Source organism: Acidocella facilis ATCC 35904 (assembly GCF_000687875.1).
Lineage (GTDB): Bacteria > Pseudomonadota > Alphaproteobacteria > Acetobacterales > Acetobacteraceae > Acidocella > Acidocella facilis.
The window spans coordinates 1-56,527 of record NZ_JHYG01000012.1 but is presented as its reverse complement, the minus strand read 5'-3'; the positions used below and the strand labels follow the sequence as shown (position 1 = coordinate 56,527).

Genomic DNA, 56,527 nt, shown 5'->3' with positions numbered 1-56,527 from the left:
GCTCGTCCGTGTTCAGCCCGGCGAAGGTGCCCAGACTGCCGGGGACGATTTTCACCGCATAGAAAGGCGGTGTGGCGATGGGGGCGAGGCAGGGGTTGGGGCTGATCCGCGCATCTCCGCCGGCGCGCTGGAACGGCGTGCCGCCACGGCCGAAGGCACGGTCCTCACCGCTGGCGGCATCCGCGTTATGGGTGGCGATGCTGTCCGCCAGGGCGGCCGCATCGATGCCGCAGGCGACGGCGAGGGCGGCGAGGCTTTTGCCGCGCTTGAGATAGCCGTGGCGCAGATAAAAGCCCTTTGGCACCGGAAACGGTTTCACCGCGCCCAGCCCGTAGCGATGGAGAAACCGGGAATCGCAGATCAGCCAGGCCGCCACGCTCTGGCCGGATGGGGTGGCGGCGAACAGGGCGCGCATGAAATCATGATAGGGCCCGGCTTCGTTGACGAAGCGCCTGCCATCGGCGGTGACGGCGATGAGGCCGGGCTTGGCGCGGTCGATCAGATGCGGATACCGGCCGACGCTGCCGTCGCGCCGTGGCGGCAGGGAGACCGGCGCCCAGGCGCCGGCATCCGCCAGATCCGCGCGGACCTGCCCGCCCGCCTGCTCGCCAAGCCGCAAGCCCGCGCCGTTATTCTCCACCGGCGCCGCCGAGGCGTGCGGGGTGCCGGCGCGGACATGGCCGAACAATGTTTGCTGGCGCAGCGCATCATGCGGAAAGCCACCCGTGGCGAGAATCACCGCCCGGCGCGCGCGAATGGCGCAGGGGCCGTGCGGGGCGTTGAAGAGCGCGCCCGCGACCCGGCCCTGTTCGATGATCAGCCGCTTTGCTTCGAGATTTTCATGCAGGCCGATATCCAGATCCGCCGCCGAGCGCAGCAGCCGCGCCGCCAGGGCGTTGCCGTTGACCAGCTGCATGCCGCGCCCATGACGCAGGCGCTGCGCCAGATGCCGGCCGAAGCGCCGGGCCACATGCAGGAAGGAGGCGAATGTTCGGGTGGCGTGCAGGAAATGATAGAGATCCGCGCCGGCGGCGATGCCCATGCCGCACAGCGTGGTTTCCGGTATCGGCTGACGCAGCCGGGGCAAAAGCGGCCCCAGCTCGCGGCCATCATAAGGGGCGGCGACCATGGAGCGGCCGCCCTTCACGGCGCCGGGCAGATGGCCGTGAAAATCCGGCACCGAACTGCCGGGCAGGAATTTCACCGCGGTCTGGCTGGCGAAAAACGCCGCCATGCGCGGTGCGGCGCGCAGATAGGCGTCGATCTTGCGGTCGTCATACTGGTTGCCCAGCACCGCGCGCAGATAGAGCCGGGGCGCGTCCTCGGGCTCCTCAAACCCGTCGGCGCGGACGGCGTGATTATGCGGCACCCAGAGCCAGCCGCCGGAATAGGCCGTGGTGCCGCCGAATTGCGGCGCCTTTTCCGCGACCAGCACCCGCAGCCCGCGCGAAGCGGCGGTGATGGCGGCGGCGAGCCCGGCGCCGCCGGAGCCGATCACCAGCACATCCACCTGCGCGGGCAGGGGGGGCGATTGATAGGCTGGTGTCTGCTGCATGTCCCCTCGATCCGCCCTGCAATGAACCCGACGTTTAATTATTGAAGGGTCTAGTATCAGATTATAATCTGGAATACAATTCCAATTTATCGATGATCACGAACGCTGAAACCGGGGGGAGGCAAAATTCTCTGTTGTAATCTGGTTCCCTCCTGTGATACGGGCGAGGAAGGGTTAAACAATAAGCAATCAACGCCAAGGGAGCGCGCTTAAAGATAACTAAACAGATGTTACATAAATCGGGTTAAAAGCCCGATCATCCGCTGACCAAAGACGATTTAGTACAAACCATAAAGCAATAAAATCAAGCGAGGGAACCATGGACCAAGACCAGATTCAGCCTGTTTTCACCACGGGCCGCCGCCGCCTGCTGGGTGCCGCCGCCGGGGTCGCGACGGGCTGCGCGCTGGCGATGCCGCATATCGCGCGCGCCGCCGCGCCGATCCGCATTGGCCTGTTGCAGGCGAAGGAAGGCTCCATCGCGGTGCAGGCGGAATATCTGCAGCGCGGTACATTCCTGGCGCTGGAACAGATGAACAACCAGCTGCTGGGCCAGCCGGCGGAGATTGTGTGGGTGGACGAACCTTCCGCCCAGGGTGCGGCGCAAAATGCGTTGCAGCTGATCCAGCAAAACAATGTCGTGGCACTGCTGGGTGGGTCGCTGAGCTCCAACGCGCTGGCGGAGGAAGCTGTTGCGGGGCAGCATAAGATCCCCTTCATGATCAATAACGCCGCGGCGGAGGAGATCACCGGCGCGAAATGCAATCCCTACACATTCCGGCTGCAGCCGCCGGTGCCGGTGCAGGCGGCGGCGATGCTGCCTTACCTGCAAAGCATCGGCAAACGCTGGTACTTCCTGACCTCCGCCTACGCATTCGGGCAGGATATCGCGGCCTCCTTCAAGACGCTTCTGAAGGGCATCGGCGGGACGGTCGTCGGCGATGATTCGGTGCCGATGGGCAGCAGCGATTTCAGCTCCTATATTCTGAAAATCCGTGAGGCGAAGCCGGATCTGGTCATTGGCGGGCTGACCTCGGCGGATCTGTCGAACTTCCTAAAACAATGGAAGCAGTTCGGCCTGGCGGACAAGATCCCGTTCACGGAAATCGCGGTCGGCGATACCGATCTCTGGGCCGTGGGTAAGGAGAATGTCGCGGGCACCTACACGACCCTGTGGTATTACAAGGACCCGAACAACTCCCCCTCCGACAAGGCCTTCGCCGCCGCCTTCCAGAAGAAATACGGCAAGCCCGCCGCCGACAAAGCCTGGATGGGCTGGTATTCGGCGAAGATCATGTTCGAGGCGATCAACAAGGCCGGCTCCACCGACCCTGACGCGATCGTCCATGCCCTGCAGAACTGGCAGGAGCAGGATGGCGGCATCACCGTGCATTTCGACAAATGGAACAACCAGCTGGTGCATCGCTTCCTGGTTGTCGGGGTGAAAAAGAACATACCCGACGATTACGATTATTTCGATGTTCTGCGGTCGATTCCCGATTCCGACGCGGCGGCGCAAAAGGCCTTCGGCACCGCGGCCGACAGCGCCTGCCACATGACGCCGCTTTAAAGCCGAGGAGCTGGCGCCATGCTCGATATGATGATCATGCAGGCCGGAAACGGCCTCGCATTGGGGTTTCTGTACGTTCTTATCGCCCTCGGGCTGTCGATCATTTTTGGATTGCTCGGAATCGTCAATTTCGCGCATGGCGTGTTCTTCGCCCTGGGCGCGTATTTTTCGCTCACTTTGTTCAATCTGATGGGCTGGTGGGGCGTGCCCTTGGCGTTGGCGATTGTCTGCGTCATCGGCATGATCACGGAAGTTCTGTTGATCCGCAGGCTCTACGACAAGGAGCCGCTGGTGAGTCTGATCGTCACCTTCGCGCTGGCATTGCTGGCGCAGGCGGTCATTCGCGCGGTGTGGGGCGCGCAGGGGCAGCCTTTCAACGCGCCGGGCTGGCTGAATGGCGTGATCATCGCTGGACCGTTCATCATCGCCAGCTATCGCATCGCGATCATGGTCTGCGCGGTGGTGATTTTGCTGGCCTTCTGGGCGTTCATGAATTTCACCCCGTTCGGTCGGGTGCTACGCGCCGGCTCGCGTGATCCGCAGATGGTGCAGCTGCTCGGCATCAATCTGCCGCACGTGCTCACCGGCACCTTCGGGTTGGGATGTTTGCTGGCGGCGATTGCGGGTTTGCTGGCCGCGCCGATCTGGACCGTGGCGCCGACGATGGGTACCGATGCGATCATGCCGGCCTTCGTCGTGGTGACGATCGGCGGGCTCGGCTCCTATGCCGGGGCCATCGTCGCCGGGCTGGCGGTGGGGCTGGTGCAGGCCTTGACTATTCAATTCATGCCGGATGCTTCGACCGCGGCGATGTACGTGCTGATGGCGATTGTGCTGCTGCTGCGTCCGCGCGGTCTGTTCGGCGAGCAATGGGAACGTTTTGAATGAACGCCGCGATGAAACATCCTGTTTTGATTCTGAGCGCGGTGCTGGTGGTGCTGGGCATCGCGGCACCCAGCCTGGGCATGCCGCTGAGCAAGCTGACCGAGATCGTGATCTATGTTCTCTACGGGCTCGGCGTGAACATGCTGGTGGGCTATACCGGGCTGGTGCCGTTCGGCGCCTCCGTGTTCTTTGGCTGCTCCACCTACTTCGTCGCGATCTTCATGCTGCGCACGGGGGGCAATGAGGTCGTGGCGCTGGGCGTCGCGGTGCTGGGCTCGCTGCTGCTGGCATTGCTGCTGGGGCTGTTGATTCTACGCCGGCGCGGCCTGTATTTTTCGTTGCTGACCCTGGCGGCCTCACAGATCGCCTTCGAGGTGGCGTTCAAATGGACGGCGCTGACAGGCGGTGAGAACGGCTTGCAGGGCGTTTCGCTGAGCATGCTCACCACGCCGCTGCGGCTTTATATGTTCACCGCCGGGGTCGCGGTGGCCGTGGCCTGGGGCCTGTGGCGGCTCGCGCATGCGCCGTTCGGGCGGGCCTTGCAGGCGCTGCGCGACAATGAGCAGCGCATGTCCTGCCTGGGCTATAACACCGCGCATCTGAAACTTGCCGCCTTCTGCCTGTGCGGCGCGGTGGTGGGGCTGGCCGGTGGCCTGCTGGCGTTGCTGCTGCAGGGCGCCTACGCGGATAATCTCGGCTGGGAACATGCGGGCGATGCGCTGCTGATGACGGTGCTGGGCGGGGTGCACCAGTTTCTCGGACCGCTCTGGGGGGCGATCGCGTTCGTCACCTTGCAGGACCGGCTTTCGCTGTTCACCGCCAATTGGTGGCTGATTTTCGCGCCGATCATCATGGGTTTCGCGTTGGCGTCGCCGGAAGGCATCCAAGGTCTGGCGCAGCGTCTGCTGGGCCGGCAGAGCTGGACGCTGACCCGCAACGCCATCCCCAACCGCCCGGATGTGATCGCGCCCTACCAACCGAGGGTGAAGCAGATGGATCTGAGCCAGCCGGTACTGACGGTGCGCAATCTCACCAACCGGTTCGGCTCGCTCTATACCGCGCGCAATATCGATCTCGACGTGATGCCCTGCCAGCTGCACAGCTTCATCGGCCCGAACGGCGCCGGCAAGACGACGTTTTTCAATCTGCTCACCGGCCTGCTGCAACCGACGGAGGGGCGCATCAGCCTGGCCGGGCGCGATATCACCCGGTTGAAGCCTTATCAACGTGTGCGGCTGGGGCTCAGCCGGTCATTTCAGATTGTCAGCGTGTTCAAGAATCTGACGGCGTTCGAGAATGTGCGCATCGCCGTGCAGCGCCGCCACAAGCCGCGTTTTGCGCAGCTGCTCGTCGATGCCTACCGGATGGACCAGGTGAATGCGCGGACCTGGACGCTGCTGGCGGCGGTGGGGCTGGAGCAGCGGGCGGCGGAGCAATGCGTCAATCTCTCGCATGGCGAACAGCGCCTGCTCGAAATCGCGATTTCCTTGGCAACGGATGCAAATTTGCTGTTGCTGGATGAGCCCCTGGCCGGGTTGGCGCAGGCGGACCGGCAGGTGGTGGGCGCGCTGATCCGGCGCTTGGCGGAAGCGCATGCTGTGCTGCTGATCGAGCATGACATGGACCGGGTGCTGACATTGTCTGATCGCATCACGGTTCTGCACCAGGGCGCCTTGATCGCCGATGGCAAGCCGGCGGATGTGGCGGCGAACCCGGCGGTGATCAGCGCCTATCTCGGGGCTGAGCGGGAGGCGGCGCAGGAGGTGCACGCGCCGGAGCCGAGTGCGCCCGGCAAGCCGGTTCTGGAAGTGAAGGCCCTCACCGCCGGCTATGCGGGGAGCGTGGTGATCGACAAGGTCAGCTTCACCCTGCGCGAAGGCGAGGCGCTGGCGATTCTGGGGCGCAACGGCGTGGGCAAGACCACGACGCTGAAAAGCCTGATGGGCGCGGTGGAGATTTCCGGCGGCGAGGTGCTGCTGGATGGTCAGGCGATCACCGGCCGCAAGCCTTTTGAGATCAACCGGCGCGGCATTTCGCTGGTGCCGGAAGGGCGCAGGCTGTTTCCCAACCTCACCGTGCTGGAGAATCTGCGCCTGGCGACGCGCCCGGGCGGCGCCACGCTCGATGAGGTCTACGCGCTGTTTCCGAAATTGCAGATCCTGGCGAAATCGCGCGCCTCGTCGCTCTCCGGTGGCGAGCGGCAGATGGTGGCGGTGGCGCGCGCGCTGATGGTGCCGAGCCGCGTCATTCTCCTTGACGAGCCGTTTGAAGGGCTAGCGCCCGCGGTGGTCAAGGAGGTGATGGAGGCGGTGGTGAAGCTGCGCCGCAAAGCCAGCCTGATCATCGTCGAGCATCATGCGGAATCGGTGCTCTCGATCGTGGATCGTGCGGTGGTGCTGGTGAATGGCGAGGTGGCGTATGATGGCACGGCGCAGGCACTGGCCGCCGACGAAGCCTTGCAGGCGAAACTGCTCGGCGTGGTGAATCCCGAAGCCGCTTAGCGCGAGGCGGGTTCACACCCGTCCGCGCTGAGCATGTTTTGGCGAGACCGGATGCGGGCAACGCATCCGGAAGGTGGGACTCGTCCCTCAATAATCCAATAACAGGAGGTTTTATGAAGACGACATATTTGCGGCAGGCCATTCTGAGCGGGGTGGCGAGCTTGAGCTTCGCCGTGGCGGCGCATGCCCAAACCACGACGCAGGATAATTTCCTCAACAGCCTGCTCACCCGCAAGACCATGACCGGCGACTGGAATGGCGGCCGCACCCGGCTGAAAGAAGCCGGGCTGACCTTCAAGGGTTTCTATGACGGCAATTTCGCCGATGCGATGTCCGGCGGCAAGCGCACCGGCAATGGCTATGCGCAGCAGCTGGGCATCGGCGTGGATGCCGATATGGGCAAGCTGTTTGGGCTTGAGGGCGGCACCTTGAGCGTTGGCTTCAACCAGCGCCAGGGGCGCTCGGTGAGTTCGGATTTCATCGGCAACAGGCTCGCCGTGCAGGAAGTCTATGGGGCCGGCGAGACGCTGCGCGTCACCGAACTCTCCTATACGCAGAATTTCGCGCACGGGCTCGTGCAGACGAAAGCTGGCTTCTATCCGATGGGCAATGATTTCGCCGGCATCGAGGATGGGTGCGATTTCATGAATGTCGGCTTCTGTGCGCATGCGCAGAACCTGCCGGCCTCCTCCGGCTGGTCCGATTACCCGACCGGCAAATGGGGCGGGCGCATCAAGCTGTCGCCGACACCTTCGCTCTACATCGAAACCGGCATCTATGACGTAAATCCGGGCTATTATCAGAAGAATAACGGGCTGAAGGTCAGCACCTCCGGTTCCACTGGCGCGCTGATCCCGCTTGAGGCCGGCTACAAGGTCAATCTCGGTGGGCTGCCCGGCCTGTATAAGGTCGGTGCCTATTACGACACCAGCGATGCCGCCTCCGTCACCAACGCCTCGGATATGCAAAGCGGGCGCTACGGTTTTTATGCCATCGCCAACCAGATGCTGGTGAGCTTCGGCGGGCCGAAGCGTGGGCTGATCGCGATCGGCATGGTCTCCTACTCCGATCCTTCCACGGCGCTGTTTCAGGGCTCCGTGCTGGGCGGGTTGATCGCGCAGGGGCCCTTTGCCGCGCGGCCGCAGGATTTCATCGATGTCGGCTATGTCCGCGCCATCCTGAACAAGCGCGTGGTTGATGCGAAGGAAGCCGCGAACGCGACGCTGACCAATCTTTCCACCGGCGAGGGTGTGCTTGAAATCGGCTATGGCTTCCAGGCGACGCCCTGGCTGCAGATCCATCCCAATGTCCAATATGTGATGGATCCGGGGACCTTCTCCTACTCCCATATCCCCAATGCCTGGGCCTTCGGGTTGCAGGTAAAAGCCACACTCTGAACCAACATCTCCACCGCCCTTTGCAAAAAGGGCGGTTTTTTTCTGGATGCGAGGCAATGCGATGAAGCCGGCGATCGATTTCTATTGTTATCACCGTTATTTCGGCGAGATCTATCCCGGGCTGGAACAGGATCCTGGCACGCGCATCACGCTGGATGAGGCGCTGCACCGCGCGGTCTCGCTCGGCGTTGCCGGGGTCTCCATCGAAACCTGTTTTCTGCCAGAATTTAGCGCGCGCGATGCCGATGCGCTGGGGCGCAAACTGGACAGGCTGGGGCTGGAGCGGATCTGGGCCTGGGGGCATCTCTCGGGGCTGGGCTCGGGCGGTGCGCCGGAACGGTTGCGGGATTTGCGGGATCATATCGAGATCGCGGCGCGCGTGGGGGCCAGGGTGATGCGCATCTGCTGCGGCAGCCGCCTGACGCGCCCGGCGGAATGGTCCCGCCACAAGGCCGCGCTGCTGCCCTTGCTGCATGAGGCGGTGGCACAGGCGCGGGCGCATGAGGTTGTATTGGCGATCGAGAATCACATCGATTTTCTTGCCGATGAGCTGGTGGAGCTGATCGAGACCATCGGCTCGCCCTGGCTGGGTGTCTGTCTGGATACCGGGAATACTCTGCGCATGCTGGAGGACCCGCTGCAGGCGGCGCTGAAGCTCGCCCCTTATGCACGGGCGACGCATGTGAAGGATGTGAGGGCGCGCGCGGGGGATCCGCGCAGCTTCGCCTTCTGGCCCAGCGTGCCGCTCGGGCAGGGGCTGATTGATCTGCCGGCGATTTTCGCGGCCCTGCGTGCGCATGGCTATGATGGGCTGCTGGCGCTGGAGATCGATTATCTCGACCCGGCCTACACGAGCGACGCGCAGGCGATGGCGCAGAGCCTGGATTATATGCGCGGGCTGCTGGCGCGCGCATGATAAAGGGCCGGCCAGATGCTGGCCGGCCCTGCTGTGATAGGCGCGGATCAGTCGCGATGCGCGAGCACGATCGGCTTCAGCTCGCCGATGCCGAAAATCCAGGCCAGCGCGCCAACCAACGCCACCAGGCCGACGAACACCAGCGCGCCGACGAAGGAGCCGGTATCCTGCACGATGAAGCCGATGACGATGGGGATGACGATGCCGGAGAGATTGGCGGCGGCGGAGAACAGCCCGCCTAGCAGGCCGAGCTTGCCGACCGGCGCGATTTCCGAGAGCACCGACCAGCCGGAGGAGGACATCGCCTGGCAGAAGAAGGCGAAGGAGAGGATGGCGATGACCAGCGTATCGGACTGCACATAGTTGCAGGCGATGATGGTGGAGGCGCCGAGCAGCCCCATGATCACCGGCAGCTTGCGCGCCAGGCCCAGCTTGGCGCCGCGGGCGAGCATGAAGTCCGACAGCACGCCGGCGAAGAGAATGCCGAAGAAGCCGGCGATGTAGGGCAGGGACGCGAAGAAGCCAACCTTGATCCAGCCCATATGCCGCGCCGTGGCGAGGTAGGTGGGGAACCAGGTGAGGAAGAAGATGAAGGTGGAATAGACCGCGAACTGGCCGATCAGCAGCCCCCAGACCTGACGGTGGCGCAGCATCTCGCCCATATCCGCCCATTTGAATTTGGAACCGGAGACGCCCTTGCCGGTGAGCCCGCCGCCGGCGGCGATATGCTCCAGCTCCGCCGCGCCGACGCTGTCGCTCTCCTGCGGATCACGATATTTGAAAATCCAGACGGCGCCGACCAGCAGCCCGGCGAGGCCGGTGATGATGAACAGGGACTGCCAGCCATAGCTCTTCAGCAGCCAGAACAGCCCCGGCGTGAGAAAGCCCAGCCCGACATATTCCGCCGCGGTATAGACGCCGATGGCCCGCGCGCGCTCCTTGCGCGGAAACCACATGCCGACGATGTTGCTGTTCGCCGGAAAGCAGGGCGCTTCCGAAAACCCAAGGCCCACGCGCAGACCGATGAATCCCGCCACCGACGAGGCAAAGCCCTGCGCCAGCGTGAACAGCGACCAGAAGGTCAGCGCCAGGAAATAGATGATGCGGTTGCCGAAGCGGTCCAGCATGATCCCCACCGGCACCTGGGCGATGAAATAGCTCCAGGAGAAGGCGGAAAACACGATGCCCATCAGCGCCGCGTCGATATGCATTTCGCCGCGGATGCTGGGGGCGGCGATGCCGAGGATGGCGCGGTCGAGATAATTCACCAGCACGGCGGCGCAGACCAGCGCCAGCATGAAGAAGCGGACCTTGCCGACGCGCGTGGCGCCGGCGGCCCGCACCCCGGTTGAGGTGATGTCGGACATTATGAACTCCCTAGATTTGAACGATTTATAAATGTTTCGGCGTGGCCTTGCGAGCGTCAGCCCGCGAAGCTGGCCAGCATGCGTTCGGCATCGGGTTCGCGGCCGGTGAACAGGCGGAAGGCGGAAACGGCCTGGAACACCGCCATGCCGCCACCATCGCTCACCTGGCAGCCGAGGGCGCGGGCGGTTTGCACCAGAGCGGTCTCCAGCGGAAAATAGACGATCTCCGCCACCCACAGGCTGGGGCGCAGCAATTCGGCGGCCAGCGGCAGGCCCGGATGCGCTTCCATGCCCATCGGCGTGCAATTGACCAGCCCGGTGGCGGTTTGCAGCGGCGCATCCGGGGTGAGGGCGGCTTCGATGGCGACACCCGGAAACAGCGGCGCATAGCGCGCGGCCAGGGCCTCGGCGCGGGACAGGTCAGCGTCGATCAGGGTGAGTTTTTTCGTGCCCAGCTTCAGCAGCGCGTAGGCCACGGCACTGCCGGCGCCGCCGGCGCCGATCTGCACGGCGTGGGTCATATCGGCATCGCCGAGGCGGCGGCGGAAGCTTTCGGAAAAGCCCGACCAGTCGGTATTATGGCCGATGCGCTGGCCATCGCGGAACAGCACGGTGTTCACCGCCCCCAGCGCCCGCGCATCGGGAGAAAGCTCGCTCAGCAGCGGGATGATCGCCTGCTTGCAGGGATGGGTGACATTGACCCCGGCATAGCCCGCCGCCTCGATCTCGGCGACCAGCCGGGGCAGGTCCGCGACCGACAAATTGCGTTCATGCAGATCGAACAGATCGTAGCGGATGTTCAACCCCTGCGCTTGGCCTTCCTGCATGTGCAGGCGCGGGGTGCGCGAGGGGCCGATGCCCTCGCCGATCAGCCCCAGCAGCGTCTGGCCGCTGGATGTGGCGGGGCGGATGGTGGTGACGGCCGGGGAGAGATGAACCATGTATGTTATGACCCAAGCGAGTAACAGCGTCGGCAACGCTGCCAGAGTAGGAGAGCGTGAAAAAAGACGCTAATCTAGCCGTGACGACCAATGACCAGCCTCTGCTGGATTTTTAGTAACTAACCAAATAGAACATTTCAAGCAGTTTTTTTCCGCCTCGGGTCGCGGATGATGATATATAATGCCGGTAAGGAGGGTGTACGCCTTGAATATATTACAGACTCAACCGAAATCCATCGCCACCGTGTCACTGTCTGGTACATTATCGGATAAGCTGGAGGCAGCCGCGGCGGCCGGGTTCGAGGGCGTGGAAATCTTCGAGGCGGATCTTCTGGCCTTCGATGGCACGCCGCGCGATGTCCGCCGCATGGCCGAGGATCTCGGCCTGGCGATTTTCATGTTCCAGCCCTTCCGTGATTTCGAGGGCATGGGCGCGGCGCAGCTCCGGCGCAATCTGGACCGCGCGGCCCGCAAATTTGATGTGATGGCCGAGCTGGGCACGGATCTGCTGCTGCTCTGCTCCAATGTGCAGCCGCATGCGGCGGGCAATCCGGCGGCGTTGACGGCGGAGTTGGCGGAGCTGGCGGAGCATGCCGGCACGCGGGGGCTGCGCATTGCCTATGAGGCGCTGGCCTGGGGAACGCATGTGAAATTCTGGCGCCAGGCGTGGGAGCTGGTGCAGCGCGTCAGCCATCCGGCGCTCGGTCTGGCGCTGGATAGTTTTCACACGCTCTCGCTCGGGGATTCGCTGGCGGGGATCGAGCGTGTGCCGGGCGAGAAGATCTTTTTCATCCAGCTCGCCGATGCGCCGAAGCTCTCGCTGGATGTGCTCTCCTGGAGCCGGCATTACCGCAATTTCCCTGGCCAGGGCGATTTCGATGTGGCCGGCTTTACCCGCGCGGCGCTGGATGCCGGGTATAAAGGGCCGCTCAGCCTGGAAATCTTCAATGATAATTTCCGCGCCGGCCCCACCCGGCCGACCGCGCTGGATGGGCTGCGCTCGCTGATCTGGGTGGAGGCGCAGGCCGGGCGTACCCAGCTGCCGCGCCCGCCGGAGCTGGGCGGCGTCGCCTTCATCGAATTCGCGGTGGATCACAGCGCCGGCGTGGCGCTGGGCGCCTATTTGAAGGCGATGGGCTTCACCCGGGCGGGCCAGCATCGCTCAAAAGCGGTGGAGCTTTACCGGCTGGGCGGGGTGAATATCGTGCTCAATGCCGAGCCGGACAGCGCCGCCTCCGAGCATTTCGTGCTGCACGGACCCTCGGTCTGCGCCCTGGCGCTGCAGGTTGATGACGTGCAGGCGACCCTGGCGCGGGCGCAGGCCCTGCTCTGCCCCACCTGGAGCGAGCGCACCGGCCCGGGCGAGCATCGCATTCCCGCCGTGCGCGAGCCGGATGGAACCTTGCTCTATCTGGTCGATGAGGCGGCCTCGCGGCAGATGTGGCAGGATGATTTCGACCTCGCCCCGGCGCCGGAGGAGGCCGGGCCGGTGCGGATCGACCATGTCGCCCAGGCGCTCAATCCGGGCTCCATGGACCGGTTCATCCTGTTCTACCGCACCTTGTTCAACCTGGTGGCCGAGCCGACCATCGAATATGCCGACCGTTTCGGGCTGGTGCGCTCGCGGACGATGAAAAACGCCAGCGGCAGCGTGCGCATACCGCTGAACATCTCGGAGAGCCCCTCCACCGAAACCGCGCGCTTTGTGGCCGCCGGGGCCGGGGCGGGGGTGCATCACATCGCGCTGGCGGTCGGCAATGTGGAGCAGGCGGCGGCGCAGGCGGAAACGGCCGGCCTGGCGCCGGTGCCGATTCCGCTGAATTATTATGAGGATCTGCAGGCGCGTTTCGGGCTGGAGGAGGGCCAGCTGCGGCGGATGCAGGCGCATGGCGTGCTGTATGACCGCGATGCCGGCGGCGAGTTCTGGCATGCCTACCTGCCGCATTTCCAGGGGCGGTTTTTCTTCGAGCTGGTGGAGCGCCAGGGTTATGAAGGCTATGGCGCCAGCAATGCGCCGATCCGTCTGGCGGCGATGGCGCGGCGGCTGGCGGTAAGTGAATCAGCCGGGGTTGGTCATCAGTAGCAGGATGGAATCCGCAATATGGCGGCGATGGCGCTCGCGCGTTTGCGGGGCGCCGAAATCGATGCTGAACAGCGTGCCGAAGGTGGCGCGGTTGGAGACACGGTAGAATGACAGCGCGCTGATCATCATGTGCAGCTCGCGCGCTTCGATCTGGCGCTTGAACACCCCCGCTTTGTAGCCGCGCTGCAGAATGTCGCTCAGCACCTCGATCGCCGGGCTGTTGGTGCGGCGCAGATCCGGCGCGTCCTGGATATGCGCCCCGTTATGGATGTTCTCGATCATCACCAGCCGGACGAATTCCGGATGCGCGTCATGATAATCGAAATTGAATTCAACCAGCCGGCGCAAGGCGGTTTCGGGATCGAGCTTGTCCAGCTTCATGCCGGATTCGATCTCGCGGATGCCGGCATAGGCGCGCTCCAGCACCGCGGTATAGAGCCCCTCCTTGCTCTCGAAATAATAATAGATCATCCGCTTGGTGGTGGAGGTCCGCGCCGCGATCGCATCGACCCGCGCGCCGGACAGCCCGTACTTGGCAAATTCATCGGCGGCGGCGTTGAGGATATCCTGCCGCGTGCGCTCCGGGTCGCGCGTTCTGGTGCTGGGCGCCGGTGTTTCGGCCTGCGCCGCAGGGTTGTCTTTGGTCATGTCCCGCCTTGCCAATCGGATAGGGTTAGCGATCTATCATGACCCTGCCAGGGGGCAAAGACCAATGCGGGGCGCCAGCGCGGCCTGCCGAAGCCGCGCCAAGACAAACCTGTCTCTAGCCGACGCGATGCACCCAGCCATACGGGTCGTCGCTCTGGCCGCGCTGGATCTGCACCAGCTTGTCCTTCAGCGCTTTGGTGGTGGCGCCGGCATGGGCGCCATCGCCGATCACCACCTCGCCGCCGGAGAATTTGAACTTGCCGATCGGCGTGACCACCGCGGCGGTGCCGCAGGCGAAGGCCTCGCGCAACCGGCCGCTGGCGGCATCCTCGCGCAGCTGCTGGAAGGAATAGGCCTCCTCGCGCACGCGCAGCCCGGCGGCGCCGGCCAGGGTGATCAGCGAATTGCGGGTGATGCCCGGCAGGATGGTGCCGCCCAGCGGCGGGGTGAGCAGGGAGCCGTCCTCGAACACGAACATCATGTTCATGCCGCCCATCTCCTCCAGCCAGCGATGCTCGGCCGCATCCAGGAAGGCGACCTGGTCGCAGCCCTGGGCGCTGGCCTCGGCCTGCGCCAGCAGGCTGGCGGCGTAATTGCCGCCGCATTTCGCGGCCCCGGTGCCGCCCGTCGCCGCGCGGCTGTAATGTTCGCTCACCCAGACGGAGACCGCCTCGGCGCCGCCCTTGAAATACCCGCCCACCGGGCAGGCGATGACGGCGTAGATGAAGGTTTTCGACGGCCGCACGCCCAGGAACGCCTCATTGGCGAACATGAAGGGGCGCAGATAGAGGCTCTTGGTCGGATCGTTGGGCACCCAGTCCCGGTCGGCGCGGATCAGTTGCTCGATCGATTCAACGAACAGCTCGCTGGGCAGGTTCGGCATCGCCAGGCGCTCGGCGGAGTCCTGGAAGCGCTTGGCATTTGCCGTCGGGCGGAACATCGCGATCTCGCCGGAGGGGAGGCGATAGGCCTTCAGCCCTTCGAAAATCTCCTGCGCATAATGCAGCACCGCCGCCGCCGGATGCAGGGTGATCGCCTCGCGCGCCTGGATCCTTGCATCATGCCAGCCTACGCCCTGGGTGTACTCGATCACCGCCATATGGTCGGTGAAGGAGGTGCCGAAGCCGGGATTTTCCAGCACCGCGGCGCGCTCGGCCGCCGGCAGCGGCGCGGCGTTTGGAATATGTGCAAAGCTGATACCAGAGTTCACGATACGATCTTTCGTTATTCACCCACTGAAAGCAGGTTTGTAATAAAGCAGCCTTCCCGTGAAGACAGTCGCCGTCATGGCTGCCTTGTTGAGAAGAGAGATCTTGGGGCACGCGCCCAGGCCCGGACCGCCGCGCCCGGCCATTCCTTACCCCGAAGCTCTTCCTGCCGAAAGCCGTTGCGTGCCTCAGCCGCCCAGCTGGAAGCCCTCGCGCACCGCGGCGCTGACCAGGCGGACATGATCATCCATCAGCCATTGGCCGATCTGCGCGCTGGCGCCACGCGCATCCGCCAGCACGCCGCTTGCGCGCAGATAGCCGGGCGGCGGCGGGTGAATGTCGTAGGGCGGAAACTGCGCCCGGCCTTCCTGCGGGATTTTCTCCACCGCCACCAGATCCGGGCGCAGCAGCAGCATCAGCGAGGTTTCGATCAGGCTGGCATGTTCCAGCTCGGTGCCGGGGAACCCGTCCGGGAAAATCCTGTCCAGCGTCGCGGGCGTGACGAAATCCCAATATTCCAGCCGCATCGCGGTGACATCGCGGATGCCTTCGGCGCGCAGGTCGCGCAGCGCCAGATCCAGCCCCTCGACCGACGGCCAGGCATTTTCGAAATGCCCGTTGAGGATGACGAAGCGCCGCGCCCCATGCAGCCCCATATCGCGGATGACATCGCGGATGGTGTGGCTGAAGGTGGCGGCATCCAGGCTGGCGGTGCCCGGAAAGCTCTGCCCGCCGCCGGAGCGGGGCATGGATTTATAGCCGTAATTCAGCGTGGGCGCGACCAGCCCGCCGACCAGCCGGGCGACGCGTTCGGCCACACCCGTCGGCAGGATCACATCGACATTCAGCGGCAGATGCGGCCCGTGCTGTTCGGTGGCGCCGAGCGGCAGGAAGATGATGGCGCCGGCCTGGATCCTGGCCTCCCATTCCGGCCAGGACAATTCCGCCATGAACACGCTTTCAACCATTCGCAAGGCTCCTTGGACGTTGTGATGAGAGGGGGGCAGGTTTCAATGCATCGCGGCGCCGCCATCGGCGCTGTAGCACTGGCCGGTGACGAAGCTGGCGGCTTGGCTGGCGAGAAACAGGATCACCGCGGCCACCTCTTCCGGCCGGCCGATCCGCCCGAGCGGGTTGCCGGTTTCCAGCGCCTGCAGCGCCGGGCTCATCGCCGCGAAATTCAGCAAGGGGGTGTCGATCGGCCCGGGGGCGACGGCGTTGACCCGAATATCCGGCCCCAGCTCGCGCGCCCAGGAGCGGGTCAGCCCCAGCATCGCCGCCTTGGTGGCGCAATAGCCGGAGGCTTCGGCGCGGCCCAGAAAAGCCAGCTCCGAGGCGAGATTGATGATCGACCCGCCTTTGGCGATGTGCGGCAGCGCGGCGGCGGCCACCAGCATCGGCCCGCGCAGATTGACGGCGACCATCCGGTCCAGCCGCGCCAGATCCAAAGCCGCGAGCGGGGCGTCATATTCCACCCCGGCGGCGTTCACCAGCACATCGAACCCGCCCAGCCGCGCGGCGGCCTGCGCTACCGCGGCCGCCACTGCCTCCGGGCGGGTGAGGTCGGCCTCCACCCAAGGCACCTCCGCCGGCGGCGGGGCGATATCCAGCCCGATCACCGCATCCCCGGCGGCGAGAAAGGCGCGGGAAGTGGCCAGGCCGATGCCGCTGGCCGCGCCGGTGACTAGCGCGCGCATGGGCATCTGACGGTATTAAGCCGTTGTAAACGCATCGATCTGCCCTTCCTCATGGATGATCTCCCATACCGCGCCATCGATCAGCAGCCGGCCTGGCCGGTCGAGAGAGAGGCGCAAACGCTGGCCTTCCCGCCAGGGCAGGGTGGAGGCGTTGATCACCCAGCCTGAAGCCGTGCCGCGCGAAATCTCACAATCCAGCAGCGCCTGGCGGGCTGTGGCGTCCGCCGCGCCGGCCAGGCAGGCCGCCAGGCTGGGGGCGGCCAGGCGGATGCCCGGCGCGCGGCCGCGCGCCAGCATGAATATTGGCCCGGTGCGCACCAGAATCGCCGCCTGCCCGGTTTGCGCCGCGCGCAGCCGCAGCGCCGCGCAAGGGTGGTTCGGTTGCGCTGCTTCGTGCCAATGTTCCAGATAGGGGCTGTGCAGCCCGGTCTCGACCAGGGTTTCGCCCTCCCAGGAGAGCACGCCCTCATCCGGGGTCGGCCCTGGCGGCTGATAGTCGATCTCGCGCTGCCAGGCGGCGCGGTTTTGGGCCACGTGGAAGCTGCCGGCGAAGCCCTGCTGGCCGGCCAGCCAGGTTTCGGCCGCGATGGAGAGCTGCGCGAAGCCTGGCACCAGGCAGAAGGCGGGGCGCGCGGCGGGCTGGCGCAGATCCACGAATAGTTCAGGCCCCTGCAGCCAGGAGGCCGCGCTGCTCACATCGCGCTGCCCATCCGCCCCCACCAGGAGGGAGCGTGTCCATAGACCGTGCCAGTGCGGGCGCGTGGCCGAAACGGATGGGTCGTAATCTGCCATGCCGGAAGCTTAGGCAAGCCGCGCGTGCGGCAAAAAGGGCGATTTCGGGAAGCGTACTTGACTGAAACGGCAACAGAATGGGCCGATATAGGTTTAGCCACCCATCGCCAGCTCATATTCGCGGGCCAGCTCGGCCAGGAAATTGCTTGAGGCCGGGGAGACATGGCCGCGCGCCCGGGTGGCCAGCTCGAATTCCACCAGATAGCCGAACCGCGCCGGCAGCACCGCGCGCAGCGGCAAGCCGAAGCGGGTGGCGCGCACATAATGGTCCGGCAGATAGCCGATATAGCGGCCGGTGAGCACCAGCAGCGCCACCCCCTCGACATCATTGGCGGTGGCGCTGCGCACCAGGCCGCTGGCGAGCTGCCGGGCCTCGTCCTGCTCGGCATAGCTGCGCCCGACCACTTCACAGCCCATCAGCATGTCCGTCGGCACCTCGTCCGGGCAATAGCGGTAGAGCGGATGCGGCTCGGCGCAATAGAGATTATTCTGCTCGGCATAAAGAAACCGGTAGGTCAGCCCGGGCAGGCGCTGGCGCACTGACACGATGGCGGCGTGCAGCCGCTCCTCCAGCAGCGCCTTTTCCAGCAGGTTCGGCGGATCGACGCTGATATTGATCTGCACCCGTGGCGCCCGCCTTTTGGCGGTGGCCAGAACCTGCGGCAGGCGGAAATGCGGGTCGGTGATCAAGGTGTCGATGATGCCGAGATTAAGCTCGCCGCCGATTTCGGTGTGGATATTGTTCATCCGCTCGCGAAACCCATCCAGCGCGCCGAGCAGCTGGCGGACCTCCACCAGCACCGAACGCCCCTGATCGGTCAGCGCGAACCCGCCGCGCCCGCGCCGGCACAGCGTCACCCCCAGACGGGTTTCCAGCGCTTTCAACTGCTTGGAGATGGTCGATAGCCCGACCTGCAGCTCCGCCTCCGCCGCGGTGAAGCCCCCCGCCTCGGCGACCGTGGCGAACAGCCGCAGCAGGCGAAGATCGACATCACCAAGATTGCCGCTGAAGGGGGCGGAGGGGCGGGACATTCTTTCCTGATACGGAAAGTAAATGAGCATATCAAGCTATGTACGAGCCGGATTTCAGTAGATACGAATAGAAAATAGTCATTTTGTGGAATGGCCGCGCGGATATCTCGGCCTGCATCGAATGAAAAGAACAAAAAAAGTGCAAATGAGTGTTGTTTAGCCGTTTTGGTCATTCCTCGTCAGGAGATCAGCATGAATGATGCCCGCCCCTCGGCCCGCGATGACTCCACGTCCCTGCGCGGCGCCGTGGCATGAGCCAGATCCGTTTGTTCCGCTACCCTGGTGGCGCGCTCTATAATGGCGCCGGCATTTTTTATGCGTTCGCCGCTTATGCCGGCGGGCTGGTGCTGATCACCCGCGCCAGCCTGGCACTCAATCTGCTGGGCACGCTGCTGCTGGCGCATGGCCTCGTGATCTGCGCCTATTTCATCCATGAATGCGCGCATGGGGCGGTGTTCAGCAAAATGCGCCGCAACGACCAGGCGGGCGAAGTGATGGCCTGGATCACCGGCGCCTGCTTTGCCTCCTATGCCGGGCTGAAGGAAAAGCATCTGCGCCACCATGCCGACCGGATGGATGTGGCGGCCTTCGATTACCGGGATATTCTCAAGCGCGCGCCAGGCTGGGTGCGGGGCGCCGTGCTGGGGCTGGAATGGGCCTATATTCCGGCGGTTGAGTTGCTGATGCATGGCATGGTCATCATCACCCAATATCGCGGCACGCACGCCATGCGCCGGCGCGCCGGCCTGCTGCTGCTCTCGCGGCTGCTGTTGTTTGGCGCGTTGGCCTGGGTCTCGCCCTGGTCATTGGGCTTCTATGCCGTTGCCTATCTGCTGATGCTGCAGCTGCTGCGCTTCATGGATGCCTACCAGCACACATTCGATGTTTATGTGCCGCATTCCAACTCCTCCCCGATGATCGTCAAAAATCGTGACCGGGCCTATGAGCATGAGAATACCTACAGCAATATCCTGTCGCTCTCGCATCCGCTGCTGAATCTGCTGACGCTGAATTTCGCCTACCATAACGCGCATCACGCCCGCCCCGCCGTACCCTGGCACGCGCTGCCGGCACTGCATGAAACGCTGTACGGCGCGGATACAACCCAGGTGCTGACGGCGCGCCAGCTTTTCGGCAGCTATCACCGCAACCGGGTCAAACGCGTAATGTCCCCCGATTATGGGGAGGTGCACGCGAACGGTGACCGCGCGCAGGATTTTCTGGGCGCGGTCGGGGTGTCGTTTCTCACCGCCATCTGAAGCGCGGCCCTCAGCTTTTCACTGCAAGCCGCGCGATCCGGTTATTCTTGACGCGCGCGACGAAGGAGCCTCATGAGTACGAAAAAATTTCATCTCGGCTGGTTCATGAATTTTACCCCGGATGAATGGCGAGAGCCTTTTGGCCAAGGCGGCATGCCCTGGGATGGGCAATTCTATATCGAGATGGCGCAGACGCTGGAGCGCGCCTGCTTCGATTATATCATGATCGAAGACAAGCTGATGGTCTCGGAGACCTATGGCGGCTCGCGGGAAAAAGGCCTGCGCGGCGGGGTGATGGCGCCCAAGCACGACCCCGCGCCGCTGGCGGTGGCGATGGGCATGGCCACGCGGCATCTCGGCGTGATCGCCACCATGTCCACCCTGGCCTACCCGCCCTTCCTGATGGCGCGGCTGGCCTCCACCATCGACAGCCTGACCCGCGGGCGCTTTGGCTGGAATGTGGTGACCAGCGCGGAAGATCTCGCCGCGCAGAATTTCGGCCTGGATAAATTGCCGCCGCGTGATCTGCGTTATGAGATGGCCGAGGAATATATGGAGGTGATGGGCAAGCTCTTCGGCAGTTGGGAGGAGGGTGCCGTGCTGCGCGACCGCGCGCGTGGCATCTATGCCGATCATGACAAGGTGCATCCGATCAACCATGAAGGCAAATTCTTCAAGGTTCGCGGCCCGCTGAATACGGTGCGCTCTCCGCAGGGTCGCCCGGTCTATCTGCAGGCCGGGGCCTCGCCACGGGGGCGGGATTTCGCCGCCAAGCACGCGGACTCGATCGTCTCCGTCGCCAACGGGGTTGAATCGATGAAGGCGTTTCGCGACGATATTCGCAGCCGCGCGGCGGCGATGGGGCGTGACCCGGACAGCATCAAGGTGATGTTCTGCGTCACGCCGGCGCTGGGCGAGACCGAGCAGGATGCGCGCGAGCGGCTGCGGCGCCAGCACAGCGCGCCGCATTTCATCGACGACATGCTGGCCTCGATCTCGGCGATCACCGATATCGATTTCGCGCAATTCCCGCTGGATGAACCGTTGCCGGGCAAGCTGACGACCAATGGCGAGCAGGGCTCGCTCGATAAATTCCAGCAATGGGGATCGGGCAAGACATTGCGCGAACTGGTTGTGGATGGCGCCGGCGGCATGGTCTCGTCGGTTGAGCTGATCGGCACGCCGCAATCCGTCGCGCTGCGGATGCGCGAGGTGATGGAAGAGGTCGGCGGCGACGGGTTTTTGATCACCACGCCGGTGTTGCGCGTCGGGCGGCGCTATCTCGTGGAAGTGGCGGACGGGCTGGTGCCGGAGCTGCAGAGGTTGGGCTGCGTGCGCACCGCCTACAAGCACCAGCTGCTCCGCGATAATCTTCTGGAATTCTAAACAGTCTGGCATCGTTCTTGCACTGTCTTTGTTTTTGTAACGTCTTTTGCAGAGTCTGATCTCCATCTGAGGGGTATCCATGAAACGGGCGACTAAATTTGCATCCTTTCTCTCCGCCGCGGCGCTCTCGCTGCTGGCCAGCTTGCCGGCAAAGGCCGAAACGCCGCTGCGCATCGGCTTCAGTGACTGGCCGGGCTTCACCGGCTGGCAGATCGCCGTCGATAAAGGCTGGTTCAAGCAAGCCGGCGTTGATGTGCAGATGCAATGGTTTGATTATTCCGCGTCACTCGATGCCTTTTCCGCAGGCAAGTTGGATGGCGATTTTCTCGCAACCGGCGATGCGCTGGCGCTCGGCGCCAACGGCACCAAAAATCAGCTCATCATGCTGACCGATTATTCCAGCGGCAATGACCAGATTCTGGCAAAGCCCGGCATCACCAGCGTCAAGCAATTGCAGGGGCAGAAGGTTGGCGTCGAGGTTGGGCTGCTGGAACAGATGCTGCTGGAGCACGCCTTGCAGGCCAATGGCATGTCGCTGGACTCGGTGCAGCTGGTGAATACGGTGACCAACAGCACGCCACAGGTTCTGGCCTCCGGCGCGGTGGCGGCGATCGGCTTGTGGCAGCCGATCGCGGATCAGGCGCGCCTGGCCGTGCCGGGGTCGAGGGCGATCTATACCTCCGCGCAGGCGCCTGGGCTGATCTATGACGGTCTGGCGGTATCGCCGCAAAGCCTGGCGGCACGGCCGCAGGATTGGGCGAAGGTGATCAAGGTCTGGTATCGCATTCTGGCCTACATCAACGATCCGAAGACGCATGCCGATGCGCTCAAGATCATGGCCGCGCGCGATGGCGTGTCGCCGCAGATCTATCAGCGTTATGTCAAGGGAACGCATCTTCTCAGCTTGGCCGAGGCAAAGGCCGCCTTCGTGCCCGGCACCGGCCTGAACTCCGTGTACGGCTCCGATGAAAATTCCGATGCCTTCAATGTACGCAATAAGGTTTATAAAACCCCGCAGGATGTGAAACTCTACATCAATGGGTCGTTGATCGACGCCTACAAGGAGGGGAATTAATGCTGGATCGCTCGGAGATCGCGGCCGTGAAGCCGGCCGCCTCCGAGACGGATGATCTGGTGCGCGGGCAATGGTTCCGCGTCCGCGCGCCTTTGACGCGACGCTTGCGCATTTTTCTGGCAATTGCCTCGTTTCTGTTGCCGCTCGCGGTCTGGTCAGCGGTCAGCTACGTGCCGTTCATCTGGCATCCGGACGTGTTGATTTCGGATCCTGGCGATGTCGATTACTACATGCCGGGCATGCGGGTGACCAAGGCCGATTATGCCGGGCAACTCGCGGCGGCGAAGACCAACCATACCGCGCCACCGGTAGGTACGCCGTGCAATCCGGTCTATCTGCCCGCGCCCGGTGACGTTGCGGCGGCGTTCTACACCTCCTTCACCACGCCGCCGGCCGATCAGAACGGGCTCTGGCTGCATCAAAGCCTTTGGCAAAGCATCCAGACGATTTTCTGGGGCTTTGTGATTTCTTCCATCATCGGTGTGCCGCTGGGTATTTTATGTGGGGCGCATAGCGGGTTGGCGCGGCTGGTTGAGCCGTTTGTCGAGTTCTTCCGCTACCTCCCGGCGCCGGCCTTCGGCACGTTGGCGGTTGCGGTGCTGGGCATCTATGCCGGGCCGAAAATCGCGATCATCGTCATTGGCACATTATTTCAGCAGATTTTGATCATCGCCAACACGACCCGTAAGGCCGATTTCGCCTTGGTGGAAGCCGCTTTGACGCTGGGGACGCGTAATTTGCGGCTGCTGACCAGCGTGATCATCCCCAGCGTGCTGCCGGATCTGTATCGTGACCAGCGGATTCTTCTGGGCTGGGCGTGGACTTATCTGATCGTCGCGGAGCTGATCGGCGCCACGTCCGGGATTTCTCTCTTCATCACCCAGCAATCGCGCTACCAGCATTATGCGAATGTCTATGCGGCGATTGCGATGATCGGCATTCTGGGGCTTGGCGGCGATCTGTTGCTGGCCGCGCTCGGCCGAAAACTCTTTCCATGGGACAAGTCAGCCGCATGAGCGTTTCCTATCTCGATCAACCGCCAGAGGTGCAGGCGCGGCTTGCACGGCTGAAGGCCCGCGACGTGATATTGAGCGTCGATGGCATGAGCAAGCGCTTCAACAGCGGGAAAAACAACGTCACCGCGATCGAGGATTTATCTTTCCAGACGCATCGGCGGGAATTCCTCTGCGTCATCGGCCCTTCCGGTTGCGGTAAATCGACGTTGGCGCGGATTCTGGCGGGGCTGGATACGGCGAGTGAAGGCTGGGTCTCGCTCGATGGCAAGCCGGTACAGGGGCCAGGCCGCGAGCGGGGCATGGTGTTCCAGGGCTATACCTTGTTCCCCTGGCTCAGCGTGCGACGGAATGTGATGTTCGGGTTGCGCATGGCCGGTGTCGGCAAGGTTGAGGCGCAACGCCAGGCCGATGAATGGCTGGCGCTCGTCGGGCTGGAAAAATTCGCCGATGCCTACCCGCATCAACTCTCCGGCGGCATGAAACAGCGTGTGGCGATCATCCGCGCCTTGGTCAATCGTCCGCGTGTGCTGTTAATGGACGAACCCTTCTCGGCGCTGGACGCGCAGACCCGCCAGCGCATGCAGGCCTATTTGCTGGAGATATGGAAAAAGGTCGATATAACAATCATCTTCATCACCCATGATCTCGATGAGGCGGTGTTTCTGGCGGACCGGATTCTCGTGCTCGATGCGCATCCGGGGCGCTTGCGGGAAATGATCGAGGTGCCGCTGCCACGCCCCCGCGATGCCGCGCAGATCGCAAGCCCCGCCTTCGCCGCCACCAAGGCGCGGCTGGAAGCGTTGATTCACGGCAAGGAAACAGCGGATGAGGATGAACCCTACCCGGCCGTGCCGCTGCTGACGGATGTCAGCGACGAGGTGGAATAAAAAAGGCCGGTGCGAACCGGCCTTTTTCGTTCAGGACAAGGACGCGCGGTAGGCGCGCCAGCCGCCATGCGCGGTAATATCCTCGGCACCGTCCAACGCGTAGGCTTCACAGAGAAAGCCAGGATGCGTCGAGCCATCTTCCAAAGTGACGCGTCCGATGCCCATGGGGGCGGGGAGGGCGGCAAGGAATTCACCGAGCGCGTGCGCGCTCATGCGCCAAAGCTCTACAGCGAGTCCTGGTCCTGCAAAGCCGGGGCTGTGCGCCAGCCCGGGTTTCGGCGGCGTGGTGGCGAGGGCGAATAATTTATAGTCAGGGGCGGTTCGGGCCGGGCGGATCAGTTGGGCACCGAGCCTGGTCAATTCATGGTTCAACACCATGCCCGAGAGATGCGCGCCGGCGACAACCAGCGTTACCTCATCCGTCATCGCTTCGTAGGTGCCGCAAGGCTGGACACGGCTCAGCCCGGACCCAGCCCCCAGCGCTTTATGGAGTTTGTCCGCGTAGGCGCAGAGGCAGGCTTCCGAGAAGGCCGGGCCGATCAGCGTCACGCCAAACGGCATGCCGTTTGCGGTGAAACCGGCGGGCAGCGCAATTGCGGCTAGGTCCAGTAGGTTTACGAAATTCGTATAGAGGCCAAGGGTTGAGTTATGCTTGACCGGTTCGGCCAGCATCGCCTCCACTGTGAAGCAGGTAGGCGCCGTGGGCAGCAGCAAGGCATCGCATTTTGCCAGCTCAACATTCGTCAGATGTCGCAGGGCCTGAACCTTGTAGATATCGTCGAAGGCGTCGGCAGCGGAAAACTTCATCCCGCCTTCGACGATGCCGCGCACGACCGGATGCATTTCTGCCGCCTTGTCGCGCATGAAATCTCGCATGGCGGCGGTCCGCTCCGCCACGAAGGCACCGCCATAAAGCAGGGCGGCGATCGTGCGAAACGGGGCGTAATCGATCTCGGTCAGCGCCCAGCCCAGTGCCAGCGCCTGGGCCAAAGCGGCGTCGTAGAGCGAAGCGGCCTCATCGTCCCCGGCGAAATCCCTGTCCTTGGCAGCAAGCACGCCAAGGCGCGGGCGTTGCGGCAAGCTGTGGGATGCAGGCGGGCGGGAATAGGCATCCTGCGCGTCATAACCTTGTGCGGCGTCCAATACGGCCATCGCATCCGCGGAAGAATTGGCGAAAACCGAGATGCAGTCTAGGCTTTTACATGCCGGCACCACACCGGTCGCGGAGAGGCGGCCGATTGTCGGTTTCAGCCCGATCAGATTATTGAACGCGGCGGGCACCCGGCCGGACCCTGCGGTATCCGTGCCGAGCGAAAACGCTGCCAATCCGGCGCCGACCGCCACCGCAGAGCCCGAGGAGGAGCCGCCGGAGATGTAGGCGTGGTTGAACACTGAGCGCGGCGCGCCGTAGGGTGAGCGGGTGCCGTTCAGGCCGGTCGCGAATTGATCCAGGTTGGTTTTGCCGAGCAGAATCGCCCCCGCTTCGCGCAACCGCGCGATGGTGACGGCATCCTGCGCCGGTGTGTAGGCAAAGGCCGGGCAGCCAGCGGTTGTCGGGATGCCCCTGACGTCGATATTGTCTTTCGCAACGAAGGGTATACCGTAAAGCGCCTTGCCCTCCAGGCCGCCGGCCTCCAGTTCGGCGGCCTGCGCCAGCAGCTCCTCCTCCGGCACGAGGCTGATGAACACCGCCTTGTCCGGGTAGGCGGCGATGCGCGCCAGCAAGGCTTTCACCAGCATGGTCGGTGTCAAAGCCCCGCTGGCGTAGGCGCTCCGCAGGGCGGGAAATTCGAGCAGCTCAGGGATCATCGTCAGGACTCCGTGGTGATGATGCCGAGGCGTTGCCCGGCGCGAATAATTTGGCCTGGCCGTGCGGTCAGGCTGGTCAGGCGGCCGGTGGTGCTGGCTTCAACCCGTACCTCCATTTTCATGGATTCAAGAATCATCACGACATCCCCGCGTTTCACCTGCGCTCCCGTTTCGGCCAGGATTTTCCAGATGCTGCCTGGAACCGGCGCGGTGATGGCGCGCCCACCTGGCGGCAAGGGCGCTTCCTCCGCCGCCATTTGCATCTCCGGCTCCTCAAACGAGTTCAGCCCCTTTGCAGCCCAATCCTCACGCTCCACCGCGAAGGCACGGCGCTGGCGCGTCTGAAACGCGTCGATGCTATCTGCATTTTCCGCGCAGAATTCCCGGTAGGCGCGCAGCGAAAAGCTGCTTTCCTCGATCTGCAGCGGATATTTGCCGTGCAAGAAGTCAGCGCGGGCCTCTTCCAATTCGTCTTCGGAGACCTCCCGGAAGCGGATGCGATCAAAATGGCGCAGCAGCCAGGGCTTGCCGTCATCGAAGGGAGGCGGCTGGCGATGGGTATTCCAGACCTGGATGGTGCGGCCGAAAAGCTGGTAGCCGCCCGGCCCTTCCATGCCATAGACGCACATATAGGCGCCGCCGATGCCGACGGCGTTTTGTGGCGTCCAGGGGCGGGCGGGATTATATTTGGTGGTGACCAGGCGATGCCGGGGATCATAGGGTGTTGCCACCGGCGCGCCGAGATAGACATCGCCCAGCCCCAGCACGATGTAGGAAGCGTCGAAAATGATCCGCTTGACCGCCTCGATATCCTCAAGCCCGTTGATGCGGCGGATGAATTCGATGTTGTCCGGGCACCAGGGCGCGTTGGGGCGTGTGGTCTCCTGATATTTGCGCATGGCCAGCTGCACCTGGCTGTCATTCCAGGAAAGCGGCAGGCAGAGTGTGCGGGTTTTCATCTCCATCGCTTCAGGATCTGGCAGTTGTGGCAGAATATCCCGCACCGCCGCCATGATTTTTGCTGTATTTGTCTGCTCTGAATCGAAATGGATCTGCAGGGAACGGATCCCCGGCGTCAGATCGATAACGCCCTTCAGCGCGCTGGCCGCAAGCGCGTCGCGCAGCGCCTGGGTGCGCAGGCGCAGCTCGAAATCCAGCTTCATCTCGCCGAATTCGATCAGCACATCCTCATCCCCGGCGCGGCGGATAACGACATCCTGGCTGGCGGCGATGATCGCGGGGGCGGAATCCACGCGCGCGAAGCGGACCTTGTCGCCGGGCTTGAGCTGACCCAGCTTCCAAAGATCCGTTTTCGTCACCACCGCGGGGCAGACGAAGCCGCCCAGTGAAGGCCCGTCCGGCCCCAGCAAAATCGGCATGTCGCCGGTAAAGTCGATCGCCCCGACCGTGTAGGCATTGTCGTGAATATTCGAGGGGTGCAGCCCGGCTTCGCCGCCATCGCGCCGCGCCCAGGCGGGTTTGGGGCCGATCAGCCGAACCCCGGTGCGCGCGGAATTATGGTGCACCTCGTAGGTGGCATGGAACAGTGTGTCGATATCGTCATCGGTGAAAAAATCCGGCGCGCCGTGGGGGCCATAGCGCACGGCCAGCGTCCAGCTGCGCGCCAATGTCGCCGGCGCGGGCGGTGGTTCGGTTGGCGCGGGCAAAGGCGGGGGAAAATGCAAAATATCCCCGGCGCGCAAGGCGCCGCCGGTGGTGCCGCCGAAACCGCCCAGCGTGAAGGTGGCGGTGCTGCCGAGATAGGCGGGTGCCTTGAAGCCACCGGACACCGCGAGGTAGGTGCGTTGGCCCGGACCGTCGATCATCCCCAGCTCCAGCACCTGCCCGGCCTGCACCTCCACGGCGCAATGGTAGGCCACCGGCTGCTCATCCAGAAGCGCTGGCATATTGGCACCGGAGAGCGCGATCCGCGTCGCGCTGAGAAAGCGCAAGCTCGGCCCGGTATGGGTGAGCTCAAGCGTGGCCGCGTCAAACGCATTGCCGAGCAGCGCGTTGGCGTGGGTGTGGTGGAGATCATCCATCGGCCCGCTCGGTGGCACGCCGACCTCCCAATAGCCCAACCGCCCCGGCAGGCTTTGCAAGCTCGATTGCGCGCCGGGGTCCAGCACCTCCACGGCCAGCGGGGTGAAGCTGAAATCCGCCAGGCTGCGCGTCGTCATCTCGCCAGCCGCGAAGGCGGGCAAAGCGAGAATGGCCTTGAGATAATTCAGGTTGGTTTCAACGCCGAAAATGGCGCTGCGGCGCAGCCCGGCTTGCAGCTTGGCAAGCGCCTCGGCGCGGGTGGCGCCGGTGGCGATGAATTTCGCCAGCATCGGGTCGTAGAAAGGGGAAATGTCCGTGCCGGTTTCCACCCAGCTTTCCACGCGCAGGCCGGGCGGCGGTGTGAAGGCGCTCAGCTGGCCGCTGGAGGGGGCAAACTGGTTGCCGGGCGCTTCCGCGTATAAGCGCACTTCGATGGCCGCACCTTGCGGCTTCAGTTCCGCCGGGGACGGCAGCACGAACGCCCCCGCCGCCTGTTCGATCATCCAGCGGACCAGATCGACTCCATAAATTTCCTCGGTCACGCAATGCTCGACCTGCAGGCGGGTATTCACTTCAAGGAAGTAAAATCTCTGCGCCTCGGCATCGTAAACATATTCAACCGTCCCGGCGGATTCATAATGTACCGATGCCGCCAGCGCGATGGCGGCCTCCTCCATGGCGGTGCGGATCGCGTCGGGCAGGTTGGGGGCCGGGGTTTCCTCGACCACTTTCTGGTTGCGCCGCTGCAAGGAGCAGTCGCGCGTGCCCAGCGCCACCACGCCGCCTTTGCCGTCGCCGAAAATCTGCACCTCCACATGCCGGGCGCGGGCGACGTATTTTTCCAGGAACAAGGCGGCATTGCCGAAATTATTGGCGGCGAGCCGGGCGATGCTGTCATAGCGCGTGGCCAGGTCGGCCGCGTCCTCGCACAGCACCATGCCGATGCCCCCCCCCCCGGCGCTGCTTTTCAGCATCACCGGGTAGGTGATGCGCGCGGCCTCGGCCAGCGCCTCCTCGCGGCTGGTCAGCACGCCGGTGCCGGGCAGCATCGGCACGCCGGCCGCCTTGGCCAAGGCGCGGGCGGTGTGCTTCAGCCCGAAATCGCGCAGATGCGCGGGGCGCGGGCCGATGAAGCGAATCCCCGCCGCTTCCAGCCGCTCCGCGAATTCCACCCGCTCGGAGAGGAAGCCATAGCCGGGATGCACGGCCTGCGCGCCGCTGCGCTGGCAGGCCTCGAGGATCGCGTCGATATCGAGATAGCTCTGCGCCGCCGGGGCGGGGCCGATATGCACCGCCTCGTCCGCGGCGCGCACGGGCGGGGCAAATTGGTCCGCATCCGAATAGACGGCCACACTGGCAATGCCCATCTGCTTCAGCGTGCGACAAACCCGGCCCAGAATTTCGCCGCGATTGGCGATGAGGATTTTGCTGAACATCGTCTAGCCGCTGATCAGGATTTGAATCGGCGTGGGGGTGAAGCCGTTGCATGGATTATTCACCTGCGGGCAGTTGGAGATCACCACCAGCACATCCATGTCCGCGATGAACTCGACATACCCGCCAGGTTCGGAAACCCCGTCATCCACCGTCAGCTCGCCATTCGGGCGGATCGGCACATTCATGAAGAAATTCACGTTGGAGACCAGGTCGCGCTTATCCATGCCGTATTTCGCCAGCTCGGTGAGGAAATTCTCCCGGCATGAATGCATGAAGCGTGTTTCATAGCCGAAGCGCACGATATTGCTCTCACACGAGCAGGCCCCGGCACAGCTATCGTGAAAGCCGCAGCTATCGGCGGTGAGTGTCACCATCGGCCGGCCCTCGTTGGAGCGCAGCACGGCGCCCGTGGTCAGGTCGTAGCGCCCGCCCTGCAGGGCCTGTGCGGCCAGCGTGTCCTGCGCCGAATAGCGCTCGCTGGTATCCTGTGCGTTGTAGAACAGCGCATCCACCGCCTGCTGGCTTTCCAGATCGATGATGCGCATGGTCTGGCCCTGTTTCAGCACCACCGAATAGGGGGCGCGGGCGGGCACGAACTGGTCTGAGATCAGGGTCATTGCGCGAAATACCGATCATTGTTGGCAAAGCCGCGGGCGGCCTCGGCGGTGAAATGGCGGCAGAGATCGTCCGGGCCGGGCGCGCCAGCGCGCCAGGCGGTGTAGGCGAGCGGGCCGGTCGCCTGCTGCACCGGGCTGAGCGCATGCGGGGTGTTGGAGAGGACGAGGAGCAGATCCATCTCCGCGCGCAGCTCGAGCATGGCGCCGGCGGGCGGGTTGCCGCGCCAGCGCATCACACCCTGCGCATCCACCCCAACCGGGGAGAACAGTGAGAGCGCCGGGGCGAGATCCCGGCGCGACAGCCCGAATTTGGCGGCGCCGCAACGCAGATTATCCCGCCCGTTGCGCCCTTGCGTCTGCGCCGGGCCGTTGGGGCCGATGATGCTGTCATGCCCCGCCCCGCTATCGGCGGTGATGGCGGCGAGGACGCGCCCCATATCCGAGAACAGCACCCGGCCGGTGGTCAGGTTGGTGGTCCATTGCAGCTTGGTGGTGTCGCCGGCGTTGAAGCGCTCGGAGGGGTCGGCTTGGTTCCAGATGAACAAAGCCGCGCCGGGCGTGCCCGCGATATTGGTCAGGCGCAGCGCCGCCCCCCGGCGCAGCCACAATGAAGCGTACCAGCCGGGCGGAATCACATCCTGCGCGATCACCGCATCGGGCGGGATCTCCGGGAAGCTGGCTTCTGTTTGCGGGGCGGCGGCGCGGGCACGGGCGGCTTCCTGCAGGGCTTCGTAGCGGGCGCGGTATTCGGCCGGGCTGAGCTTGTCGAGGTCAAGCATCGGCGCGGCATCCGGTCAGAAACAGGGTCGTCATATGAACTCCCATCGTTGAACAGTCACGTCTCAGCGATGCGAGGGATACGTGGAGAGCCGACGCGTATCCCCACGCATCCATGCTCTCCCGGGCTTTTGTCCCGCCGTGCATCATGCGGATGTCTCCCGCATGACCGCCGCTCTCGGACCAGCGCCGGGCATTTGCCCGGCCGGAACCCTAGCGGCCTTCGAAAAAGGTAAAGCAAAGATTGTGCCGAAATCAAGCGGGCGCGGTTTCAGGGCCGGCGCTGGCAGCGGCGGGGGCGTGCCGGGCAGAGCGCGGCGCATTTCTGGGCACCCTGGCGCAAATGCCGCCATTTCGTCTCCCGGCATTTTGCGGCATGATCGTCTCCCACCCTGGAGCCGTCCCGCCATGTATATGCCGCCCGCCTTCCGCGAAACCGAGCTTGCCGCCCTGCATGAGACCATGCGCGCCGCCCGCGTGGCGAATCTGGTGACAATGACCCCGGACGGGCTGTTCGCCACCCCCTTGCCGCTGCTGCTGGCGGCGGAGGAAGGCGACCACGGCACGCTCTATGGCCATGTCGCACGCGCCAACCCGCAATGGCACCTGAAGGTGACCGGCGAGGCGTTGGCGATTTTCATGGGGCCGGAGGCCTATGTCTCGCCCTCCTGGTATCCCTCCAAGCAGGAGCATCACAAGGTGGTGCCGACCTGGAACTATATCACGGTGCAGGCGCACGGGCCGGTGGAGTTTTTCGACGACCCGCAGCGCCTGCTGGACGTCGTCACCCGGCTGACCACCCGGCATGAGGCGCCGCGCGCCAAGCCCTGGGCGGTGAGCGACGCGCCGGAGGCGTTCATCCGCGCCCAGCTCAAAGGGATCGTCGGGCTGCGGCTGCCGATCACGAAGCTGACCGGCAAGCGCAAGATGAGCCAGAACCGCAGCGCGGCCGACCGCAACGGCGTGGCGGCGGCGCTGCGCGACAGCCCGGACGCGGCGGACCGCGCGGCGGCGCCCTTCATCCCGACATGAAGGGGCTCAGCCCCGCCGGCGATACGGGGCGATCAGCGCGTCCAGCATCGCCTCTTCCTCGGCGGTGAGGTCGCAAAGCGGGCTGCGCACCTTGCCGGCGGCGAAGCCCTGCAGCCGCACCCCGGCCTTGATGGCGGAGACGGCATAGCCCTTCTGCCGGTCGCGGATCGCCATGAAGGGATAGAAGAATTCCAACAGGATTTTTTCGCAGGCCGCGCGCTCGCCCTGGCGCAGTGCCTTGTAGAACTTCACCGCCAGCGCGGGGACGAAATTGAACACCGCCGAGGAATAGGTGGTGAAGCCGGCGCCGAGATAGGCTTCCGCGAATAATTCCGCCGTCGGCATGCCGCCGAGATAGGTCAGCCGGTCGCCCAGCTTCGCCGTCACCTCGCGGACCAGCCCGATATCGCCGGTGCCGTCCTTGAACCCGACCAGATTGGGGCAGGCCTCGCAGAGCCGCGCCAGCGTATCCGGCCGCAGCACCGCATTGTCGCGGTTATAGACCATGACGCCGATGCCGACAGACTGGCAGACCCGGCGCACATGCGCGTAAAGCCCGGCCTGCGGCGCGTCGATGAGGTAATGCGGCAGCAGCAGGATGCCATCCGCCCCGGCCTTTTCGGCGCCACGGGCGATTTCGATGGCGATCTCGGTGCCGTAGCCGCAGCCGGAGACGATGGCGGTCTGCCCGGCGGCTTCCTTGGCGGCGGCGACGATGCTGGGGATTTCCCCTGGTGTCAGGGAGAAGAATTCCCCGGTGCCGCCAGCGGCGAAGAGCACCGGCGCGTCATAGCCGGCGAGCCATTCGATATGGGATTGGTAGCTGTCCGGCAGGAAGGCGCCTTGCGCGTCGAAATGCGTGACCGGAAAGGAGAGCAGGCCGGAACCCAGCCTGGTTTTGATGTCTTGCGGCTCCATGGACGACCTTATGATGTAAGAAGGCCGATCCATAGCTTAGTCATCATACAAATGTAAATAGTGATACTACAACATGCCGTGCAGCGCCGCCTTGTAGCGCTGCTGGCTGCCGCGCAGATGCGCGCGCATGGCGGCGCGGGCGGCCTCCTCGTCGCCCATGGAAATCGCCTCGACGATCTTGCCATGCTCGGCATGAATCTGCGTCGCGGTAAGGGTGGCGGCATCCGGCTGGGTTTTGTCCAAGGCCCGGCGCGGGATCATCGCCTCGCCGATCAGGCCCAGAAACTCCACGAAGCGGTGATTATTGGTGGCCTGGGCGATGGCCAGATGCAGCTCGAAATCCGCCCCTGCCGTCGCCTCCCCGGCGGCGGCCAGGCTGGCGATGCGCGCATGCGCGGCGAGGATCAGCTCCTCCTGCTGCGGGGCGCGGCGCAAAGCGGCCAGGCCGGCGGCCTCGATCTCCACCGCGCTGCGCAGCTCCAGCATCTCGATGACCGAGGAGAGCCGTTCGAAATCAACGCCCTGAAAGCCATGTGCTGGCCGGGCGGGCGGGGGGAGAACAAACACGCCAGCCCCCTGGCGGGCCTCCACCAGCCCGTCCGTGCGCAAGCTCGCCAGGGCTTCGCGGATCACTGTGCGGCTGACCCCATGGGCGCTGACCAGCTGGCTTTCGGTGGGCAGCTTGTCGCCCGGGGCGAAGCCGCCTTGCTGGATGGCGGCACGTAATTTGGCAGCGATCTGTACGACGAGCGTTTCCCCGGTGCGGCGTTCGGGCTGGTTGGGGCGCGGGCTCATCTGGTCCACCTTGGGCTGCATTCAGGCGCGGATGGGCGGCGCCCATCCGGGGATGATCGCATGTCCGTTGCCGGGGCTCAAGCCGGAGAGGCTAAGTTGTGTTATGAAAATTTAAAATTCATAATATGAATATGTCGTGCCTACCAGCCGCCAGCGCGCAGCGCCTCCACCTCCTCGCGCGCCGGCATGCCGCGCCAGCCGCCGCCATTGCAGGCCTTCAGCGCCGCGGCGGCGGTGGCAAAGCGGGCGGCGGCGCGCACCGGCTCGCCTTCGGCCAGGGCCAGCGCCAGGGCGCCGTGAAACACATCGCCGCAGCCAGTGGTGTCCCGTGCTTCGATGCGCGGGGTGGGGATGTGATGAATGGTGCCGTCAATGCGCCAGAAACTGCCCTCAGCGCCGCGAGTCACCGCCACGGCGCGCGCCTTTGGGGCGTCGATGGCGGCCAGGGCCAGGTGCGGATCATCCTCCCCGGTGCAGGCGCGCAGGCCATGGCTGGAGAACACCGGATAATCCGCCAGCGCCGCCAGGGCGCGCAGCGTTGCCGGTTCGCCGCCCTCGGCATCCAGCACGCTGGGCACATTGGCGGCTTTGAGCAGCGCGGCGGAGAGGTCCGGAAACCGATGATCGACCAGCAGCGCGTCGGCCTGCGGCAGGTGCGGCGGGATTTGTGGGGCGATCGTCCCGCGATCCACGATCAGGCAGCGCGTCCCATCCGGGGCGACCAGCGCGCAGGCATTCGGAGTGCGCCCGCCTTCGATGATCTGCAATGCCTCCAGCCCCACGCCGAGCTGGCGCAGCTCCGCTTGCAGCCAGTCTCCGGCCGCATCATTCCCCATTGCGCCGAGATAAAGCCCCTGCCCGCCCAGCCGCGCCACCGCCACGGCGGCGGTGCCGGCGATGCCGCCGCCGCTCTCGCGATAGGCGCTGGCGGTGTATTTCGCCTCGCCCTGGGGCAGGGTATCGAGCGCGTAGATCCGGTCCAGCACCACGATCCCGGCGCAGAGAACCTGTTTCAAGCGGGGCACATTCAAGCCGGGCACATCAGCGGCTTCAGCCTTTCGCCGCGCGCGAAGGCGGCGAACAAGGCTTCCAGCCCGGCGAGGTCGGCTGTGTCATCCACCAGTTTTTCAAAGGTTGCGCGGTGGGCGCGCAGCAGCTCGATATTCGCCTGGTACTCGCCCAACGGGAAATAGAAAGAGCGGATCAGGAAGAAATCCTTGCGGCGCAGCGCCTTGGTTTCGGTGATCTGCCATTGGTCGCTCTCGCCCAGCTGCACCGCCGCGCCCATCGGCGCCACCGCCGCCAGCGCCAGCGCCCGCCCGGCATCCTTGCCGCTGGCCTCGATCACCAGCGGAAAAGCCCGCGCGGCGGCGGCCTCGGCGGAGAGCAGCTCCACCCCCAGGCTGGCGGCGAAATTCGCCCGTGCCGGGTTGGGCTCGCACACCGCCAGCTTCCCCCAGCCCAGCGCCTGCAGCACCATCAACGAGCCCAGCCCGATCGGCCCGGCGCCGACCACCAGAGCCGCCCCCGGTTCCACCACGCGCGAGGCCAGCCTGATGCCATGCGCGGTGGTGCCGATGGCATCCAGCAGCAGCGGCGCCAGATGGTCCGGAATATCGTCCGGCACCGCCAGCAGGCATTGCCGCGGCACGGCGAGGGCTTGCGCATAGCCGCCCGGGCGCTGCCAGCCGAGCAGCTCCGCCCGCGGGCAGAGATTGGTCCGCCCGGCCTGGCATTGCGCGCACTGGCCGCAGAAAGTGGGGATATAGACCAGCACGCGCTGCCCATGTGCCGCTGTGCCCGGTGCACGCACCCGGCCGAAAATCTCGTGCCCTGGTGTTACCGGCCAACCCTGGCGCAGCGGCCGGAAATCGCTGCCGCACAGCGCGCAGGCGGCGACATCCACGATCACCTCATCCGGCCCGGCCACCGGCTCGGCGGCATCCTCGATGGCAATCCGCCCTTCGCCGAGAAACCGCGCCGCTTTCATGCCGAAACCTTGTCGAGCACGTTGCAGAGCGTCTCCAGCCTGGGCACCGCATCCTCGCGCAAGGCGCGGCGCAGATCCGGCTTGCCGATGGTGCCGGACCAGATGCCGCGCCCGGCGAGAAAGCCCGAGGCGCCCTCGCGGCAGGCCCATTCCACGGCACGCGGGAAATCATCCTGTTTGACGCCGGAGGAGAGCACCACCCAATCGCCATTCACATGCCGGGACAGGGCGGCACAGCCCTGCCGCACCTGCGCTTCCGGCCCGGCGCCGTAATAGGGGATTTCGCATTTATAGAGATCCTGCCCACGATCTCCCAACTCCTTGGCAGCTTCGATGATCGCCGCCTCGCGGTCCCAGCCAGAGCCATCACGCGGGGCGCGGGCCACCGGTTCCACCACGCTGGCCAGCCCCGCCTGGCGGCAGATGGCGACAAACTCCTCCACCATGGCGATGCGCGGTTCCGCCGCCTCGCCCGGCCGCCACAGCACCAGCAGCTTCAGCGCCACCGCGCCCTGCGCCTTCACCTTTGCCGGTACCACCTCATGGTCGATCTCCACCTGCGCCACCAGCTCATCGGCGCTGGGGATCAGCACATCGGCAGCGGCGATCAGCGCGCAGGACGGGTCCACCGCCTTCGCATCCAGCGCCTGCTGCCAGGCCAGCTCCCGGTCGATCAGCACCGCCGAGGCGTAAGGGGTGAGGGCTTCGATCACCTCAAGCTTGAAATGCGTGAGGTCCGCGTCCGTCACCGGACCATCCTGATGCGGCGCCATCATCGCCCGCAGCCCTTCGCGCTGGTCGATCGCCAGCATCGCATAGGTGCCGGAGGGGCGCGCCATGCGCGTCAGGGCGGGGGGGGCTGCCGGACATTCGGATCTGCTCCTTTGAGGCGTTTGCTTGGGGTTTCCATTTTATCGCGCCTTCTGACCGATGCCGGTTTGACAAGGCGGCGCGGAGGCGTTAGCTCTATGTCATACTAAAAGCCATACGACAGGTCAATAGACTGAACGTTTGCACTCTGTTGGGAGAAACAGACCATGGTTGCTCGGCTCGTGAAGCGGGTTTCAGCGGCGGCACTCGCCTTGTCCTTGCCCCTCGGCGCCCACGCCGCCGGGTTCGACTGGCAGAAATATAAAGGCCAGACGCTGGATGTGCTGGTCGATAATAACCCGATCGGCCAGGTCATCGCCAATAATGTCGCGGCGTTTGAGAAGCTGACAGGGATCAACGTCAAGGTCGATATCTTCACCGAGCAGCAGATGCGCCAGCGCCTGGTGACGGTGCTGGACTCCAACAGCTCCCAGGTGGATGTGTTCATGACGCTGCCCTCGCGCGAAGGCCAGCAATTCTCCGGCGCGGGCTGGTACACGGATCTGGCGCCGATGACCAAGGATGCAAGCCCCGACTATGATTTCGCCGGCTTGAGCCCGGCTTTGCTGAAAGCCGCGACCTTCGATGGCAAGCTGACCAGCATCCCGATGAACATTGAAGGCCCGGTGCTGTATTATCGCACGGATATTTTCAAAAAATGCAATCTCACCGTGCCGGCCAGCCTCTCCGGCATGCTGGACACCGCCAAGGCGCTGAAAAAATGCAATGCCGCCACCACGCCCTTCGTCTCACGCGGCTTGCGTGATGCGCTGGCCTATACCTACAGCGTGTTCTTCCACAATATGGGTGGGCATTATATCGAAAACGGCAAATCCGGCCTGTGCAGCCCGGCCGGGCTTTCGGCGCTGTCGCTCTATGGCGATCTGCAGAAACATTACGGCCCGCTCGGCGTGGTCAATTACAGCTTCTACCAGATCTCCTCGCTCTATCGCGATGGCCGCGCCGCGATGGCGTTTGAGTCCTCAAACGAACTTTCGGATGTGATGCAGGGTGGGGCGCGGCTGAACGATACCGGTATCGCGCTGCTGCCGCCGGGGCCGGGCGGCTCGCACCCCACCGCCATCGCCTGGGGTTTGGCGATGTCGCCTTACAGCACCCACAAAGGCGCCGCCTGGTATCTGATCCAATGGGCGACCAGCCCGGCCATTCAGGCCAAGGACGAGATCGCCGGCATCGCCGCGCCGCGCCCCGCCATCGCGCAGGATCCGCAGGTGAAAGCCTGGCTGGCTGCCGCACCCGTTCGGCAGGTCTGGCAGAATGCGGTTAACCAGCTCGCCAATACCGGCACCTCCAATGTCGGCTACCCGATCACCGATAATCCAGAATCCCGGCAATATATCGGCGAGGCCGTGGACAAGGTGATTGTCGGCTCCGACAAGCCGGATGCCGCCTGTGCCCCGGCCGATCAGTCGTTGAACGCGCTGATCGCGAAAGACAAAAAATAAGTGCTGTCCTCCTCCTTTGCCCTGGGTGATGGGTTTCATGTCGCCGTCATTGGCGGGTGCGGCGACATCGGCGCGGCGATCTCGGCGCAGTTTCTTGAGCTTGGGGCTCGCGTTACCGCGACCGGGGTGAATGAGGCGGCTATCAGCGCCACCTCGCTTCCCGCGCATGAGCGGCTGCGTCTGGCGGTGCTGGACGTGACCGACGATGCGGCGGTGCGGGATTTTGCCAAGGGCTTCACGCGCATCGATGCGGTGGTGAATTGCGCCGGAATACTCAAGCGGGATCTGGAATTCGATGTCGCGGTGTTCCAGCAGGTGCTGGATGTGAACCTTACCGGCAGCTTCCGTGTGTGCAGCGCCTTTCGCGACGGGTTGGCAAAACAGCGTGGCAGCATCGTCAATATCGCCTCGATGAATGCGTTTGCCGCACTGCCGCGCCTGCCCGCCTATTGTGCGAGCAAGGGCGGGGTGGTGATGTTGACCAAGGCGCTGGCGCTGGCCTGGGCCGAAGAGGGGATCAGGGTGAATGCCGTCGCCCCGGGCTATATCGAAACCACGCTCAATGCTGAAGGCCGCAAGGATAAAGCGCATTATCAGCGCATCGCCGAACGCACCGCCTTCAAGCGCTGGGGCCAGCCGGAGGATGTGGCCGGCGCCGTCGCGTTTCTCTGCATGCCCGCTTCCGCCTACATCACCGGCACGGTGGTGAATGCGGATGGCGGCTTTCTGGCGGGGTGAGGCATGAGCTTGTCCGCTTCCTCGCGCCAGCGCGGCGCCATCGCTCTGCTCTCGCTGCCGGCGGTGTTTTTCACCGCGTTGATGGTGGTGTTTCCGGTCGGCTATACGATCTGGCTGAGCTTCCGCAGCGCGCCGCTGGGCCATGCCACGCAATTCGCCGGCCTCGCCAATTACGCGCAGCTTTTCCATTCGGGCAGTTTCTGGAACAGCATCGAGGTCAGCCTGGCGCTGTATCTTTTGTCACTGGCGTTGCAGCTCATCGCCGGCACCTATCTGGCGCTGCTGCTGTTCCACGCCCGCCGCATGCCCGCCATCCTGCGCTCGATCCTGATCTCGCCCTTCATGGTGCCGCCGGTCGTGGTCGGCATGATGTTCCTGGTCATTCTCGATCCGTCGCTGGGGGCGGCGAACTGGATTCTCAGCCTGTTCGGCCTGCCGCCCTCCGCCTGGCTCGCTTCGCCGCAATGGGTGATCCCGACCATCGCGCTGATCGATACCTGGCAATGGACGCCGTTCGTGGCGCTGATTGTCCTCGGCGGGCTGCAATCGCTGCCGCCCAGCGTCTATGAGGCGGCGAAGATCGACGGCGCGCCGGCGCATCTGGTATTCTGGCGCATCACCTTGCCGCTTTTGCTGCCGACGCTGATGACGGCGGCGATCTTGCGCAGCGTCGATCTCTTGCGGTTCTTCGACATCATCTATGTCACCACCCAGGGCGGCCCGCTGGATGCCTCCGATACGTTGAACGTGCTCGGCTTCCATATCGGCTTTGAGCTGTTCCAGTTCGGCTATGCCAGCGCTTTGGCGGTGACGTTGACGGCGATGGTGTTCGGCGTGGTGCTGTCGCTCAACCGGCTGCGCAAAGCCGTGGCGTGGTGAGGCGGCGATGAACAAGCGCATCCTGCATATATTGGTGGTGGCGCAGCTGGTCGTGGTGGCGCTGGGCATCCTGTTTCCGATCGTCTGGATGGTGATGTCCTCACTGAAATCCTCGGCCGATGTCACCGCCTACCCGCCGAGCTTCCTGTTCAAGCCGACGCTGGAGAATTACACCCATCTGCTGGAGACCACGCCTTTTTTCGCCTATGCGCGCAATTCGCTGATCGAAAGCGGCGCTTCGACGATCTTGGGGCTGGCGCTGGGCATCCCTGCCGCCTACGCGGCCTCGGTCACGCGCTCCAGCTGGCCGGCTTTGGTGACGCTCTCCGCGCGCATGGCGCCGGGCACCTTGTTCCTGGTGCCCTGGTATGTGGTGTTCAAGGCACTGGGGCTGGTTGGCACCTACGCGGCGTTGATCCTCACGCAAGCGGCGATCACCTTGCCGATCGTGATCTGGGTGCTGCTGCCGGCTTTCGATGCAATTCCGCGCAGCATTCTGGAGGCGGCGCTGGTGGATGGGTGCGGGGTGCTGCGCAGCCTCTGGCGGGTGGCGCTGCCTTTGGTCTCGTCCGGTCTGGTCATCGCCACCATTCTCGGCTTCGTATTTTCCTGGAATTATTTCCTGTTCGCGCTGGTGCTCTCGGATGAAGGCACCAAGCCGCTGGTGGTGGCGGCGTTCAACTATATCGGCGAGGGCTCGACCGATTGGGGCGGGCTGATGGCGGCGGCGACATTGATCGCGCTGCCGCCTCTGGTGCTCGCCATCGCCGTGCAGCGCTGGCTGGTCGCGGGGCTCACTCTTGGCGCAGTGAAGGGGTAAGGCATGGCTTCGGTAAGATTGCAGGGTCTGCGCAAGCGGTTCGGCACGCATGATGTGATCCCCTCGCTGGATCTCGAAATCAACGATCATGAATTCATGGTGTTTGTCGGCCCCTCGGGCTGCGGCAAATCCACGCTGCTGCGCATCATCGCCGGGCTGGAGCCGATCACCGAGGGCGATCTGTTCATCGGCGATCGCCGGGTGAACGACCTCACCCCGGCGCAGCGCGACATCGCCATGGTGTTCCAGGATTACGCGCTCTACCCGCATATGACGGTCTATCAGAACATGGCCTTCGGGCTGGAAATGCGCCACGCGGCGAAGGCGGATATCGAAACGCGGGTGCTGGCGGCGGCGCGGATGCTGGAGATCGAGCCGTTGCTCAAGCGCCGCCCGCGCGATCTCTCCGGCGGGCAGCGCCAGCGTGTCGCCATGGGCCGCGCCGTGGTGCGCGACCCGCAGGTCTTTCTGTTCGACGAGCCGCTCTCCAATCTCGACGCCCAGCTGCGCGGCCAGGTGCGCGGCGAGATCAAGGCGCTGTCACAGCGTCTGCAAACCACCATGGTCTTCGTCACCCACGACCAGGTGGAAGCGATGACGATGGCGGACCGCATCGTGGTGCTGCGCGGCGGCGTCATCCAGCAGGTCGGCACGCCTGAGCAGATCTACAGCACCCCCGCCAACCGCTTCGTCGCCGGTTTCATCGGCTCGCCTTCGATGAATTTCCTGCCGGTGACGCTGGAGGCGGGCGGCGCGCGGCTGGAGGATGGCACATTATTGCCGGTGCTCACCACGCGGCGCGGCCCGGCGGTGCTGGGCATCCGCCCGGAGCATTTCGAGCCGGCGGGTGAGGGCGGGCTGGCGGCGCAAATCCTGCTGGTCGAGCCGCTGGGGGCGGATACGCTGGTGCATTTCAACGTCGGCGCGGTGCGCTGCATTGCCCGGGTGGCGCCGGATACCAGGCCGCAAATGGGCGAGACGCTGCGGCTGGGTGTCGCCCCCGGCAAGGCCTTCCTGTTCGATCCCGAGAGCGGCGTGCGGCTCGGCTGAGCGCGCCTTCCCCCCCCCTTCGCCATAAAACTCAGCATCCTCGTGAACGGCCAATCCGGGTGGATGGGCCGCACCCTGGCGCGCATCTTGATCTGACCGGCGGTTTCAAGCCCAATATGCCGGAGACAGAGGGGCTGGTGACGGCGTGCGGCCGGGTGTTCATATATAGGGCGGTGCGGCGCGCGTGATCTAAACGCCGCGATCCGCGCGTATAGAGCGCCGGCCGGCGCCGCAAAAAGCGCCTGCCGTCTGGGGACTGAACGATAACAAAGAACGGGATAAAGATGAGCGCGAGCAAAGACGAGACACAACGCACGGGGCTGGCCGCCAGCCTCGCCCTGCGCTTCACCAGCTGGGCGGAATATTGGTTTCCGGACGCTTATATCTTCGCCGCGCTGGCGTTGATCGTGGTGGCCGGCGCGGCATTGCTGATCGGCGCCAAGCCGGTGGCGGTGGTAGGGGCTTTTGGCGACGGGTTCTGGAGCTTCATCGTGTTCTCGATGCAGATGGCGTTCATCGTCATCACCGGCTACGTCATCGCCACCTCCGCCCCGGCGGCGCGGCTGATCAACTGGCTGGCCAGCCTGCCGCGCAGCGGGCCGGGGGCGGTGGCCTTCATCGCCTTCATCAGCATGGGCACCTCCTTCCTCAATTGGGGCCTCAGCCTGGTGTTCAGCGGGCTGCTGGCGCGGGCGATGGCGGCCCGCGGCGATTTGCGGATGGATTATCGCGCCGCGGGGGCGGCGGGCTATCTCGGCCTGGGCGCGACCTGGGCGCTGGGCCTCACCTCCTCGGCGGCGCAGCTGCAGGCCAACCCGGCCAGCCTGCCGAAGCCGCTGCTGGCGATCACCGGCGTGCTGCCCTTCACCCAGACCATCTTCCTCTGGCAGTCAATGACCATGGCGGCGGTGCTGGTGGTGGTCTCGGTGCTGATCTGCCGTTTCTCCACCCCGACCGGCGACAAGGCCGTCACCGCCGAGCAGCTGGGCATCGAGCCGGGGCTCGCGGTGCCGGTGCTGCCGCCGCGCACCCGGCCGGGCGAGTGGCTGGAATATTCACCTCTGATCACCATTCTGGTGGTGCTGATGGCCGCCGGCTGGGGCTGGCAGCAATTCGCCGCCCATGGCGCCAATGCCATCGCCAATCTCAACACCTATAACCTGATCTTCCTGATGGCCGGGCTGCTGCTGCATTGGCGCCCGAAAGCTTTCCTCAACGCGGTGGCGAAAGCGGTGCCGGCGACGACCGGGGTGCTGATCCAGTTCCCGCTTTACGGCGCCATCGCCGCGATCATGACCACCGCCAAGGGGGCCGGCGGGCATAGCCTGGCCGAGCTGATCGCGCATGGCTTCGTGGCGGCGACGACCACGGGCTCCTTCCCAGTGGTGATGGGCGCCTACTCCGCCATTCTCGGCTTCTTCGTGCCCTCGGGCGGCGGCAAATGGATCATCGAGGCGCCCTATGTGATGAAGGCGGCGGCGGATCTGAAGGTGCATCTGGGCTGGGCGGTGCAGGTCTATAACGCCGCGGAGGCGCTGCCGAACCTGATCAACCCGTTCTGGATGCTGCCGCTGCTGGGCGTGCTGTCCTTGAAGGCGCGGGACATTGTCGGCTTCACCTTCCTGCAGCTGATCGTGCATGTGCCGCTGGTGCTGTTCATGCTCTGGCTGTTCGCGCAGACGCTGACCTTCGTGCCGCCAATGATGCCTTAAGTCTCAAAAGTTTTTGAGGTTGTGGGAACTTTTTTCAAAAAGTTCCCACGAACGTCTGGGGTGGTGGCAACGTCTCTGCCACCACCCCAGACGTTTTCGCCGCTTTTTTGAAAAAAAGCGGCACCAAAAAACTTTTTACGCCAGCGTCAGCGTGCCATCCATCCGCCGCGCGATCCCGTACGGATTCGCATCCCGCACCGCTTCCGGCAGCAGCTTTTCCGCGACATTCTGATAACAGACCGGCCGTAGGAACCGCCGGATCGCCAGCGTGCCGACGGAGGTGGTGCGCGCGTCCGAGGTGGCGGGGAAGGGCCCGCCATGCACCATGGCGTGGCAGACCTCCACCCCGGTCGGCCAGCCATTCACCAGAATCCGCCCAGCTTTTTCCTCCAGCAGCGGCAGCAGCCTGGCGAACAAAGCCTCGTCCGCCTCGGTCATGTGCACGGTGATGGTGAGCTGGCCTTCCAGCCCGCGCAGCAAAGCCGCCAGCGCCTCATCATCCGTCCCTTCCACCAGCAACCCGGCGGCGCCGAAAATCTCGTCGGCGAGGTTGGGGTTGGCGATGAAATTTTCCGCCTTGGTGCGGAAGAACACCGGCTGCGCGGCATTGGCGCCGGTCTGCCCGGCGGCGAGCCGCTCCACCCCCGCCGTCGCCGCATGATGGGCGACGCCTTTTTCATACGCCGCCAGAATGCCCTTATGCAGCATGGTCGCGGCCGGGGCGGCGTTGATGGCGGCGCTGGCGGCGGCCACGAAATCCTCCAGACCGGGCCCGGGGGTGGCCAGCAGCAGGCCGGGATTGGTGCAGAACTGCCCCGCCCCCATGGTTAGCGAGCCGGCAAAGGCACTGCCCAGCGCCGCGCCATTGGCCGCCAGCGCGCCGGGGAGGAGCAGCACGGGGTTGATGCTGCTCATCTCCGCGTAAACCGGGATCGGCTCCTGGCGCGCCGCCGCCAGCTTGCCCAAAGCCAGCCCGCCGCCGCGCGAGCCGGTGAAGCCCACCGCCTTGATCCGCGCATCGCTCACCAGCGCCTGGCCCAGCGCATCGCCGACGCCGAACAGCAGCGAGAACACGCCCTCATGCAGCCCGGCCTCCTTCACCGCCGCCTGGATGGCGCGGCCGACCAGCTCCGAGGTGCCGGGATGCGCCGGATGCGCCTTCACCACCACCGGGCAGCCGGCGGCCAGAGCCGAGGCGGTGTCACCTCCCGCCACCGAGAAGGCCAGCGGGAAATTGGAGGCGCCGAACACCGCCACCGGCCCAAGCGGGATCATCCGCAACCGTAGATCCGGCCGGGGCAGCGGCTTGCGCTCGGGCAGAGCCGGGTCGATCCGCACATCCTGCCAGCCGCCCTCCAGCACCTCCTTGGCGAAGAGCCGCAGCTGGCCGACGGTGCGGCCGCGCTCGCCCTCGATGCGCGCCCGCGGCAGGCCGGTCTCGGCGCAGGCGCGGTCCGTCAGCGTATCGCCCAGCGCGTCGATCTTCGCCGCCGCCAGCTCCAGAAACGCGGCGCGGGCTTGCGGGCTGGTGGCACGGTAGGGGGCGAAGGCCGCTTGCGCCAGCGCGCAGGCGCGGGCCACATCCTCTGGCGTGGCACCGCCATAAGCGGGCGCCAGCACCGCGCCGCTGCTGGCATCCACCCCGGAGAAGCTCTGTGCCGTGCCGCGCGCGGTGGTCGCGCCGATCAGTAAGTCGCCGGTCAGTTCCATGCCATGTTCCTCAATGTTGTCTAAAAATTTGTAATTGATTATAACCAATTTTGATCGGGCGCGCCATGGCGACACCCCGCAAAAACGCCGCGCAAAAGACTGTTTTCTTGTGGTTGTCATTATGCTCATAGCTGGTTTGAATGGTCGCCATTCGCGGCATGCGCCGTCTGTCCGCATCATGTCTTTCCTCGCGGCCCGCGCGGCGGCCGCGATCTCACCCCGAACCGGAGCGAAGCGCGATGCCTGACACCCTCACCCCCCAGCCCATTCAGGCCCGCAATGGCGGCTTCATCCTGGTCGATGCGCTGCGGCGCAATGGCGTCGATACGGTCTATTGCGTGCCGGGCGAGAGCTATCTGCCGGTGCTGGACGCGCTTTATGACACGCCCCAGATCCGCACCATCGTCACCCGGCATGAGGGTGCCGCCTCCAACATGGCGGACGCCTATGGCAAGCTGACCGGCCGGCCGGGCATCTGCTTCGTCACCCGTGGCCCAGGTGCGACCCATGCCGCCAATGGCGTGCATACCGCACGGCAGGATTCCACCCCGATGATCCTGTTCATCGGCCAGGTGGAGCGCGCCGCGATGGGCCGCGAGGGCTTCCAGGAAATGGATTACCGCCAGATGTTCGGCGGCGAAGTGGCCAAATGGGTCACCGAGATCGACGATGCCGCGCGCATCCCCGAAATCGTCTCCCGCGCCTTCGCGGTGGCGATGTCCGGCCGTCCCGGCCCGGTGGTGGTGGCGCTGCCGGAGGATGTGATGTTTGCCAGCGCCGCCGTGTCCCCGGCGCCCGCCGTGCGCATCGCCCATGCCGCCCTGGATGCGGCGGCGATCGCCGAGATCGGCGCGATGCTGGCCAAGGCGAAGCAACCGCTGGTGATCCTGGGCGGCACCGGCTGGGACGAGGCCGGCAGCAAGGCCCTCGCCCGTTTCGTGGACAAGTTCAACCTGCCGGTCGCTGCCTCTTTCCGCCGGCAGGATCTGTTCGATAATCGCGACCCGCATTATGCCGGCCAGCTCGGCCTCGGCACCGCGCCGGCCCTCACCAGGCGGGTGCAGGAGAGCGATCTGCTGCTGGTCATCGGCTCGCGCCTCTCGGAGACGGTCTCCGCCGGCTATACGCTGATCCAATCCCCCAAGCCCGCGCAGCCAATGATTCATATCCATCCGGACCCGCAGGAGCTGGGCCGGGTCTATCAGGCGGAGCTGCCGGTGCTGGCCGGGCTCTCCCTGGCGGCGAAGGCGCTGGCGGAATTGCCCGCCCCGGCCAGCGTGCCCTGGGGGGGCTGGACCCAGGCCGCGAACGCGGATTACCGCGCCCATTCCACCCCGCAGCCCAATCCGGAGATCCAGGGTGTGGATCTGGCGCAGGTGATCGGCCATCTCAACCAAACGCTGCCGGATAACGCCACCATCGCCAACGGGGCGGGCAATTATACCGTCTGGGTGCATCGCTATTACCGCTACCGGCAGCCGCGCACGGCGCTGGCCCCCACCAACGGCGCCATGGGCTATGGCTTCCCCGCCGCGGTGGCGGCGAAGCTGCAGGACCGCGACCGCATCTCCATCTGTGTCGCCGGCGATGGCTGCTTCATGATGTACGCGCAGGAGCTGGCGACGGCGGTGCAGTTCAACGCCCCGCTGATCGTGCTGCTGGTGAACAACAACATGCTGGGCACCATCCGCATGCATCAGGAGCGCGAATATCCCGGCCGCGTCAGCGCCACCGATCTGCACAACCCGGATTTCGTGGCGCTGGCGAAGGCTTATGGCGCGCATGCCGAGCTGGTGGAGGCAACCGACGCCTTCCCCGCCGCCTTCGCGCGGGCCCTGGCCGCCGGCAAGCCGGCGCTGATCGAGCTGCGCACCGACCCGAAGCAGATCACCCCCACGGCCCGCCTGGCTTAAATTTCGGGGCCAACGGCCCCCCATCGCCCCGGCCGGGTTTGCGCGATGCGGGGTGTTTATGGACGGCGCCACCCTATATAAACGGCGCCGCGTCACCCATCGGCGCGGCCTGAGAGCATCAAGCCTTGAGCTTGATGCTCTCAGCTTTGGTTTAGCGAGCAACTTTATCCGATCAAACGATTCCGTTTGACCGGATGTTGCTCTAACGGGGAGCCGCATGTCATCCATCATCACCGTCTCGGGGCTGCGCAAGGCCTACGATACCGGGTTCGTCGCCTTGGACGGGGTCGATCTCGACATCGCCAAGGGCGAGATTTTCGCCCTGCTCGGCCCCAACGGCGCCGGCAAGACGACGCTGATCAGCATCATTTGCGGGCTGGTGCGCGCCAGCGCCGGCGAGGTGCGGATCGACGGGCACGAGATCAACCGCGAGTACCGCGCCGCCCGCTCGGCCATCGGGCTGGTGCCGCAGGATATCTCGCTGGAGATTTTCGCCACGGTCTGGGACACGGTGCGCTTCAGCCGCGGCCTGTTCGGGCTGAAGCCGGATAACGGCTTCATCGAGACGCTGCTGCGCGACCTGACGCTGTGGGACAAGCGCCATGCCCGCATCCTGGAGCTCTCCGGCGGCATGAAGCGCCGGGTGATGATCGCCAAGGCGCTGGCGCATGAGCCCAAGCTGCTGTTCCTGGACGAGCCGACGGCGGGGGTGGATGTGAATCTGCGCCGCGACATGTGGGTGCTGGTGCGCAGCCTGCGCCAGCGCGGTGTCACCATCATTCTCACCACCCATTACATCCAGGAAGCCGAGGAGATGGCGGACCGGGTCGGCGTCATCGCCGATGGCAAGCTGCTTCTGGTCGAGCAGACCGCCGCCTTGATGCACCGCTTCGGCAAGCGCCGGCTGAGGCTGGAGCTGGCGCGGCCTCTGGCCGAGATCCCCGCAAGCCTGAGCCGCTGGAATTTGGAGCTGGCGGAGGATGGGCGCTGTCTGGTCTATCATTTCGACGCGAACACGACCGAGAACGGCGTGCAGGATCTGCTGCGCGCCCTCGGCGAGCTGGGGCTGGATTTCACCGATCTGGAAACCGGCCGCAGCTCGCTTGAAGATATTTTCCTGACTCTGGTGGAGCAGAAAGCATGAATGCCCGCTTCAACCCCCGTGGCGTTTGGACAGTCTATCGCGCCGAGATGGCGCGCATGCGCCGCACCTTCTGGCAGAGCATCGCCACCCCGGTAATCACCACCATCCTGTATTTCGTCGTCTTCGGCGGGGCGGTGGGCTCGCATATGCACAGCGTGCAGGGTGTGGGCTATGGCGCCTTCATCGTCCCCGGCCTGATCATGCTGACGCTGCTGACGCAGAGCATCTCCAACGCCTCGGTCGGCTTCTATTTCCCGATCTTCACCAAGGCGATTTTCGAAATCCTCTCGGCCCCGCTTTCGGCCTTCGAGACGGTGACGGCCTATGTCGGCGCCGCGGCGACGAAATCCGTGCTGCTGGGGCTGATCATCCTGATCACCGCGAGCTTTTTCATCAAGCTGCAAATCCTGCATCCGGTCTGGATGGTGGCGTTCATGCTGCTCACCTCGATCACCTTCAGCCTGTTCGGCTTCATCATCGGCATCTGGGCGCGCAATTTCGAACAGCTCTCGATCATCCCCGCCATCATCGTCACCCCGCTCACCTTCCTGGGTGGGGCCTTCTATTCCATCGACATGCTGCCCGAACCCTGGCGCACGCTCAATCTGTTCAATCCGGTGGTGTATCTGATCAGCGGGTTTCGGTGGAGCTTCTATGGCGCGGCGGATGTAAGGGTGATGACCAGCCTGGCCTGCACGCTGGGCTTCATGGCGGCGTGCCTGGCGGCGATCTGGTGGATTTTCCGCACCGGCTACCGGCTGAAGCCGTAAAGTTAATAAAAGTTTTTGGGGGTCTGGGGACTTTTTTCAAAGAGTCCCCAGAAACGTTTGGGGTGGTGACGACGGCGTTGCCACCACCCCAAACGTTTTTCGCCGCTTTTTGAAAAAACCGGCACCAAAAACTTTTACAACTAATGCTGCTGCAGCAGCGCCGCCACCGCCCCCGGCGGCAAGTTCAGCGGCGCGAAGCCGGGCGGCGGCACAAACCCGTCCGCTGGCTGCGGCCCGAAATTCACCGAGGTCGCGGTCACATCCGCCCCGCCATGCGCATCATGCCCGACAAAATGCAGAACCACCCCATCGCGCGTCAGGCACGCCGTGGCGGAACCGTGCTGGTCCGTCACCAGATAATTCCGGCATTCCAGCCCGGCATAATGCCCTTGCCCCAGCGGGCTGAAATTCGCCCCGTCCGCCTGGCTGATCTCGGCGGTCAGCGCCGAAAAATCCGGCGCGCTGACAATGGCGTGCAAGGCCGGCACCACCAGCTTCGCCTCGCCGCGCGGCAGATCCGCCAGCACGAAAAACCCGTTCGGGCTGTCCACCCGCGCCAGCTGGTGCTGGGCGTTGTAGCTGAGCTGGTAATTCTGCGGCGCCTGGCCGGTGCCTGAGAGGGTGTAATCCACCTGCACATCGCGCGTCGGCAGAAAGGCCGGGGCGGCGGCGGCGAGGCCGGGAATCAGGGCCGCGCAGGCGGCGAGAAGCAGATATTTCATGGAACCTCTTTTCGGATGGCCTCAAACTCGCGCAGCAATGCGGCGGGATCGGGGCGGTCTGGAAACCGGGCGGGATGCTCCAGCGCCTCCGCCAGCAGCGCGTGATAGCGCGCGCGCGGCACCTCATGCGCGCCGAAGCGGGCGAGATGGCTGGTGATGAATTGCGTATCCAGCAGCACATAACCGCCCAGGCGCAGCCGCGCCACCAGATGCGCCAGCGCCACCTTGGAGGCATCCGTCGCGGTGGAGAACATGCTCTCGCCGAAAAACGCCCCGCCCAGCGCCGCGCCATACAGCCCGCCGACCAGCCTGCCATCCTCCCAGGTTTCGACACTATGCGCGAAGCCCAGCCGGAACAGCGCGGTGAACAGGGTCTCGATCTCGTGATTGATCCAGGTCTCTGGCCGGTTTTCGCGCGACGCCGCGCAGGCGGCGATGGTGCCGGCGAAATCCGCATCGGCGGTAACGGTGAAGCGGTTGCCGCGCAGCGTCTTCATCAGGCTGTGGGAGATGTGAAACCCATGCAGCGGCAGCACCCCGCGCGCATCCGGGTCCAGCCAATGCAAAGTCCGGCTCTCGCGCGATTCCGCCATCGGAAACAGCCCGAGCCGGTAGGCGCGGAGCAGCAGATCCGGTGTGAGCAGAAAGGGCCGGGCGGACATGGCGGGATTTCACACCCAAGCGGGCGGTTTGCCAAGCGGGCAAATGCTGTGTAGCCAAAGGCGTGCCGCAACAAGCTCGCGCCAAACTGGGAACATTGGAGCTGGGGCGCTTCATCGCCGCATCTGTCGTCGCCCTGTTCCATGCCAGCTGGGCGGTCGGCCAGCTCAGCGCACACCCGCGCCCGGCCTCCGGCCTGCTGGCGTTGCTGCCGCTGCCGGCCATCCAGTATTTCTTCGTGCTCAGCGGCTTTGTCATGCTGCACGCGCATCGCGACGATTTTGGCCGGCCTTATGCCACGCTGCGCTTCTGGTGGCGCCGGGCCTGCCGCATCTACCCCGTCTATTGGCTGGCGCTGGCGGGGGCGATGCTGCTCTGGCACGCCGCCCTGCGCCCGGCCTTGCTGGCGCCGCTGATCACGCTCTGGCCTGGGGCGCATGATGAATGGGTCGCCCCGGCCTGGACGCTGCGTTACGAAATCGGCTTCTACCTGCTGTTCGGCCTCTGCCTGCTGCCGGGGCTGGCGTGCTGGGTGCTGGGGGTCTGGGCGTTGGCGATCCTGGCCCGGCTGGCCTGGCCGGCGGCGCTGGGCGCGCCTGCGGCGGGCGGGCTGTTCACCAGTACGGATCTGCTGTTTTTCGGCGGGTTGCTGGCGGCGTGGCTGTATCATCGGCACAGCCTGAAGCCGCCGGCCTGCCTGGCGCTGCTGGGGCTCGGCATCGCCTTCGCGCTGCCGGGGGCGTTGGTTTCGTTTGGGGATGCGCCGCTGGACAAGGCGCTGAAGGCCGGCTGCGCGGCGATCGGCTTTGGTGCGGTGATCCTGGCCCTGGCCGGGCTGGAGCGCCGCGGCGCCTTGCGCACCGGCCGGCTGGCGCGTGGGCTGGGGCAGCTCTCCTACCCGCTCTACATCCTGCACATGGTCATCCTGGCGCTGCTGCTGGCTTGGGGCAAAGGCCGGCTGCAGCTGGGCGGCGCAGCCCAGCCCTGGGCGCTGCTGGCGGTTATTCTAATGATCTACGCGCTGTGCACCGCGGCCACGCTCTGGCTGGACCAGCCGGTGCAACGCTGGCTGCGCCGGCGCAAAAACGGCCCCCGGCGGTGGAACCGGGGGCCGTCCTGCCATCCCTAAACCTGGCGTTTTTCTTATGGTTTTTTAGAGCAACATGACCCTGACTGGAATCATTCAGGGTCATAAAGTTGCTCGTTAAAATAAAGAGCTAGAGCGCGCTGACCGTTTACGGTCAGCCTGAAAGCGCTCTAGCGGACGGTCGAAGACATGGCCCAGAAATGGCCATGGACCAGGCCATCATCGTAATTGTCAAAATCAGCATGGTGCTCATGGTTGGTCTCCGCGCGGCGGTGGGTCGGGGTGGGCTGGGGCGAGCGGCCGCTGGCGCGGGCGTCACGCGCCACCACCACACCGTTCCCGCCGAGACCGTCGGGAGAGAAGCAGGGGTTCATCTGGTTACGCATAGTGACACTCCATGGGTTGAGAGCAGAGCCTTCACCAATCCGGCGTTGGAAGGTGCATGGAGAGGTCGCCGGACCAGTGAAGGTAAGAGTGAATTTATTTACACCACGGCGATTGCGCGAGCGGTTTTTCGCCCGATCCGGCGAAATCTGTGCGTGACTTTACTGTAAATTTTTGCAAAATGTAAAACATGTCAAAAGTGATGATCGGCAAGACCATCCGGCGGCTGCGGATGGAGCAGGGCTTCACCCAGCAAGGCCTTGCGCAGAAGCTGGGGATTTCAACCTCCTATCTGAACCTGGTCGAGCATGACCAGCGCAACGTCACCGCCTCGCTTTTGTTCAAGCTGACCGAGACGCTGAAAGTGGACCTCGCCGCCCTCTCCGGCACCCAGGAGCGCGAGTTCGAGGTGGCGCTGCGCGAGGTCTTCACCGACCCGCAATTGGGCGCGGACGCGGTGCCGGAAAGCGAGCTCCAGGCCCTCGCCGCCGCCCCGAATGCCGCCCGCGCCGTCCTGGCGCTGCATCGCGCACTTGCCGGGGCGCGAGAGGAGGGGACGGGGATTACCCTGCCATCTGGCCGCAAGATTTTGCTCCCCAATGAGGAGGTGCGGGATTTCTTCCACGCCCATGAAAACCATTTCCCGGCGCTGGAGGACGCCGCCGAGGCGATCGGCAAGACGCTGGATGTGGCGGGCTTTGGCTCCTCGCACGCGCTGGCGGAGCGGTTGCGGCGCCAGCACGGGCTGGTGGTGCAGGTGCGGCCGCTGCCGGGTAGCTTGCGGGTGTTCGACGCCGCCAATCGGATGCTCACCCTCTCGGAGGATCTGCCGCGCGAGAGCCGGGGGTTTCAGATGGCCTTTCAGCTCGCCCTGCTGGAAGCCCGCGCCCCGGTGGAGGCGATCGTCAAACGCGCCGAGCCGACGACGCGCGACGCCGCCGAGCTGCTGCGCATCGGGCTGCTGAACTATATCGCCGCCGCCTTGATGATGCCCTACGAGTCGTTTCTCGAAGCCGCGCAATCGTTGCGCTACGATGTTGACGGGCTGGCCGCGCGGTTTGGGGTTTCCTATGAGCAGGCCTGCCAGCGGCTTTCCTCCATGCAGCGGGCCGGGCAGCGCGGGGTGCCGTTTTTCTTTCTGCGGGTGGATGCGGCGGGGAATGTCAGCAAGCGGTTTTCCGCTGCCGGCTTTCCGTTCATGCGCTATGGCGGCACCTGCCCGCGTTGGGTGGCGCATTCGGCCTTCGCCACGCCCGGCGCCATCCGCGTGCAGGTGGCGCAGCTTTCCGCCACCGAGACCTTTCTCTGCTTCGCCCGCGCCATCACCGGCCGCCCGGCACGCTGGGGGGAGCCGCCGCCGGTGCGGGTGGTCGCCATGGGGTGCGATGTGTCGCATGCGCGCAGCATCGTCTATGGCGACGGGCTGGACCTGGCCGGGGCGGCGGTGGGGATCGGGCTGTCCTGCCGGCTGTGCGAGCGCCAGGAGTGCCGCTCCCGCGCCTTCCCGCCGATCGCCCACCGGCTGGCGTTGAGCCCCGATACCACCAGCGCCAGCCCCTATCGTTTCAAATCCATGCCCGGAGACAGCAGATAATGGCCAAGCAGCGTGTGGATGTGATGCTGGTGGCGCGCGGGCTGGTGGAGAGCCGGGCGAAGGCGCAGGCCTTGATTATGGCCGGGCTGGTTTATGCCGGCACGGCGCGGGTGGCGAAGGCCGGGGATATGCTGCCGGAGGATGCGCAGCTTTCCGTGAAAGGCCAGGACCACCCTTGGGTTTCGCGCGGCGGCATGAAGCTGGCGCATGGGCTGGCGCATTTCGGCTTTGAGGCTGCCGGGCGGATCGGGCTGGATGTCGGCGCCTCCACCGGCGGGTTTACCGATGTGCTGCTCAGCAACGGGGCGGAAAAAGTTTACGCGGTGGATGTGGGGCATGGGCAGCTGGCCTGGAAGCTGCGCTCCGATCCGCGGGTGGTGGTGATGGAGAAGACCAATGCCCGGCATCTGAGCGCGGAACAGATCCCGGAGCCGATCGGCGCGATTGTCTGCGATGCCAGCTTTATCGGGCTGCAGACGGTGCTGCCGGCGGGGCTGGGCTTATGCGCGCCCGGCGCCTTCGCGGTGGCGCTGATCAAACCGCAATTCGAGGCCGGCCCGGAGCAGGTGGGCAAAGGCGGGGTGGTGCGCGATCCGGCCGTGCATGAGCAGGTTTGCGCGCGGATCGAAGCCTGGTTTTCCGCGCTGCCGGGCTGGGAGGTGCTGGGGATTACGCCGAGCCCGATCAAGGGGCCGGAGGGGAATGTGGAATTTCTGATCGGGGCAAGGCGGGTCGGGTGAGAGCGTTTTGTTCTTGGAATGTTCCACGTGGAACATGGGTTGGCGTTTAAAATAACAACGCGTTAGATTTCAGTGGTTTATGAAGGGGTTTGCGGTTGAAGGTTTCATTCGTCTGAGGCAGGCGGTGGCTTCACCCCAACTCTGTCGATTGCCTTTAATAGCGCCGGCATGGTCGCGTAATTGCCCTGTGACATGAGATCACTCAAAGTCTGATCAAAAGTGATCTTGGTTTTTGACGTGATGTAGATGAGGGGCTGGTAGATTGGCTGGCCACTGGGGCCGCCTGATACGCCGATGACGATAATGTCGGTATATTTGCTGCCTCTCAGGCGGCGAAAGGCAACTGATTTGACCTCCGCCGTGAGGGTGTTCCAGGCGTAATCGGGCGTGTTTGGCCATGTCAGGTCGTGGATGTCTTTGCCGTTCTGGTAGAGGCTCAGGGCAATGTAAGCTGTATCCAGCGCTTGGTGGTTGATCCCCTCATCGCCAAGAGGATCATTGATGATATGGCCAACAAAGCAAACATCCCCATATGGCTTTAACGTTACGGGAAAGATTGTGTTTGGGATAATCTTTGATGCGTCCAGATCCAGATGCGCGCATTGCCCCGACGGGGGCGGCACGGAGGTACTGGCGGCCATGGCGGTTGCAAGGCTGATTGTGGAAAAAGCTAGAATAAAAAGAGAGTTTTTCAAATTAACCCGCATTGTGAAGCATCCGTTCCATGATCGTTCTCGCGGCAAGTTTCCGATTTGCCTCTCTTGAGCTATATTTAGCTCGTCAGGATTGAGTATATTTATGTAGCCTCGTCATTTGGAATAGGCCACGTCCGCGATGTCCCCGTTTCTAGACGGTGCTGCCGGGCTGGGAGGTGCTGGGGATTACGCCGAGCCCGATCAAAGGGCCGGAGGGGAATGTGGAATTTCTTATTGGGGCCCGGCGGGTGGGGTGAGAGCGTTTTGTTCTTGGAATGTTCCACATGGAACTTGAAGCCCAGCGCTCCTGTAATCCGATATAACCTGACCTCCGTGTGGTGCTAGTATTTAACGTTATGATATAACAACCTATTGTGTTGGAGAAGGAATGTCGAAAGCCATGACAGTCATAAAGATTTCCCGAGCATGGTCATTTGGGTGGCCCATTACGTAACGAACCCTTGTATCGCTTTCGATTTTTGGGCCGCGTTTTTTGTGAGGGTGCTTTTCTAATGCGGTTTTGATAGTCTCTAATACCTTAGAGAAATGCTTGTTCTTGTTGAAAATTAAAATGGCTGATTTACTGTCTCGCCAACTTAGGTATGAAAGAAGTTGATCGACAGTTTCCAAGAAGCCTTTTTCACCATACCAAAACTTGCACTCTGCGACGAATATGTTGCTTCCCTCTGACTTTATCAGAATGTCTGTCTTGCCCTGATAATTAAAGGTTTCGCCCGTTGCTCTGCCTTCGTACTGGCCATTTAAGGCACCTCTGAATAAGTGACCTTGAAGGGCAACGGCGGCATTTCTTACACTCTATTTTTTTTGCGGGGAGAGGGTTGCATGCGTCAGTCGAGCTTTGCCGGAGTTGGCTTTGAGCGTTACGGCAAGACGACGCGGCGTGCGGCATTTTTGGCGGAGATGGAGCAGGTCATCCCCTGGGGCGATCTCTACGCGTTGATTGAGCCTGTGTACCCGAAGGCCGGGAAGGGCCGCCGGCCTGTTGGGCTTGGACGGATGTTGCGCATCCATTTTCTCCAGCATTGGTTCAACCTGTCTGACCCAGCGGTTGAGGAAGCGCTTTACGAATCGGCCTCGATGCGCCGTTTTGTTGGTATTGACCTGGGTCAGGAGCCTGTCCCCGACGAGACGACGGTCTGCAAATTCCGCCACTTGCTGGAGGTGCACGATTTCGGGCGGGTGCTGTTTGAGCAGGTTCATGCTCACCTTGAAGCGCGCGGGATCAGGATATCCACGGGCACGATCGTAGACGCGACGATTATCGCGGCACCGTCTTCGACCAAGAATGCGTCCGGCCGGCGCGATCCGGAGATGCACCAGACCCGCAAAGGACAGCAATGGTATTTCGGCATGAAGGCGCATGTGGGCGTGGACAGCAAAACCAAGATCATTCACGCGGTGGTGGCAACGGCGGCGAACGTGCATGACAGCGCAGTTCTGGGCGATCTGCTGCATGGCGAGGAAACCCGCGTCTGGGGCGACCAGGCTTACCGCGGCCAGCGCGACGTCATTCGCGAACATGCCCCGCGCGCCAAGGACTTCACCAACCGGCGCTACCGGCATCGCGGCATGGTGGACGAGGCGCAAAAGGCGCGAAACCGCACCAAGTCCCGGGTGCGGGCCAAGGTCGAGCACTGTTTCGCGGTGATCAAGGGCGTGTTCGGGTTCACCAAGCTGCGTTATCGAGGGCTGGAGAAGAACGCCCAGCGCTTGTTTGTTGCCTGCTCTTTGGCCAACTTGTTCATGATCCGAAGACAGTTGATGCCCGTCTGATTGGCCAAGCCGCAAAAATGCGGCGGTTCAATGCCCTCAGCAGGCAATACAAACGAAACCAATCAGCCAAGACGTCGCCAATGACGTTCCGCCAACGGACAAAAATGCCGGGCCTGAAAATCAACCCTTATTCAGAGATGCCTTAA

At 64.4% G+C, this 56,527-nt stretch carries 50 protein-coding genes and 1 riboswitch (1 of these 51 cut by a window edge); of the genes, 25 read left to right on the top strand and 25 right to left on the bottom strand.

Translation table 11 applies throughout. From position 1 onward, the window contains the following. A protein-coding gene (locus tag T331_RS0113885) for an FAD-dependent oxidoreductase (RefSeq protein WP_035180222.1) crosses the window boundary here: on the bottom strand, positions 1-1,555 show its 5' portion. Its footprint begins 173 nt before the window's first position; the window shows 1,555 of its 1,728 coding nt (coding positions 1-1,555); the start codon lies at positions 1,553-1,555; the stop codon falls past the left edge of the window. Between the two features lie 319 nt (positions 1,556-1,874). Here T331_RS0113885 and T331_RS0113880 point away from each other — a divergent pair, with 319 nt between their 5' ends. From T331_RS0113880 to T331_RS0113860, 5 genes are all read left to right on the top strand, one after another. Further along, positions 1,875-3,125 (top strand): ABC transporter substrate-binding protein, encoded by a 1,251-nt coding sequence (locus tag T331_RS0113880; RefSeq protein WP_008493841.1) that lies wholly within the window; start codon positions 1,875-1,877, stop codon positions 3,123-3,125. Positions 3,126-3,143: 18 nt separating this feature from the next. Further along, positions 3,144-4,013 (top strand): branched-chain amino acid ABC transporter permease, encoded by an 870-nt coding sequence (locus tag T331_RS0113875; protein WP_008493842.1) that lies wholly within the window; start codon positions 3,144-3,146, stop codon positions 4,011-4,013. Positions 4,014-4,021: 8 nt separating this feature from the next. Continuing rightward, positions 4,022-6,511 (top strand): branched-chain amino acid ABC transporter ATP-binding protein/permease, encoded by a 2,490-nt coding sequence (locus T331_RS0113870; protein WP_026440458.1) that lies wholly within the window; start codon positions 4,022-4,024, stop codon positions 6,509-6,511. Between the two features lie 113 nt (positions 6,512-6,624). Then, a complete protein-coding gene (locus tag T331_RS0113865) occupies positions 6,625-7,908 on the top strand; it encodes a carbohydrate porin (protein ID WP_051622389.1) in 1,284 nt (427 codons plus the stop codon). A 46-nt stretch (positions 7,909-7,954) separates the two neighbouring features. Then, positions 7,955-8,824 carry a sugar phosphate isomerase/epimerase family protein gene (locus tag T331_RS0113860; protein WP_244876965.1) on the top strand — a complete coding sequence of 290 codons (870 nt, stop codon included), beginning with the start codon at positions 7,955-7,957 and terminating at the stop codon, positions 8,822-8,824. 47 nt (positions 8,825-8,871) lie between these two features. On the opposite strand, the gene T331_RS0113855 is transcribed toward T331_RS0113860, so the two are convergent. Then, on the bottom strand, positions 8,872-10,191 hold the full coding sequence (locus T331_RS0113855) for an MFS transporter (protein WP_026440455.1): 1,320 nt from the start codon (positions 10,189-10,191) through the stop codon (positions 8,872-8,874). 56 nt (positions 10,192-10,247) lie between these two features. Beyond that, complete coding sequence (locus T331_RS0113850) at positions 10,248-11,132, bottom strand: shikimate dehydrogenase (protein WP_051622388.1); 885 nt, start codon at positions 11,130-11,132, stop codon at positions 10,248-10,250. Positions 11,133-11,337: 205 nt separating this feature from the next. Between T331_RS0113850 and T331_RS0113845 the strand changes: the two genes are divergently transcribed. After that, a complete protein-coding gene (locus tag T331_RS0113845) occupies positions 11,338-13,215 on the top strand; it encodes a bifunctional sugar phosphate isomerase/epimerase/4-hydroxyphenylpyruvate dioxygenase family protein (protein WP_026440453.1) in 1,878 nt (625 codons plus the stop codon). Here T331_RS0113845 and T331_RS0113840 read toward each other — a convergent pair. The 6 genes from T331_RS0113840 to T331_RS18430 form a co-directional block, all read right to left on the bottom strand. Further along, positions 13,192-13,863, bottom strand: coding sequence for a TetR family transcriptional regulator (locus T331_RS0113840; RefSeq protein WP_026440452.1), 672 nt, complete (start codon positions 13,861-13,863; stop codon positions 13,192-13,194). The genes T331_RS0113845 and T331_RS0113840 overlap by 24 nt on opposite strands. Positions 13,864-13,978: 115 nt before the next feature. Continuing rightward, on the bottom strand, positions 13,979-15,073 hold the full coding sequence (locus T331_RS0113835) for a branched-chain amino acid aminotransferase (protein WP_026440451.1): 1,095 nt from the start codon (positions 15,071-15,073) through the stop codon (positions 13,979-13,981). Positions 15,074-15,259: 186 nt separating this feature from the next. Further along, on the bottom strand, positions 15,260-16,039 hold the full coding sequence (locus T331_RS0113830; RefSeq protein WP_026440450.1) for a creatininase: 780 nt from the start codon (positions 16,037-16,039) through the stop codon (positions 15,260-15,262). Positions 16,040-16,081: 42 nt separating this feature from the next. Then, on the bottom strand, positions 16,082-16,768 hold the full coding sequence (locus T331_RS0113825) for an SDR family NAD(P)-dependent oxidoreductase (protein ID WP_081822263.1): 687 nt from the start codon (positions 16,766-16,768) through the stop codon (positions 16,082-16,084). A 15-nt stretch (positions 16,769-16,783) separates the two neighbouring features. Next, on the bottom strand, positions 16,784-17,560 hold the full coding sequence (locus T331_RS18435; protein WP_155992724.1) for a hypothetical protein: 777 nt from the start codon (positions 17,558-17,560) through the stop codon (positions 16,784-16,786). Between the two features lie 93 nt (positions 17,561-17,653). Then, the gene (locus T331_RS18430; RefSeq protein WP_035180219.1) at positions 17,654-18,592 is read right to left on the bottom strand and encodes a LysR family transcriptional regulator; all 939 of its coding nucleotides are present in this window, start codon (positions 18,590-18,592) and stop codon (positions 17,654-17,656) included. Between the two features lie 251 nt (positions 18,593-18,843). Between T331_RS18430 and T331_RS0113810 the strand changes: the two genes are divergently transcribed. The 5 genes from T331_RS0113810 to T331_RS0113790 all read left to right on the top strand — a co-directional run bounded on the left by T331_RS0113810 (position 18,844) and on the right by T331_RS0113790 (position 24,215). Further along, on the top strand, positions 18,844-19,851 hold the full coding sequence (locus T331_RS0113810; RefSeq protein ID WP_026440448.1) for a fatty acid desaturase: 1,008 nt from the start codon (positions 18,844-18,846) through the stop codon (positions 19,849-19,851). A gap of 72 nt (positions 19,852-19,923) precedes the next feature. Beyond that, complete coding sequence (locus T331_RS0113805) at positions 19,924-21,237, top strand: NtaA/DmoA family FMN-dependent monooxygenase (protein ID WP_026440447.1); 1,314 nt, start codon at positions 19,924-19,926, stop codon at positions 21,235-21,237. A gap of 79 nt (positions 21,238-21,316) precedes the next feature. Next, on the top strand, positions 21,317-22,312 hold the full coding sequence (locus T331_RS0113800; RefSeq protein WP_008493859.1) for an ABC transporter substrate-binding protein: 996 nt from the start codon (positions 21,317-21,319) through the stop codon (positions 22,310-22,312). Further along, positions 22,312-23,328, top strand: coding sequence for an ABC transporter permease (locus tag T331_RS0113795; RefSeq protein WP_211248731.1), 1,017 nt, complete (start codon positions 22,312-22,314; stop codon positions 23,326-23,328). The genes T331_RS0113800 and T331_RS0113795 overlap by 1 nt, the downstream gene beginning before the upstream one ends. Continuing rightward, positions 23,325-24,215: an ABC transporter ATP-binding protein gene (locus T331_RS0113790; RefSeq protein ID WP_026440445.1), complete on the top strand. Its 891-nt coding sequence runs from the start codon at positions 23,325-23,327 to the stop codon at positions 24,213-24,215. The genes T331_RS0113795 and T331_RS0113790 overlap by 4 nt, the downstream gene beginning before the upstream one ends. 30 nt (positions 24,216-24,245) lie before the next feature. Here T331_RS0113790 and atzF read toward each other — a convergent pair whose 3' ends face one another. Genes atzF through T331_RS0113770 form a run of 4 tightly spaced genes read right to left on the bottom strand, consistent with a single transcriptional unit; the run spans position 24,246 to position 30,900 of the window. Continuing rightward, positions 24,246-26,024: an allophanate hydrolase gene (gene atzF / locus T331_RS0113785; RefSeq protein WP_026440444.1), complete on the bottom strand. Its 1,779-nt coding sequence runs from the start codon at positions 26,022-26,024 to the stop codon at positions 24,246-24,248. A gap of 2 nt (positions 26,025-26,026) precedes the next feature. Then, positions 26,027-29,503 (bottom strand): 5-oxoprolinase/urea amidolyase family protein, encoded by a 3,477-nt coding sequence (locus T331_RS0113780; RefSeq protein ID WP_026440443.1) that lies wholly within the window; start codon positions 29,501-29,503, stop codon positions 26,027-26,029. Between the two features lie 3 nt (positions 29,504-29,506). Next, a complete protein-coding gene (locus tag T331_RS0113775; protein WP_026440442.1) occupies positions 29,507-30,121 on the bottom strand; it encodes an urea amidolyase associated protein UAAP2 in 615 nt (204 codons plus the stop codon). Further along, positions 30,118-30,900: an urea amidolyase associated protein UAAP1 gene (locus tag T331_RS0113770; RefSeq protein WP_026440441.1), complete on the bottom strand. Its 783-nt coding sequence runs from the start codon at positions 30,898-30,900 to the stop codon at positions 30,118-30,120. Before T331_RS0113770 ends, T331_RS0113775 begins: the two co-directional genes overlap by 4 nt. A gap of 116 nt (positions 30,901-31,016) precedes the next feature. Beyond that, positions 31,017-31,126, bottom strand: a riboswitch (guanidine-I (ykkC/yxkD leader). Positions 31,127-31,306: 180 nt separating this feature from the next. On the opposite strand from T331_RS0113770, the gene T331_RS0113765 reads away from it, so the two are divergent. Beyond that, the gene (locus tag T331_RS0113765; RefSeq protein ID WP_026440440.1) at positions 31,307-31,930 is read left to right on the top strand and encodes an FMN-binding negative transcriptional regulator; all 624 of its coding nucleotides are present in this window, start codon (positions 31,307-31,309) and stop codon (positions 31,928-31,930) included. Between the two features lie 6 nt (positions 31,931-31,936). On the opposite strand, the gene kdgD is transcribed toward T331_RS0113765, so the two are convergent. The 5 genes from kdgD to T331_RS0113740 form a co-directional block, all read right to left on the bottom strand. After that, the gene (gene kdgD, locus T331_RS0113760; protein WP_026440439.1) at positions 31,937-32,848 is read right to left on the bottom strand and encodes a 5-dehydro-4-deoxyglucarate dehydratase; all 912 of its coding nucleotides are present in this window, start codon (positions 32,846-32,848) and stop codon (positions 31,937-31,939) included. Between the two features lie 66 nt (positions 32,849-32,914). Then, complete coding sequence (locus tag T331_RS0113755; protein WP_035180228.1) at positions 32,915-33,643, bottom strand: FadR/GntR family transcriptional regulator; 729 nt, start codon at positions 33,641-33,643, stop codon at positions 32,915-32,917. Positions 33,644-33,783: 140 nt separating this feature from the next. Beyond that, positions 33,784-34,659: a PfkB family carbohydrate kinase gene (locus tag T331_RS0113750; protein ID WP_026440437.1), complete on the bottom strand. Its 876-nt coding sequence runs from the start codon at positions 34,657-34,659 to the stop codon at positions 33,784-33,786. 11 nt (positions 34,660-34,670) lie between these two features. Next, a complete protein-coding gene (locus tag T331_RS20565; protein WP_026440436.1) occupies positions 34,671-35,633 on the bottom strand; it encodes an alcohol dehydrogenase catalytic domain-containing protein in 963 nt (320 codons plus the stop codon). Continuing rightward, positions 35,630-36,472: an aldolase gene (locus T331_RS0113740; protein ID WP_035180217.1), complete on the bottom strand. Its 843-nt coding sequence runs from the start codon at positions 36,470-36,472 to the stop codon at positions 35,630-35,632. The genes T331_RS20565 and T331_RS0113740 overlap by 4 nt, the downstream gene beginning before the upstream one ends. A 198-nt stretch (positions 36,473-36,670) precedes the next feature. Here T331_RS0113740 and T331_RS0113735 point away from each other — a divergent pair, with 198 nt between their 5' ends. The 6 genes from T331_RS0113735 to T331_RS0113710 all read left to right on the top strand — a co-directional run bounded on the left by T331_RS0113735 (position 36,671) and on the right by T331_RS0113710 (position 43,168). Next, the gene (locus T331_RS0113735) at positions 36,671-37,969 is read left to right on the top strand and encodes an ABC transporter substrate-binding protein (RefSeq protein WP_026440434.1); all 1,299 of its coding nucleotides are present in this window, start codon (positions 36,671-36,673) and stop codon (positions 37,967-37,969) included. Continuing rightward, positions 37,970-38,707, top strand: coding sequence for an SDR family NAD(P)-dependent oxidoreductase (locus T331_RS0113730; RefSeq protein WP_211248730.1), 738 nt, complete (start codon positions 37,970-37,972; stop codon positions 38,705-38,707). Between the two features lie 3 nt (positions 38,708-38,710). Beyond that, complete coding sequence (locus T331_RS0113725) at positions 38,711-39,586, top strand: carbohydrate ABC transporter permease (RefSeq protein WP_026440432.1); 876 nt, start codon at positions 38,711-38,713, stop codon at positions 39,584-39,586. Between the two features lie 7 nt (positions 39,587-39,593). Next, entirely contained in the window at positions 39,594-40,406 is an 813-nt protein-coding gene (locus tag T331_RS0113720; RefSeq protein ID WP_035180216.1) for a carbohydrate ABC transporter permease, read from the top strand. A gap of 3 nt (positions 40,407-40,409) precedes the next feature. Further along, on the top strand, positions 40,410-41,456 hold the full coding sequence (locus T331_RS0113715) for an ABC transporter ATP-binding protein (RefSeq protein ID WP_026440430.1): 1,047 nt from the start codon (positions 40,410-40,412) through the stop codon (positions 41,454-41,456). A 284-nt stretch (positions 41,457-41,740) separates the two neighbouring features. Beyond that, positions 41,741-43,168 carry a short-chain fatty acid transporter gene (locus T331_RS0113710; protein ID WP_008493878.1) on the top strand — a complete coding sequence of 476 codons (1,428 nt, stop codon included), beginning with the start codon at positions 41,741-41,743 and terminating at the stop codon, positions 43,166-43,168. 135 nt (positions 43,169-43,303) lie between these two features. Here the strand turns inward: T331_RS0113710 and T331_RS0113705 are convergent, their stop codons facing one another. Both T331_RS0113705 and T331_RS20000 read right to left on the bottom strand, forming a co-directional pair. After that, positions 43,304-44,878, bottom strand: a complete 1,575-nt coding sequence (locus T331_RS0113705) for an aldehyde dehydrogenase (NADP(+)) (RefSeq protein WP_026440429.1) — start codon at positions 44,876-44,878, stop codon at positions 43,304-43,306. Between the two features lie 10 nt (positions 44,879-44,888). After that, positions 44,889-45,029, bottom strand: a complete 141-nt coding sequence (locus T331_RS20000) for a hypothetical protein (protein WP_155992723.1) — start codon at positions 45,027-45,029, stop codon at positions 44,889-44,891. Between the two features lie 88 nt (positions 45,030-45,117). Between T331_RS20000 and T331_RS0113700 the strand changes: the two genes are divergently transcribed. The 3 genes from T331_RS0113700 (at position 45,118) to T331_RS0113690 (ending at position 48,705) form a co-directional block, all read left to right on the top strand. After that, positions 45,118-46,791: a thiamine pyrophosphate-binding protein gene (locus T331_RS0113700; RefSeq protein ID WP_026440428.1), complete on the top strand. Its 1,674-nt coding sequence runs from the start codon at positions 45,118-45,120 to the stop codon at positions 46,789-46,791. Positions 46,792-47,008: 217 nt separating this feature from the next. Further along, positions 47,009-47,935, top strand: a complete 927-nt coding sequence (locus T331_RS0113695; RefSeq protein WP_026440427.1) for an ABC transporter ATP-binding protein — start codon at positions 47,009-47,011, stop codon at positions 47,933-47,935. Further along, on the top strand, positions 47,932-48,705 hold the full coding sequence (locus tag T331_RS0113690; protein WP_026440426.1) for an ABC transporter permease: 774 nt from the start codon (positions 47,932-47,934) through the stop codon (positions 48,703-48,705). The genes T331_RS0113695 and T331_RS0113690 overlap by 4 nt, the downstream gene beginning before the upstream one ends. Before the next feature lie 140 nt (positions 48,706-48,845). Here T331_RS0113690 and T331_RS18425 read toward each other — a convergent pair whose 3' ends face one another. Together T331_RS18425 and aat are read right to left on the bottom strand one after the other, a co-directional pair. Then, positions 48,846-49,427: a hypothetical protein gene (locus tag T331_RS18425; RefSeq protein WP_051622383.1), complete on the bottom strand. Its 582-nt coding sequence runs from the start codon at positions 49,425-49,427 to the stop codon at positions 48,846-48,848. Next, positions 49,424-50,089, bottom strand: a complete 666-nt coding sequence (aat, locus tag T331_RS0113680; RefSeq protein WP_008493884.1) for a leucyl/phenylalanyl-tRNA--protein transferase — start codon at positions 50,087-50,089, stop codon at positions 49,424-49,426. The genes T331_RS18425 and aat overlap by 4 nt, the downstream gene beginning before the upstream one ends. A 62-nt stretch (positions 50,090-50,151) precedes the next feature. On the opposite strand from aat, the gene T331_RS0113675 reads away from it, so the two are divergent. Further along, positions 50,152-51,216, top strand: a complete 1,065-nt coding sequence (locus tag T331_RS0113675) for an acyltransferase family protein (RefSeq protein WP_081822261.1) — start codon at positions 50,152-50,154, stop codon at positions 51,214-51,216. A 128-nt stretch (positions 51,217-51,344) separates the two neighbouring features. On the opposite strand, the gene T331_RS0113670 is transcribed toward T331_RS0113675, so the two are convergent. Continuing rightward, on the bottom strand, positions 51,345-51,560 hold the full coding sequence (locus T331_RS0113670) for a hypothetical protein (RefSeq protein WP_008493886.1): 216 nt from the start codon (positions 51,558-51,560) through the stop codon (positions 51,345-51,347). Between the two features lie 188 nt (positions 51,561-51,748). Here T331_RS0113670 and T331_RS0113665 point away from each other — a divergent pair, with 188 nt between their 5' ends. Together T331_RS0113665 and T331_RS0113660 are read left to right on the top strand one after the other, a co-directional pair. Further along, positions 51,749-53,152, top strand: coding sequence for a helix-turn-helix domain-containing protein (locus T331_RS0113665; RefSeq protein WP_026440423.1), 1,404 nt, complete (start codon positions 51,749-51,751; stop codon positions 53,150-53,152). Then, positions 53,152-53,892, top strand: coding sequence for a TlyA family RNA methyltransferase (locus T331_RS0113660; protein ID WP_026440422.1), 741 nt, complete (start codon positions 53,152-53,154; stop codon positions 53,890-53,892). The genes T331_RS0113665 and T331_RS0113660 overlap by 1 nt, the downstream gene beginning before the upstream one ends. Before the next feature lie 104 nt (positions 53,893-53,996). On the opposite strand, the gene T331_RS0113655 is transcribed toward T331_RS0113660, so the two are convergent. Next, complete coding sequence (locus T331_RS0113655; RefSeq protein ID WP_155992722.1) at positions 53,997-54,599, bottom strand: hypothetical protein; 603 nt, start codon at positions 54,597-54,599, stop codon at positions 53,997-53,999. A 357-nt stretch (positions 54,600-54,956) separates the two neighbouring features. Continuing rightward, a complete protein-coding gene (locus T331_RS20300) occupies positions 54,957-55,217 on the bottom strand; it encodes a hypothetical protein (protein WP_211248729.1) in 261 nt (86 codons plus the stop codon). Between the two features lie 213 nt (positions 55,218-55,430). Here T331_RS20300 and T331_RS0113645 point away from each other — a divergent pair, with 213 nt between their 5' ends. After that, positions 55,431-56,381 (top strand): IS5 family transposase, encoded by a 951-nt coding sequence (locus T331_RS0113645; protein WP_026440420.1) that lies wholly within the window; start codon positions 55,431-55,433, stop codon positions 56,379-56,381. Positions 56,382-56,527 lie beyond the last annotated feature (146 nt).

What these genes read in the sequence shown, in the direction of transcription:
- T331_RS0113880 (WP_008493841.1), top strand. Translation starts at nt 1,875, where the DNA reads ATGGACCAAGACCAGATTCAGCCTGTTTTCACCACGGGCCGCCGCCGC.
- T331_RS0113875 (WP_008493842.1), top strand. Translation starts at nt 3,144, where the DNA reads ATGCTCGATATGATGATCATGCAGGCCGGAAACGGCCTCGCATTGGGG.
- T331_RS0113870 (WP_026440458.1), top strand. Translation starts at nt 4,022, where the DNA reads ATGAAACATCCTGTTTTGATTCTGAGCGCGGTGCTGGTGGTGCTGGGC.
- T331_RS0113865 (WP_051622389.1), top strand. Translation starts at nt 6,625, where the DNA reads ATGAAGACGACATATTTGCGGCAGGCCATTCTGAGCGGGGTGGCGAGC.
- T331_RS0113860 (WP_244876965.1), top strand. Translation starts at nt 7,955, where the DNA reads ATGCGAGGCAATGCGATGAAGCCGGCGATCGATTTCTATTGTTATCAC.
- T331_RS0113855 (WP_026440455.1), bottom strand. Translation starts at nt 10,191, where the DNA reads ATGTCCGACATCACCTCAACCGGGGTGCGGGCCGCCGGCGCCACGCGC.
- T331_RS0113850 (WP_051622388.1), bottom strand. Translation starts at nt 11,132, where the DNA reads ATGGTTCATCTCTCCCCGGCCGTCACCACCATCCGCCCCGCCACATCC.
- T331_RS0113840 (WP_026440452.1), bottom strand. Translation starts at nt 13,863, where the DNA reads ATGACCAAAGACAACCCTGCGGCGCAGGCCGAAACACCGGCGCCCAGC.
- T331_RS0113830 (WP_026440450.1), bottom strand. Translation starts at nt 16,039, where the DNA reads ATGGTTGAAAGCGTGTTCATGGCGGAATTGTCCTGGCCGGAATGGGAG.
- T331_RS0113825 (WP_081822263.1), bottom strand. Translation starts at nt 16,768, where the DNA reads ATGCGCGCGCTAGTCACCGGCGCGGCCAGCGGCATCGGCCTGGCCACT.
- T331_RS18435 (WP_155992724.1), bottom strand. Translation starts at nt 17,560, where the DNA reads ATGGCAGATTACGACCCATCCGTTTCGGCCACGCGCCCGCACTGGCAC.
- T331_RS18430 (WP_035180219.1), bottom strand. Translation starts at nt 18,592, where the DNA reads ATGTCCCGCCCCTCCGCCCCCTTCAGCGGCAATCTTGGTGATGTCGAT.
- T331_RS0113810 (WP_026440448.1), top strand. Translation starts at nt 18,844, where the DNA reads ATGAGCCAGATCCGTTTGTTCCGCTACCCTGGTGGCGCGCTCTATAAT.
- T331_RS0113805 (WP_026440447.1), top strand. Translation starts at nt 19,924, where the DNA reads ATGAGTACGAAAAAATTTCATCTCGGCTGGTTCATGAATTTTACCCCG.
- T331_RS0113800 (WP_008493859.1), top strand. Translation starts at nt 21,317, where the DNA reads ATGAAACGGGCGACTAAATTTGCATCCTTTCTCTCCGCCGCGGCGCTC.
- T331_RS0113795 (WP_211248731.1), top strand. Translation starts at nt 22,312, where the DNA reads ATGCTGGATCGCTCGGAGATCGCGGCCGTGAAGCCGGCCGCCTCCGAG.
- T331_RS0113790 (WP_026440445.1), top strand. Translation starts at nt 23,325, where the DNA reads ATGAGCGTTTCCTATCTCGATCAACCGCCAGAGGTGCAGGCGCGGCTT.
- atzF (WP_026440444.1), bottom strand. Translation starts at nt 26,024, where the DNA reads ATGATCCCTGAGCTGCTCGAATTTCCCGCCCTGCGGAGCGCCTACGCC.
- T331_RS0113780 (WP_026440443.1), bottom strand. Translation starts at nt 29,503, where the DNA reads ATGTTCAGCAAAATCCTCATCGCCAATCGCGGCGAAATTCTGGGCCGG.
- T331_RS0113775 (WP_026440442.1), bottom strand. Translation starts at nt 30,121, where the DNA reads ATGACCCTGATCTCAGACCAGTTCGTGCCCGCCCGCGCCCCCTATTCG.
- T331_RS0113770 (WP_026440441.1), bottom strand. Translation starts at nt 30,900, where the DNA reads ATGCTTGACCTCGACAAGCTCAGCCCGGCCGAATACCGCGCCCGCTAC.
- T331_RS0113765 (WP_026440440.1), top strand. Translation starts at nt 31,307, where the DNA reads ATGTATATGCCGCCCGCCTTCCGCGAAACCGAGCTTGCCGCCCTGCAT.
- kdgD (WP_026440439.1), bottom strand. Translation starts at nt 32,848, where the DNA reads ATGGAGCCGCAAGACATCAAAACCAGGCTGGGTTCCGGCCTGCTCTCC.
- T331_RS0113755 (WP_035180228.1), bottom strand. Translation starts at nt 33,643, where the DNA reads ATGAGCCCGCGCCCCAACCAGCCCGAACGCCGCACCGGGGAAACGCTC.
- T331_RS20565 (WP_026440436.1), bottom strand. Translation starts at nt 35,633, where the DNA reads ATGAAAGCGGCGCGGTTTCTCGGCGAAGGGCGGATTGCCATCGAGGAT.
- T331_RS0113740 (WP_035180217.1), bottom strand. Translation starts at nt 36,472, where the DNA reads ATGGCGCGCCCCTCCGGCACCTATGCGATGCTGGCGATCGACCAGCGC.
- T331_RS0113735 (WP_026440434.1), top strand. Translation starts at nt 36,671, where the DNA reads ATGGTTGCTCGGCTCGTGAAGCGGGTTTCAGCGGCGGCACTCGCCTTG.
- T331_RS0113725 (WP_026440432.1), top strand. Translation starts at nt 38,711, where the DNA reads ATGAGCTTGTCCGCTTCCTCGCGCCAGCGCGGCGCCATCGCTCTGCTC.
- T331_RS0113720 (WP_035180216.1), top strand. Translation starts at nt 39,594, where the DNA reads ATGAACAAGCGCATCCTGCATATATTGGTGGTGGCGCAGCTGGTCGTG.
- T331_RS0113715 (WP_026440430.1), top strand. Translation starts at nt 40,410, where the DNA reads ATGGCTTCGGTAAGATTGCAGGGTCTGCGCAAGCGGTTCGGCACGCAT.
- T331_RS0113710 (WP_008493878.1), top strand. Translation starts at nt 41,741, where the DNA reads ATGAGCGCGAGCAAAGACGAGACACAACGCACGGGGCTGGCCGCCAGC.
- T331_RS0113705 (WP_026440429.1), bottom strand. Translation starts at nt 44,878, where the DNA reads ATGGAACTGACCGGCGACTTACTGATCGGCGCGACCACCGCGCGCGGC.
- T331_RS20000 (WP_155992723.1), bottom strand. Translation starts at nt 45,029, where the DNA reads ATGGCGACCATTCAAACCAGCTATGAGCATAATGACAACCACAAGAAA.
- T331_RS0113700 (WP_026440428.1), top strand. Translation starts at nt 45,118, where the DNA reads ATGCCTGACACCCTCACCCCCCAGCCCATTCAGGCCCGCAATGGCGGC.
- T331_RS0113695 (WP_026440427.1), top strand. Translation starts at nt 47,009, where the DNA reads ATGTCATCCATCATCACCGTCTCGGGGCTGCGCAAGGCCTACGATACC.
- T331_RS0113690 (WP_026440426.1), top strand. Translation starts at nt 47,932, where the DNA reads ATGAATGCCCGCTTCAACCCCCGTGGCGTTTGGACAGTCTATCGCGCC.
- T331_RS18425 (WP_051622383.1), bottom strand. Translation starts at nt 49,427, where the DNA reads ATGAAATATCTGCTTCTCGCCGCCTGCGCGGCCCTGATTCCCGGCCTC.
- aat (WP_008493884.1), bottom strand. Translation starts at nt 50,089, where the DNA reads ATGTCCGCCCGGCCCTTTCTGCTCACACCGGATCTGCTGCTCCGCGCC.
- T331_RS0113670 (WP_008493886.1), bottom strand. Translation starts at nt 51,560, where the DNA reads ATGCGTAACCAGATGAACCCCTGCTTCTCTCCCGACGGTCTCGGCGGG.
- T331_RS0113665 (WP_026440423.1), top strand. Translation starts at nt 51,749, where the DNA reads ATGTCAAAAGTGATGATCGGCAAGACCATCCGGCGGCTGCGGATGGAG.
- T331_RS0113660 (WP_026440422.1), top strand. Translation starts at nt 53,152, where the DNA reads ATGGCCAAGCAGCGTGTGGATGTGATGCTGGTGGCGCGCGGGCTGGTG.
- T331_RS0113655 (WP_155992722.1), bottom strand. Translation starts at nt 54,599, where the DNA reads ATGCGGGTTAATTTGAAAAACTCTCTTTTTATTCTAGCTTTTTCCACA.
- T331_RS0113645 (WP_026440420.1), top strand. Translation starts at nt 55,431, where the DNA reads ATGCGTCAGTCGAGCTTTGCCGGAGTTGGCTTTGAGCGTTACGGCAAG.